Source organism: Thiohalobacter thiocyanaticus, assembly GCF_003932505.1.
GTDB lineage: Bacteria > Pseudomonadota > Gammaproteobacteria > Thiohalobacterales > Thiohalobacteraceae > Thiohalobacter > Thiohalobacter thiocyanaticus.
In genome coordinates this window covers 2,224,835-2,281,013 of the sequence record NZ_QZMU01000001.1, presented here as the reverse complement: position 1 = coordinate 2,281,013, position 56,179 = coordinate 2,224,835, and the positions used below count along the sequence as shown (strand labels likewise).

General features: G+C 65.7%; 54 protein-coding genes, 1 tRNA gene and 1 pseudogene (2 of these 56 cut by a window edge). 36 read left to right on the top strand and 20 right to left on the bottom strand.

Annotation, left to right across the window (positions count from 1 at the left end; translation table 11 throughout):
• The 4 genes from D6C00_RS10760 to D6C00_RS10745 form a co-directional block, all read right to left on the bottom strand.
• Positions 1-21, bottom strand: a tRNA-Gln gene (locus tag D6C00_RS10760) (it extends 54 nt beyond the left edge of the window).
• A gap of 22 nt (positions 22-43) precedes the next feature.
• Positions 44-895 (bottom strand): 4-(cytidine 5'-diphospho)-2-C-methyl-D-erythritol kinase, encoded by an 852-nt coding sequence (gene ispE, locus D6C00_RS10755; RefSeq protein ID WP_125181727.1) that lies wholly within the window; start codon positions 893-895, stop codon positions 44-46.
• Positions 885-1,460, bottom strand: coding sequence for a lipoprotein insertase outer membrane protein LolB (gene lolB, locus D6C00_RS10750; protein WP_158675393.1), 576 nt, complete (start codon positions 1,458-1,460; stop codon positions 885-887). Before lolB ends, ispE begins: the two co-directional genes overlap by 11 nt.
• Positions 1,461-1,471: 11 nt before the next feature.
• Positions 1,472-3,238, bottom strand: a complete 1,767-nt coding sequence (locus D6C00_RS10745; RefSeq protein ID WP_125181725.1) for a tetratricopeptide repeat protein — start codon at positions 3,236-3,238, stop codon at positions 1,472-1,474.
• 146 nt (positions 3,239-3,384) lie between these two features.
• Between D6C00_RS10745 and hemA the strand changes: the two genes are divergently transcribed.
• The 7 genes from hemA (at position 3,385) to D6C00_RS10710 (ending at position 9,221) form a co-directional block, all read left to right on the top strand.
• Positions 3,385-4,647, top strand: a complete 1,263-nt coding sequence (gene hemA / locus D6C00_RS10740; RefSeq protein ID WP_125181724.1) for a glutamyl-tRNA reductase — start codon at positions 3,385-3,387, stop codon at positions 4,645-4,647.
• Positions 4,648-4,759: 112 nt separating this feature from the next.
• Positions 4,760-5,845, top strand: a complete 1,086-nt coding sequence (prfA, locus tag D6C00_RS10735) for a peptide chain release factor 1 (RefSeq protein ID WP_125181723.1) — start codon at positions 4,760-4,762, stop codon at positions 5,843-5,845.
• Positions 5,835-6,698 carry a peptide chain release factor N(5)-glutamine methyltransferase gene (prmC, locus tag D6C00_RS10730; RefSeq protein WP_125181722.1) on the top strand — a complete coding sequence of 288 codons (864 nt, stop codon included), beginning with the start codon at positions 5,835-5,837 and terminating at the stop codon, positions 6,696-6,698. The genes prfA and prmC overlap by 11 nt, the downstream gene beginning before the upstream one ends.
• 48 nt (positions 6,699-6,746) lie before the next feature.
• Entirely contained in the window at positions 6,747-7,154 is a 408-nt protein-coding gene (locus D6C00_RS10725) for a hypothetical protein (protein ID WP_125181721.1), read from the top strand.
• A 263-nt stretch (positions 7,155-7,417) separates the two neighbouring features.
• Positions 7,418-8,161, top strand: coding sequence for a HesA/MoeB/ThiF family protein (locus D6C00_RS10720; protein ID WP_125181720.1), 744 nt, complete (start codon positions 7,418-7,420; stop codon positions 8,159-8,161).
• Positions 8,149-8,592 carry a nuclear transport factor 2 family protein gene (locus D6C00_RS10715; RefSeq protein ID WP_125181719.1) on the top strand — a complete coding sequence of 148 codons (444 nt, stop codon included), beginning with the start codon at positions 8,149-8,151 and terminating at the stop codon, positions 8,590-8,592. The genes D6C00_RS10720 and D6C00_RS10715 overlap by 13 nt, the downstream gene beginning before the upstream one ends.
• On the top strand, positions 8,589-9,221 hold the full coding sequence (locus D6C00_RS10710; protein ID WP_125181718.1) for a DUF2238 domain-containing protein: 633 nt from the start codon (positions 8,589-8,591) through the stop codon (positions 9,219-9,221). The genes D6C00_RS10715 and D6C00_RS10710 overlap by 4 nt, the downstream gene beginning before the upstream one ends.
• Before the next feature lie 228 nt (positions 9,222-9,449).
• On the opposite strand, the gene D6C00_RS10705 is transcribed toward D6C00_RS10710, so the two are convergent.
• The gene (locus tag D6C00_RS10705; protein WP_125181717.1) at positions 9,450-10,289 is read right to left on the bottom strand and encodes an HAD-IIB family hydrolase; all 840 of its coding nucleotides are present in this window, start codon (positions 10,287-10,289) and stop codon (positions 9,450-9,452) included.
• Between the two features lie 59 nt (positions 10,290-10,348).
• Between D6C00_RS10705 and D6C00_RS10700 the strand changes: the two genes are divergently transcribed.
• Positions 10,349-10,783, top strand: a complete 435-nt coding sequence (locus D6C00_RS10700) for a M67 family metallopeptidase (RefSeq protein WP_125181716.1) — start codon at positions 10,349-10,351, stop codon at positions 10,781-10,783.
• A gap of 147 nt (positions 10,784-10,930) precedes the next feature.
• On the opposite strand, the gene gatB is transcribed toward D6C00_RS10700, so the two are convergent.
• From gatB to gatC, 3 genes are all read right to left on the bottom strand, one after another.
• Entirely contained in the window at positions 10,931-12,367 is a 1,437-nt protein-coding gene (gatB, locus tag D6C00_RS10695) for an Asp-tRNA(Asn)/Glu-tRNA(Gln) amidotransferase subunit GatB (RefSeq protein ID WP_125181715.1), read from the bottom strand.
• 213 nt (positions 12,368-12,580) lie between these two features.
• The gene (gene gatA, locus D6C00_RS10690) at positions 12,581-14,035 is read right to left on the bottom strand and encodes an Asp-tRNA(Asn)/Glu-tRNA(Gln) amidotransferase subunit GatA (protein WP_125181714.1); all 1,455 of its coding nucleotides are present in this window, start codon (positions 14,033-14,035) and stop codon (positions 12,581-12,583) included.
• A gap of 33 nt (positions 14,036-14,068) precedes the next feature.
• Positions 14,069-14,356, bottom strand: a complete 288-nt coding sequence (gene gatC / locus D6C00_RS10685) for an Asp-tRNA(Asn)/Glu-tRNA(Gln) amidotransferase subunit GatC (RefSeq protein WP_125181713.1) — start codon at positions 14,354-14,356, stop codon at positions 14,069-14,071.
• A gap of 180 nt (positions 14,357-14,536) precedes the next feature.
• Between gatC and D6C00_RS10680 the strand changes: the two genes are divergently transcribed.
• From D6C00_RS10680 to D6C00_RS10640, 9 genes are all read left to right on the top strand, one after another.
• A complete protein-coding gene (locus D6C00_RS10680; protein WP_096367217.1) occupies positions 14,537-15,592 on the top strand; it encodes a rod shape-determining protein in 1,056 nt (351 codons plus the stop codon).
• Between the two features lie 99 nt (positions 15,593-15,691).
• The gene (gene mreC, locus D6C00_RS10675) at positions 15,692-16,660 is read left to right on the top strand and encodes a rod shape-determining protein MreC (RefSeq protein WP_317623021.1); all 969 of its coding nucleotides are present in this window, start codon (positions 15,692-15,694) and stop codon (positions 16,658-16,660) included.
• On the top strand, positions 16,657-17,148 hold the full coding sequence (gene mreD, locus D6C00_RS10670; protein WP_125181711.1) for a rod shape-determining protein MreD: 492 nt from the start codon (positions 16,657-16,659) through the stop codon (positions 17,146-17,148). The genes mreC and mreD overlap by 4 nt, the downstream gene beginning before the upstream one ends.
• A 12-nt stretch (positions 17,149-17,160) precedes the next feature.
• Positions 17,161-19,026: a penicillin-binding protein 2 gene (gene mrdA / locus D6C00_RS10665; RefSeq protein WP_125181710.1), complete on the top strand. Its 1,866-nt coding sequence runs from the start codon at positions 17,161-17,163 to the stop codon at positions 19,024-19,026.
• Positions 19,027-19,051: 25 nt separating this feature from the next.
• On the top strand, positions 19,052-20,164 hold the full coding sequence (rodA, locus tag D6C00_RS10660; protein ID WP_125181709.1) for a rod shape-determining protein RodA: 1,113 nt from the start codon (positions 19,052-19,054) through the stop codon (positions 20,162-20,164).
• A gap of 6 nt (positions 20,165-20,170) precedes the next feature.
• Positions 20,171-21,157, top strand: coding sequence for a lytic murein transglycosylase B (gene mltB / locus D6C00_RS10655; RefSeq protein ID WP_125181708.1), 987 nt, complete (start codon positions 20,171-20,173; stop codon positions 21,155-21,157).
• Between the two features lie 91 nt (positions 21,158-21,248).
• Complete coding sequence (locus D6C00_RS10650; RefSeq protein WP_125181707.1) at positions 21,249-22,070, top strand: septal ring lytic transglycosylase RlpA family protein; 822 nt, start codon at positions 21,249-21,251, stop codon at positions 22,068-22,070.
• An 81-nt stretch (positions 22,071-22,151) separates the two neighbouring features.
• Positions 22,152-23,306, top strand: coding sequence for a D-alanyl-D-alanine carboxypeptidase family protein (locus D6C00_RS10645; RefSeq protein WP_125181706.1), 1,155 nt, complete (start codon positions 22,152-22,154; stop codon positions 23,304-23,306).
• A 92-nt stretch (positions 23,307-23,398) separates the two neighbouring features.
• Positions 23,399-24,262 (top strand): D-amino acid aminotransferase, encoded by an 864-nt coding sequence (locus D6C00_RS10640; protein WP_125181705.1) that lies wholly within the window; start codon positions 23,399-23,401, stop codon positions 24,260-24,262.
• A 93-nt stretch (positions 24,263-24,355) separates the two neighbouring features.
• Here the strand turns inward: D6C00_RS10640 and D6C00_RS10635 are convergent, their stop codons facing one another.
• Both D6C00_RS10635 and D6C00_RS10630 read right to left on the bottom strand, forming a co-directional pair.
• Positions 24,356-27,502 (bottom strand): efflux RND transporter permease subunit, encoded by a 3,147-nt coding sequence (locus D6C00_RS10635; RefSeq protein ID WP_125181704.1) that lies wholly within the window; start codon positions 27,500-27,502, stop codon positions 24,356-24,358.
• 10 nt (positions 27,503-27,512) lie between these two features.
• Positions 27,513-28,574 (bottom strand): efflux RND transporter periplasmic adaptor subunit, encoded by a 1,062-nt coding sequence (locus tag D6C00_RS10630; protein WP_125181703.1) that lies wholly within the window; start codon positions 28,572-28,574, stop codon positions 27,513-27,515.
• On the opposite strand from D6C00_RS10630, the gene D6C00_RS10625 reads away from it, so the two are divergent.
• Positions 28,542-28,769 (top strand): hypothetical protein, encoded by a 228-nt coding sequence (locus D6C00_RS10625; protein WP_125181702.1) that lies wholly within the window; start codon positions 28,542-28,544, stop codon positions 28,767-28,769. The two genes, D6C00_RS10630 and D6C00_RS10625, sit on opposite strands and share 33 nt — an antisense overlap.
• Positions 28,770-28,792: 23 nt before the next feature.
• Here the strand turns inward: D6C00_RS10625 and D6C00_RS10620 are convergent, their stop codons facing one another.
• Positions 28,793-30,061, bottom strand: a complete 1,269-nt coding sequence (locus D6C00_RS10620; protein WP_125181701.1) for a TolC family protein — start codon at positions 30,059-30,061, stop codon at positions 28,793-28,795.
• Between the two features lie 95 nt (positions 30,062-30,156).
• On the bottom strand, positions 30,157-30,534 hold the full coding sequence (locus D6C00_RS10615) for a hypothetical protein (protein WP_125181700.1): 378 nt from the start codon (positions 30,532-30,534) through the stop codon (positions 30,157-30,159).
• A gap of 240 nt (positions 30,535-30,774) precedes the next feature.
• Here D6C00_RS10615 and D6C00_RS16125 point away from each other — a divergent pair, with 240 nt between their 5' ends.
• The 4 genes from D6C00_RS16125 to D6C00_RS10595 all read left to right on the top strand — a co-directional run bounded on the left by D6C00_RS16125 (position 30,775) and on the right by D6C00_RS10595 (position 33,581).
• A complete protein-coding gene (locus D6C00_RS16125; RefSeq protein ID WP_125181699.1) occupies positions 30,775-31,044 on the top strand; it encodes a YbeD family protein in 270 nt (89 codons plus the stop codon).
• A complete protein-coding gene (gene lipB, locus D6C00_RS16120) occupies positions 31,041-31,709 on the top strand; it encodes a lipoyl(octanoyl) transferase LipB (RefSeq protein WP_125181698.1) in 669 nt (222 codons plus the stop codon). Before D6C00_RS16125 ends, lipB begins: the two co-directional genes overlap by 4 nt.
• Before the next feature lie 33 nt (positions 31,710-31,742).
• Positions 31,743-32,687, top strand: a complete 945-nt coding sequence (gene lipA / locus D6C00_RS10600; RefSeq protein ID WP_125181697.1) for a lipoyl synthase — start codon at positions 31,743-31,745, stop codon at positions 32,685-32,687.
• 285 nt (positions 32,688-32,972) lie between these two features.
• Entirely contained in the window at positions 32,973-33,581 is a 609-nt protein-coding gene (locus D6C00_RS10595; protein WP_125181696.1) for a hypothetical protein, read from the top strand.
• 7 nt (positions 33,582-33,588) lie between these two features.
• On the opposite strand, the gene D6C00_RS10590 is transcribed toward D6C00_RS10595, so the two are convergent.
• Genes D6C00_RS10590 through D6C00_RS10580 form a run of 3 tightly spaced genes read right to left on the bottom strand, consistent with a single transcriptional unit; the run spans position 33,589 to position 36,482 of the window.
• Positions 33,589-34,683: a hypothetical protein gene (locus D6C00_RS10590; RefSeq protein WP_125181695.1), complete on the bottom strand. Its 1,095-nt coding sequence runs from the start codon at positions 34,681-34,683 to the stop codon at positions 33,589-33,591.
• The gene (locus tag D6C00_RS10585) at positions 34,680-35,759 is read right to left on the bottom strand and encodes a hypothetical protein (RefSeq protein WP_125181694.1); all 1,080 of its coding nucleotides are present in this window, start codon (positions 35,757-35,759) and stop codon (positions 34,680-34,682) included. The genes D6C00_RS10590 and D6C00_RS10585 overlap by 4 nt, the downstream gene beginning before the upstream one ends.
• Positions 35,760-36,482 carry a hypothetical protein gene (locus tag D6C00_RS10580; RefSeq protein WP_125181693.1) on the bottom strand — a complete coding sequence of 241 codons (723 nt, stop codon included), beginning with the start codon at positions 36,480-36,482 and terminating at the stop codon, positions 35,760-35,762.
• 383 nt (positions 36,483-36,865) lie between these two features.
• On the opposite strand from D6C00_RS10580, the pseudogene D6C00_RS10575 reads away from it, so the two are divergent.
• The 14 genes and pseudogenes from D6C00_RS10575 to D6C00_RS10515 all read left to right on the top strand — a co-directional run.
• Positions 36,866-37,048 (top strand): annotated as a pseudogene (locus D6C00_RS10575) (lipoyl synthase); the annotation flags it as partial.
• Positions 37,049-37,282: 234 nt separating this feature from the next.
• Complete coding sequence (locus D6C00_RS10570) at positions 37,283-37,627, top strand: hypothetical protein (protein ID WP_125181692.1); 345 nt, start codon at positions 37,283-37,285, stop codon at positions 37,625-37,627.
• 115 nt (positions 37,628-37,742) lie between these two features.
• Complete coding sequence (locus D6C00_RS10565) at positions 37,743-38,072, top strand: PilZ domain-containing protein (protein ID WP_125181691.1); 330 nt, start codon at positions 37,743-37,745, stop codon at positions 38,070-38,072.
• A gap of 389 nt (positions 38,073-38,461) precedes the next feature.
• Complete coding sequence (locus D6C00_RS10560) at positions 38,462-39,781, top strand: sensor histidine kinase (RefSeq protein WP_125181690.1); 1,320 nt, start codon at positions 38,462-38,464, stop codon at positions 39,779-39,781.
• Positions 39,778-40,404 (top strand): response regulator transcription factor, encoded by a 627-nt coding sequence (locus D6C00_RS10555; protein ID WP_125181689.1) that lies wholly within the window; start codon positions 39,778-39,780, stop codon positions 40,402-40,404. Before D6C00_RS10560 ends, D6C00_RS10555 begins: the two co-directional genes overlap by 4 nt.
• Positions 40,405-40,575: 171 nt before the next feature.
• The gene (locus D6C00_RS10550) at positions 40,576-41,352 is read left to right on the top strand and encodes a helix-turn-helix domain-containing protein (RefSeq protein WP_125181688.1); all 777 of its coding nucleotides are present in this window, start codon (positions 40,576-40,578) and stop codon (positions 41,350-41,352) included.
• A 35-nt stretch (positions 41,353-41,387) separates the two neighbouring features.
• Entirely contained in the window at positions 41,388-42,713 is a 1,326-nt protein-coding gene (locus tag D6C00_RS10545) for a sensor domain-containing diguanylate cyclase (RefSeq protein ID WP_158675391.1), read from the top strand.
• A gap of 582 nt (positions 42,714-43,295) precedes the next feature.
• Positions 43,296-43,667, top strand: a complete 372-nt coding sequence (locus tag D6C00_RS10540; protein WP_158675390.1) for a TusE/DsrC/DsvC family sulfur relay protein — start codon at positions 43,296-43,298, stop codon at positions 43,665-43,667.
• Positions 43,668-43,711: 44 nt separating this feature from the next.
• Entirely contained in the window at positions 43,712-43,837 is a 126-nt protein-coding gene (locus D6C00_RS16365; protein WP_255416765.1) for a hypothetical protein, read from the top strand.
• Positions 43,838-44,047: 210 nt separating this feature from the next.
• Positions 44,048-44,434, top strand: a complete 387-nt coding sequence (locus tag D6C00_RS10535; protein WP_125181685.1) for a hypothetical protein — start codon at positions 44,048-44,050, stop codon at positions 44,432-44,434.
• 68 nt (positions 44,435-44,502) lie between these two features.
• On the top strand, positions 44,503-45,756 hold the full coding sequence (locus D6C00_RS10530) for a TolC family protein (RefSeq protein WP_125181684.1): 1,254 nt from the start codon (positions 44,503-44,505) through the stop codon (positions 45,754-45,756).
• Positions 45,753-46,859, top strand: coding sequence for an efflux RND transporter periplasmic adaptor subunit (locus D6C00_RS10525; RefSeq protein ID WP_125181683.1), 1,107 nt, complete (start codon positions 45,753-45,755; stop codon positions 46,857-46,859). The genes D6C00_RS10530 and D6C00_RS10525 overlap by 4 nt, the downstream gene beginning before the upstream one ends.
• Positions 46,859-49,933: an efflux RND transporter permease subunit gene (locus D6C00_RS10520; RefSeq protein ID WP_125182440.1), complete on the top strand. Its 3,075-nt coding sequence runs from the start codon at positions 46,859-46,861 to the stop codon at positions 49,931-49,933. Before D6C00_RS10525 ends, D6C00_RS10520 begins: the two co-directional genes overlap by 1 nt.
• Before the next feature lie 256 nt (positions 49,934-50,189).
• Positions 50,190-50,501 carry a DUF3240 family protein gene (locus D6C00_RS10515; protein WP_125181682.1) on the top strand — a complete coding sequence of 104 codons (312 nt, stop codon included), beginning with the start codon at positions 50,190-50,192 and terminating at the stop codon, positions 50,499-50,501.
• Positions 50,502-50,507: 6 nt separating this feature from the next.
• Here D6C00_RS10515 and D6C00_RS10510 read toward each other — a convergent pair whose 3' ends face one another.
• The 5 genes from D6C00_RS10510 to D6C00_RS16110 all read right to left on the bottom strand — a co-directional run.
• Positions 50,508-51,581, bottom strand: a complete 1,074-nt coding sequence (locus tag D6C00_RS10510; protein ID WP_125181681.1) for a glycosyltransferase — start codon at positions 51,579-51,581, stop codon at positions 50,508-50,510.
• Positions 51,582-51,644: 63 nt separating this feature from the next.
• On the bottom strand, positions 51,645-53,342 hold the full coding sequence (locus D6C00_RS10505; RefSeq protein WP_125181680.1) for a sensor domain-containing diguanylate cyclase: 1,698 nt from the start codon (positions 53,340-53,342) through the stop codon (positions 51,645-51,647).
• A 283-nt stretch (positions 53,343-53,625) separates the two neighbouring features.
• The gene (locus D6C00_RS10500) at positions 53,626-54,648 is read right to left on the bottom strand and encodes a M14 family metallopeptidase (protein ID WP_125181679.1); all 1,023 of its coding nucleotides are present in this window, start codon (positions 54,646-54,648) and stop codon (positions 53,626-53,628) included.
• Positions 54,649-54,908: 260 nt separating this feature from the next.
• Positions 54,909-55,799 (bottom strand): hypothetical protein, encoded by an 891-nt coding sequence (locus D6C00_RS16115; RefSeq protein ID WP_241546851.1) that lies wholly within the window; start codon positions 55,797-55,799, stop codon positions 54,909-54,911.
• 102 nt (positions 55,800-55,901) lie between these two features.
• Positions 55,902-56,179 carry the 3' portion of a hypothetical protein gene (locus tag D6C00_RS16110; protein ID WP_241546850.1) on the bottom strand. The gene runs 190 nt beyond the window's last position, so the window shows 278 of its 468 coding nt (coding positions 191-468); its start codon lies beyond the right edge, outside the window; its stop codon occupies positions 55,902-55,904.

The window sequence follows — 56,179 nt, the reverse complement described above, 5'->3', positions numbered from 1 at the left end:
TTACCGCTTGGCTACGCCCCAATGTTCATGGGTAAAGCGACAACTACATCCGGCTCGCTTCCAGCGCGGCATGCAGCGGCGAGCGGTTGCAGCCCCGGGCGATGAACCCCTCCCAGCCGGCGGGCATGGCCTGCTGCGCGGCCAGGGCGGCGGCGCGGTCGTCAAAGGCGCCGAACACACAGGCGCCGGTGCCGGTCAGACGCGCCCGCGTCCGGCCGTTCAACCAGTCCAGCGCAGCGGCGATCTCGGGATGAAGCTGACGCACAATGGCCTCGCAATCATTGTGCGACCGGCCCGCGAGAAAGTCGGATATTGTGATTGGGCGGGAATCCCGTGTCAATTCCGGGTGGCGGAACACCTCGGCGGTGGCGACACTCACCGGCGGAACAATGACCAGGTACCAGGGCTCGGGAACCTCGACCGGCTCCAGCCGCTCGCCCACACCCTCGGCCCAGGCGGCCCGGCCGCGCACGAACACCGGCACATCGGCGCCCAGCTCCAGCCCCAGGGCGGCCAGGGCATCCTCGTCCAGGCCCGCCTCCCACAGCCGGTTGAGCACCACCAGGGTGGTGGCGGCATCCGAGCTGCCGCCGCCCAGCCCGCCGCCCAGCGGCAGCCGCTTGTCCAGACGGATCGCCACGCCCCGGCTTACCCCGGCCCGCTGCTGCAGCAGACGGGCGGCGCGCACGGTGAGATCCTGCGCCGGCGCCACGCCTGGCAGGGGGGTAAGCAAGCGCACATCAGGCACATCGATGAGGGTGAAATCCAGCCGGTCCCCATGGTCCAGGAACTGGAACAGGCTCTGCAGGGTATGATAGCCGTCCGGCCGGCGGCCGGTGATGTGCAGGAACAGATTGAGCTTCGCCGGTGCCGGCCAGCCGGACTCAGCCTTCATCGTCCGTCCCGACCGGCAGACGCCGCCACTGGTCGATGAGCAGCTTGACCCGCACCCCGCCGTTGGCCAGCTCGATCCGGCGCGGCAGCGCGCCCGCGGCGAAAAAATCCGTGTAGCGGATAATCCAGCCTGCCTGGTGCAGCTCGGCCAGCCGGCCCTGCCCGTCCCGGCGGCTGCGGGCGTCGAGGCCCGGCACCGGCCGGCCACGCACCCAGTGACGCAGCCCGCTCACCGGCAGCTGCCAGCCGGTCTCCTGGTACAGCAGGATGTCCGGGTCGCGGGCCTGACTGACGCGGCCGTCGGCGCGTTCCAGCACCACGCCGGCCGCGCTGCCGGTCAGCTCCAGCGCGCCCTGGCCCAGCGGGCCCTGCAGGCGGATGTAATAGGTGTCAGGCCGCTGCTCCCACAGCACGCCGGCATGCCAGCCCTCGTCTTCCAGCCGCAGGGCGATACGTCCTTCCAGGATCCAGGCATCCGCGGCCGGTACCGCTTCGGGCTCGCGGGTTGTCAGACCACTGCATCCTGTCAGCGCCAGCACCAGCACCAGCCCGCTGATCCGCAGCACGATTCCAGGCATCAGGGCTGGAGGAAGCGCTGCATGGTCCGCTCCAGAACCGGACTGTCGGCATCGGCCTCGCGGGCGGCCTCCCACACCCGGCGGGCCTCGTCCTGCCGGCCCTGCTGCCACAGAACCTCGCCCAGATGAGCGGCGATCTCACCGTCCCGGGCCTGCTCCAGCGCCCGGCGCAGGTATTGCTCGGCCTGCTCCAGGTTGCCGAGGCGGTACTGCACCCAGCCCATGCTGTCGAGAATCGCCGGATCCTCGGGCCGCAGGGCCAGGGCCTTTTCTATATAAATGAGGGCCTCGCGATAGCGGTCGGTCCGGTCGGCCAGGGTATAGCCGAGGGCGTTGAGAGCGGGGGCGTTGTCCGGCTCCAGCTCCAGCACCCGGCGCAGATCCTGCTCGGTCTGTTCCAGGCGGTCCAGCTTCTCGGCCAGCAGGGCACGGGCATAGAGCAGATCGGCGCTGTCGGGCATGTCCTCGAGTACCGAGTCATACAGGTCCATCGCCTGCCGGGCCTCGCCGGCCATGACCAGCAGCTCGCCCTCGACCACATAGAGCTGGACGGCAAGCTCCGGGTTGCGCACCCGCATGCCGTGCAGCTGACGTCGCGCCGCCTCCAGATCCCCCAACTGCGCCCGCAGTCGGGCCGAGCGCACCTGGGCATCCATCAGATATTCGCCCTCGCGCACCCGGTCGTACCAGTCGATCGCGGCCTCGGGCGCGTCACGCGCCTCGGCGATGCGGCCCAGGTAATAACGCGATTCCTGGTTGCGCCCGCCCAACTCCAGCAGGCGCTCGAAATGCTCCCTGGCGGCCTCGTAACGCTCCGCTTCCAATGCCAGCAGACCCAGGGAATAGACGGCATCACCGTGTTCCGGATTCTGCTCGACGATCCTTTCGAACTGCTGTTCGGCGGCCTGTAATTGGCGCGCATCCAGCAGCAGCCGGGCATAGGTCATGCGCAGCCCCGGCGCCTCGGGCTGGCGCTCGACCGCGGCGGCCAGTTCCTGCAGTGCCTGTTCCTGATCCCCCTTCTGCACCCGCAGCCGGGCCCGCTGGATCAGGGCCTCGGGCCAGTCGGGGCGCAGCGTCAGGGCCCGCTGCGCGGCGGCCAGCCCCACCTCCGGCTCGCCGGCGTGCTGGGCCAGACGGCTCAGTGCCAGGTGGGCATCAGGCAGGTCCGGGTGCTGTTGCGCCAGGCGCTGCATCAGCTGCAGGGCCGCCTGCCGGTCCTCGTCACGGGCCAGCAGACCCGTGACCGCGGTGAAGGCCTGGTCGCCGGCGCCCAGTTCGGTGATGATATGCTCCAGCTGGGTGAAGGCCTCGTCCTCGATGCCGACACGCAGCGCCAGCACTGCCAATGACTGGCGCGCATCCAGGCTGTCGGGATCCAGCTCCACCCAGCGCCGCGACGCCGCCAGGGCGGCCTGCTCATCCTTGGCGAAGGCGGCGATACGCAGGGCCCGTTCGGCCACGCGCGGATCGCGGCTGGCCTCGGCGGCCTGCAGGTAGTGTTCGACCGAGACGTCCAGGCGGTTGCGCTGACCGGCAATCTCGCCCAGCAGGATATCGAACAGGACCTCGCCGGAAAGCGCCTCGGCCGGCTTGGCGGCCGCTGGCGGGGCAGCGGTAACGAGTTGGCGTGGCGCCTCCGCTGCCTCCGGCGCGGCCGGTCCGGTCTCCGCCGGCAGGGCCACGCCCGGATTTTGCAGGTGCTGGCAGCCGCCCAGCAGCAGCGCGGCCAGCAGCCCGGCCAGGATCGGAATAGAAGTCTTCATGAAGGGTATTGTGCCAATGCGTGGTGAAAAGTTCAGTGTACGATGACTTGCGGCCCGATTTCTATCAACCCGCGATTCTGCCCGCCTTGTAATCCCCTGACACATCCCGCAGAATTTCCGGTTCGACTGAATCCGCCAGCCCTTCCATGTCCCTGATCGCACTCGGCATCAATCACCGCACCGCACCGGTCGATATCCGCGAGCGCGTGGCCTTTCCGGCCGAGCGCATGCCCGAGGCCCTGCGTGAGCTGACCGGCCTGCCCGGGGTGCAGGAAGGGGCGATCCTGTCGACCTGCAACCGCACCGAGATCTACTGCCACCTCGACCAGGCCGAGCACCAGCCGATCCTGGACTGGCTGTCGGCCTACCACCATCTGGGACGCGAACAGCTCCAGCCCTATGTCTATGTGCACCCGGATCTGGACGCGGTCAAACATCTGCTGCGGGTCTCCTCCGGGCTGGACTCCATGGTGCTTGGCGAGCCCCAGATCCTGGGCCAGCTGAAGGAGGCCTTCCAGGCCGCCGCCGAGACAGGCACCGTCTCCCACCTGCTCAACCGGCTGTTCCAGCACACCTTCAGTGTGGCCAAACAGATCCGTACCGACACCGCCATCGGCGCCAGCCCGGTCTCGGTGGCCTTCGCCGCCGTACGCCTGGCCCGGCAGATCTACGGGGACCTCAGCGAGACCACCGCCCTGCTCATCGGGGCCGGCGAGACCATCGAGCTGGCCGCTCGTCACCTGCACGAACAGCAGCTCGGGCGCATGATCATTGCCAATCGCACGGTCGAACGCGCCCACGCCCTGGCGACCCAGTTCAACGGCTATGCCATCGCCCTGGACGAGATCCCCGCCCATCTGGCCGAGGCCGACATCATCATCGCCTCCACCGCCAGCCAGACACCGGTGCTGCGGCGCGACGCGATCAAGGCCGCACTGAAATCGCGCAAGCACAAGCCGGTGTTCATGGTCGATATCGCCGTGCCGCGCGACATCGACCCCGCGGTGGGCGAACTGGAGGACGTCTATCTCTATTCCATCGATGACCTGCAGCTGGTAATCCAGGAAGGTCTCAAATCGCGCCGCGAGGCGGCCCATCAGGCCGAGGAGATCGTCGAGGTGCAGGCCGCGCACTTCTATGGCTGGCTGCGCTCGCTGGATGCGGTGCAGACCATTCGCGCCTGCCGCGACCAGGCCGATGCCCGCCGCCGGGAGGTACTGGACAAGGCCCTGGCCCAGCTGCGCCAGGGCCGGGACCCCGAAGCAGTGCTGGAATTCCTGGCTCACACGCTGACCAACAAGCTGCTGCACGCACCCAGCGTCAATCTGCGCCAGGCCGGCTATGACGGCCGTGCCGATCTGATCGAGGCGGCGCGCGAGTTGTTCGACCTGGACGATCCCGGACAATGACAGCCCGGCCTGATCTCATGCCCGCGATTTCAGCCCCGGCACCCTCACCCCGGCCCTCTCCCGGAGGGAGAGGGGGTGCAGGGATCGCTGCGCGATTCGTGTACATATCCGCATGAAAAGCTCGATCCACACCAAACTCGACAACCTGAGCGACCGTTTCCAGGAGATCAGCGCCCTGCTGTCCGAGCCCGAGGTGATTGCCGACCAGAACCGCTTCCGCAGCCTGTCGATGGAATACAGCCAGCTGGAGCCGGTGATCAAGTGCTACCGCGACTACCGCCGGGCACAGAACGACCTGGCAAGCGCAGAACAGATGCTCGACGACCCCGACCCCGAGGTGCGCGAGATGGCCGAGCAGGAACGCCGGGCGACGGGCGAACGTCTCGAGGCGCTGGAACTGGAACTGCAGAAGCACCTGCTACCGAAGGATCCGCACGACAACAGCAACATCTTTCTCGAGATCCGGGCCGGCACCGGCGGCGACGAGGCCGCCATCTTCGCCGGCGACCTGCTGCGCATGTACAGCCGCTACGCCGAATTGCATAACTGGAAAGTGGAGATCCTGAGCGAGTCCCCGGGCGAGCACGGCGGCTACAGGGAGGTCATCGCCCGCATCGTCGGCCAGGGCGCCTACTCGCGGCTCAAGTTCGAATCCGGGGCACACCGGGTCCAGCGGGTGCCGGAGACCGAATCCCAGGGCCGCATCCACACCTCGGCCGCCACCGTGGCGGTACTGCCGGAACTGGAAGCCGCCGAGGCGGTGGACATCAATCCCGCCGAGCTGCGGGTGGACACCTACCGCGCCTCCGGCGCCGGCGGCCAGCACGTGAACCGCACCGATTCGGCCGTGCGCCTGACCCACCTGCCCAGCGGCATTGTGGTCGAGTGCCAGGACGAGCGCTCCCAGCACAAGAACAAGGCCCGGGCCCTGTCGCTGCTGGCGGCCAAGCTGGAACAGATGGAACTCGACCGGCGCGCGGCCGAACAGGCCCGGACCCGGCGCTCGCTGGTCGGCAGCGGCGACCGCTCCGAGCGCATCCGCACCTACAACTTCCCCCAGGGCCGGGTCACCGATCACCGCATCAACCTGACCCTGCACAAACTCGACGACATCCTGGCCGGCAATCTGGACCCGGTAATCGACCCGCTGATCAGCGAATACCAGGCCGATCAGCTGGCCGCCATCCATGCCGACTGAACACCCGACCCTGCAGGACTGGCTGCGTCGGGCCGCGCAGCGACTGAGCGAGGCCGGCAGCGACTCCCCGCACCTGGATGCCCAGATCCTGTTAGGCCATGCCCTGGACCGGCCCCGCAGTTATCTCTATGCCCATGGCGACGACACCCTCGAGCCCGCGCAACGCGCCCAGGCCGACGCCCTGCTGGCCCGGCGCCTGGAAGGCCGGCCCGTCGCCCACCTGCTGGGCCGGCGCGAATTCTGGTCGCAGGAACTGGAGGTCAGCCCCGACACCCTGATCCCGCGGCCCGAGACCGAAATCACCCTGGAACTGGCGCTGGAAAAAATCCCGTCCGATGCCGACTGGGCGCTGCTGGATCTCGGCACCGGCAGCGGGGCGCTGGCCCTGATGCTGGCCCGGGAACGCCCGGGCTGCCGGGTGACCGCCACCGATAACTCCGCCGCTGCCCTGGCCGTGGCCCGGCGCAACTGCAAGCACCTTGGCGTGAGCAACCTGGAACTGCTCGAAGGCGACTGGTTCGCACCGCTCGCCGGCCGGCGCTTCCGGCTCATCGTCAGCAATCCACCCTATGTGGCCGAGGCCGATCCGCACCTGCAAGCCGGCGACGTACGCTTCGAGCCGCGCGGCGCCCTGGCGGCCGGCCCCGCCGGTCTGGACGACCTCCGGCGGCTGATCGCGGCCGCGCCCGATCACCTGGAACCCGGCGGCTGGCTGGTGCTGGAACACGGTTTCGACCAGGCCGAAGCCGTCGACATCCTATTGAAAGAAAAAGAGTTTTATGATATCGAATGCCGCGCTGACCTGGCCGGCCGGCCACGCGCCACGGCGGCCCGCCATGCGGGTGGCGACTGAAGGCGCAAATTTGCTTGATTCTCCCACCGGCGCGGCTAGCATGGGGTCATGAGCGAGCCTCTGGAACACATCAAACACCGCGAGATTCTGTTTCGCGGCCCCCACCATGAGCCGCACCAGGCCCAGGCGGCCGCGCTCATCCTGAGCAACGTGGAAGGCGTGCTCCACATCCAGCCGGCCCACCCCGAACTGCTGCACGTCAGCTACGACGTCACCCTGCTCACCCTGCGGGTAATCGAGGAACTGCTGGTGGAACTCGGTTTCCACCTGGACAACAACCTGATGATCAAGCTCAGGCGCGCCCTCTACTATTACAGCGAAGAGGCACAGCAGGAGCAGCTCGGCTGCCGCCGCGGTCACGGCAACTGCACCGAGGCCATCTTCATCGAGAAATACCAGCAGCGCCCGCACGGCTGCCGCGACGGGCGGCCGGAGCACTGGCGCAGATATCTCTGACCCGAATGGCACTTACTTTGGCTTCGTCATCCCCGCGAAGGCGGGGATCCAGCGTATATTTGCTCTGCCAGGCACTGGATTCCCGCCTTCGCGGGAATGACGAACAGGCTGAAATTCCAGCTTATGTGAGTGCCATTCATCTCTGACCTCTATGGTCCTTCGCGCGCCTTTTTCGCCTTTTCGGTTTAAAGCTCTACACCTTCACCCGCGACCCGACAACGGCTACCATGCCGTTCAATACAAGCACAGAGCATTTCCCACCCATGAACGACGAGCAGCTCCTGCGCTACAGCCGTCAGATCATGCTGCCCGACTTCGGCGTCGAGGCGCAGCAGCGCCTGGCCGACGCCCGGGTGCTGATCATCGGGGCCGGCGGGCTGGGCTCGCCCGCCGCACTCTATCTGGCTGCCGCCGGCACAGGTGAACTGCATATCGCCGATCCGGACGCAGTGGACCTGAGCAACCTGCAGCGCCAGATCCTGCACGGCCAGCAGGATCTGGGGCGGGCCAAGGTGGAGTCGGCGCGTGACCGGCTGGCACAGGTCAATCCGGATACCCGGGTCCTCCCGATCGCCCGGCGCCTGGAAGGTGCGGAACTGCTGGCAGCAGTCGATGCCGCTGACCTGGTCATCGATGCCAGCGACAATTTCAGCACCCGCTTCGCCGTCAACGCCGCCTGCTGGCGGGCCGGCCGGCCCCTGGTCGCGGGCGCGGCCATCCGTTACGAGGGCCAGCTGAGCGTGTTCCGTGCCGATCTCGGTGAAGGGCCCTGCTATCAGTGTCTGTACCGCGACGGCGAGGACGCCGACCAGACCTGCGCCGAGAACGGCGTACTGGCGCCGGTGGTCGGCGTCATCGGCAGCCTCCAGGCACTGGAGGCGATCAAGGTGCTCACCGGTATCGGCGAGCCGCTCGCCGGCCGGCTGCTGATCTTCGACGGCCGGGCTCTGGAACTGCGCACCCTGAAGCTGCGCCCCGACCCGGACTGCCCCGTATGCGCCGGCTGAAACGCATCGCCGTCAGCGCCCTGCTTGCAGTATCTCTGATCGGCTGCGGCCAGGCGCCGCCCGAGGACCCGGAAACCGCCATCCGGGAACTGATCGCGGCGGCCGGGCAGGCCGCCCGGGACCGCGATCTGGATCTGTTCCGCGACCGCCTGGCACCGGATTACAGCGATGGCCATGGCAACGACCGCGACGCCATTCTCAAGCGCCTGCATCTGCTGTTCCTGCGCTACCGGCAACCGAAGCTGCTGACCCGCATCCGGGACATCCGCTTCCCTGCCCCCGACCGGGCCGAGGTCGAGCTGTGGCTGGGCACGGCCGACACCGGGCGGCTGGCCTTCGACAGCCAGCGACTGGAGCTCAGCCTGCGGCGCACCGACGGTGACTGGCAGGTGCTGCACGCGGACTGGCAGCGACTGGACTGGAACGGATGAGGGCCGCACCGTACCTGCCCGGACCGGCCGGCTGGCTGTGGCTGATCACCTATGTCGGGGTTCTGATCTGGTCGGGCATCGAGCCCCACGACCGCCTGACCTGGTGGATGGAGGTGTCGCCGGCCATGCTCGGGCTGGCGATCCTCATCGCCACCCGGCGGCGCTTTCCACTCACGCCGCTGGCCTACGTCCTGATCCTGTTGTTCGCCATCATCCTGATGGTGGGCGGGCACTACACCTATGCCCGGGTACCGGCCTTCGACGTGATCGGGGGCTGGTTCGGCTGGCCGCGCAACAATTTCGACAAGCTGGGTCACTTCGCCCAGGGCCTTGTCCCCGCCATCGTCGCCCGCGAGATCCTGCTGCGTTTTTCTGTGGTGCGGGTGCGTGCCTGGCTCGCGCCCATCATCCTCGCCATCTGCCTGGCCATCAGCGCCTTCTACGAGCTGATCGAATGGTGGGCGGCCCTGCTCAACGAACAGGCTGTCGAATCCTTCCTCGGCACCCAGGGCTATGTGTGGGACACCCAGTCGGACATGGCCCTGGCGCTGCTCGGGGCGGCGGTGGCGCTGCTGACACTGTCGCGGTGGCATGATCGGCAGTTGGCAGCGGTCACCTCCAATCAATAAAGACAAACCGCAAAGGCGATGAAGGCGCGCGAAGGGAATGCAAATTCCAACGCTTGTTCCCATAAATCACGCATCCTGCTATTCCGTCACAGACCACCACCCTGCGACCCGATAACAGGCGAAACAACACATTAGTCCTTAACGCGCGTTTTTCGCCTTTGCAGTTTGAAGTTCGTAGGTCGGGATAAGCGCAGCGTTCCCGGCATCATGTCCGTCCTACGGTGTAAATTATTCGATCCAGCTCCGGACTTCGGGGTGGAAATGCACCAGCCCCTCCAGCACCCCGGCGCTGTAGTTGCCGTTCATGTCGAGAAAGCCGCCGTGGGCGCAGTACAGCGCCGCCGTCTGGTTGCGCGCCCCGGCCTCGCGCAGGGCCTGTTGGCGCACTGCATCGGTGGCATTGGCCACCAGCACCCCGGAGATGTCGCTGGTCAGGACATTCAGGTCATTGCCGCTGTCGCCGGCGAACACCGTGTGATGACGGCCCAGGTCCAGCTCCTGCATCAGGAAACGCACCGCACCCAGCTTGGTCGCACTGGCCGGCAGGATATCCAGCAACCCGGTGTTACTGGTCTCGTCCAGGCTCCACACCAGTTCGAAGTCGATATGCAGCTCGCGCAGCCGCCGGCGCAGCTCCAGCAGCACGCCGCTGTCGACCAGGTCCGGCATGGCGTAATAGCTGAGCTTGTAATCGTGCTGGTTGGTCTCCTCCTGCAGCGCCAGTTCCTCGATGTCGTCCAGCAGGGGCCGCAGGTCGTGATTGCGATACAGCTTCCAGTCGTGGCCGATCTTCTGCCGCCAGCTCTCCCACAGGCGCCAGTCGCCGCCCTGCCAGCGGTAGATGGAAGTGCCCACGTCGGCCAGGGCATAGGCCGGATGCGGCAGGTGATACTGTTCGATGGCCGACTCGATCAGGTCGATGTTGCGCCCCGAGACATAGGCCAGCACCAGCTCCGGCCGTTGCGCCAACCGACGCAGGCGCGGCCGCGCTTCAGGGGATTCGGGCTGATTGCCATTGGGGAGCAGGGTACGGTCGAGGTCACTGCACAGCAGCAGGCGTTCGGACATGTTGGGCTCCGGAGCGGGCGCGATTATCATGCGGGCATCGAATCACTGAATGTATCCCAATGCCTGACCGCAGTATCACTCTGCCCCACGCCCTGATCAAGTCACTGCTGGATGCCGCGCAGGCCGCACCGGAGGTGGAAGTCTGCGGGCTGGTCGGTCACCGGCCGGATTCAGGTTACCGGATCTACCCGGTGGACAATGTCGCCCGGCACCCGCAATCGCGCTTCGAACTCGATCCGACCGGCCAGATTGCTGCCATGCGTGCCATGCGCGAGGCCGGCGAGGCGCTGTTCGCCATCTACCACTCCCACCCCGATGCGCCGGCCCGGCCTTCGGCCGTCGATATCGAACAGGCCGCCTACCCCGAGGCGTTGAACCTGATCATTTCGCTGCAGAACGCGGATGCGCCCGAACTGCGGGGCTGGTGGATTGGTGGAGGTGGTGTCGAGGAAGCGGAAATCGTAATTGGGTCAGCCGCGAATGAACGTGAATGAATGCGCTCCATTGTCATTGCGAGCAACGCGAAGCAATCTCCCAGAGGCGACAGCCTAACGAGATTGCCGCGCCGCTGACGCGGCTCGCAATGACGGAGGACCCACCGGGGTTATTCGCGTTATTCGCGGCTTCTACAACAAGCCGCTTTATTCATCCAGCAGCTGCTTGAGCAGCTTGTTGACCTCGGCCGGGTTGGCCTTGCCCTTGGATGCCTTCATCACCTGGCCGACGAAGAAGCCGAACAGCTTGTCCTTGCCGGAGCGATACTGCTCGACCTGCTGCGGGTTGGCTTCGATGACCTCGCGGATCATCTGCTCGATGGCACCGGTGTCGGTGATCTGCTTCAGGCCCTTGGCCTCGATCACCGCATCGGCATCGCCCTCGCCGGCCCACATGGCCTCGAACACCGTCTTGGCGATCTTGCCGGAGATGGTGTTGTCGCCGATGCGCTGGAGCAGGCCGGCGAACGCCCGGGCATCGATGGGCGAGTCCTCGACCTCGATGCCGTCCCTGTTGAGCGCGGCGGACAGCTCGCCCATCACCCAGTTGGCGGCCAGCTTGCCCTCCACCTTCGAGGCTTCAACCACGGCCTCGTAATAGTCGGCCATTTCGCGGCTGGCGGTGAGCACGCCGGCGTCATAGGCGGATAGGCCGTACTGTTCCATGAACCGGCTCTTTTTGGCGTCCGGCAGCTCCGGCAGGGTCTTGCGCACCGCCTCGATGAAGGCCGCGTCCAGCTCCACCGGCAGCAGGTCCGGGTCGGGAAAATAGCGGTAGTCGTTGGCCTCCTCCTTGGTGCGCATGGAGCGGGTCTCGTCCTTGCCGGCATCGTACAGGCGCGTCTCCTGCACCACGGCGCCGCCGGATTCCAGCACCTCGATCTGACGCTCGATCTCGAAGTTGATGGCGCGCTCGACGAAGCGGAAGGAGTTGATGTTCTTGATCTCGGCGCGGGTACCGAAGCGATGCTCGCCCCTGCGTCGGATGGAGACATTGGCATCACAGCGGAAGGAGCCTTCCTGCATGTTGCCGTCGCAGATCTCCAGGTAGCGCACCAGCGAATGCAGCTTCTTCATGTAGGCGACGGCCTCCTTGGCCGAACGCAGGTCCGGTTCGGAGACGATTTCCAGCAACGGGGTGCCGGCGCGGTTGAGATCGATGCCGGTGACCCCGTGGAAACCCTCGTGCAGTGACTTGCCGGCGTCCTCCTCCAGGTGGGCGCGGGTGATGCCGATGCGCCTGGTCTCGCCGTCCTCGAGCTCGATGTCGAGATAGCCGGTGTGCACGATGGGCAGCTCGTACTGACTGATCTGATAGCCCTTGGGCAGGTCGGGGTAGAAGTAGTTCTTGCGCGCGAACACCGAGCGCGGGGCGACGGTCGCGTGCGTGGCCAGACCGAAGCTGGCCGCCATGCGCACCGCCTCCTCGTTCAGCACCGGCAGCACGCCCGGCAGGCCCAGATCCACCGCGCAGGCCTGGGTGTTGGGTGCCGCGCCGTAGGCGGTCGAGGCGCCGGAGAAAATCTTGCTCTTCGTCGCCAGCTGGGCGTGGATCTCCAGGCCGATGACTGCTTCCCATTGCATGTCGCTTTACTCCAGATACAAGTTGCAAGATACAGGATACAAGCAAAACCGCTTTGAACACGTATCAGGGATAGACTGTAGGTCGGGTTAGCCCGGCAGGGCGTAACCCGACACGGTAGGTCACTCCCATGTCGGGTTACGCTGCGCTAACCCGACCTACATTACTATTAACATGTCCGTGCTTTCCGTGTTTTCCGTGGCCATTCATCCAGCTCACTCGAACCCCTTCGGGATCCGCGTATGCCAGTCGGTGACCTGCTGGTAACGGTGCGCCACGTTCAGCAGCCGGTCTTCCTCGAAATAGTTGCCGATCAGCTGCAGGCCCACCGGCAGTTCCTCGACAAAGCCGGCCGGGACCGACATGCCGGGCAGGCCGGCCAGATTCACGGCAATGGTGAATACATCCGACAGGTACATGGTCACCGGGTCGTCGACCTTCTCGCCCAGGCGGAAGGCCGTGTTCGGGGCGGTGGGGCCGGCGATCACGTCCACCTTCTCGAAGGCGGCCTTGAAGTCGTCGGCGATCAGATGCCGCGCCTGCTGGGCCTTGAGGTAATAGGCGTCGTAGTAGCCGGCCGACAGGGCGTAGGTACCGATCATGATGCGGCGCTTGACCTCGGGGCCGAAACCCTCGCCCCGGGAACGTTTGTACAGGTCCTCCAGATCGCGCGGATTGTCGCAGCGGTAGCCGAAGCGCACGCCGTCAAAGCGGGAAAGATTCGAGGAGCATTCGGCCGGCGCGACCACATAATAGGTGGGCACGGCCAGGCCCGCGTTGGGCAGGCTGATCTCCACCGGCTCGGCGCCGAGCTGCTTCAGCTCCGCAATGGCGGCCTCGACCACCTTCGCCACAGCGGGATCCAGGCCCTCGCCGAAGTACTCCTTCGGCAGACCGATCCTCAGGCCCCGGATGTCATTGTTCAGCCCGGCGCTGTAATCCTCCACCGGCCGGTCCACGCAGGTGGAGTCGCGCGGGTCGAACCCGGCCATGGCCTGCAGCATGAGCGCGGCATCCTCGGCGCTGGCGGCCATGGGTCCGGCCTGATCCAGACTGGAGGCGAAGGCGATCATGCCGTAGCGCGATACCCGGCCATAGGTCGGCTTGAGCCCGGTGATGCCGCACAGAGCGGCCGGCTGGCGGATGGAGCCACCGGTATCGGTGCCGGTGGACGCCGGCGCCAGGCGGGCGGCCACCGCGGCAGCCGAACCGCCGGAGGAACCGCCGGGGACGGTATCCGGATTCCAGGGATTGTTCACCGGACCGTAGTAGCTGGTTTCGTTGGACGAGCCCATGGCGAATTCGTCCATGTTGGTCTTGCCCAGCATGACGGCGCCGGCCTGCTGCAGCCGCTCGGTGACGGTCGCATTATAGGGGGCGATGAAGTTGTCCAGCATGCGTGAACCGCAGCTGGTGCGCACGCCGTCGGTGCAGAAAATGTCCTTGTGGGCGAAGGGGATGCCGGCGAGCGGCCCCGGCTTGCCGGAAGCGAGCTGGATGTCGGCCTCGCGGGCACGCGCCAGGGCGCTGTCCTCGCACAGAGTGATGAAGCTGTTGAGCTGACCGTCGTGGCGCTTGATGCGCTCGAGATAATGCCGGGTCAGCTCCTCACTGGAGAAGGCCCGGTCACGCAGGCCGCGGGCCAGCTCGGCCAGGGTTTTGGTATGCATGGGGTATCCGTTGCTGATCGCTGAAAGAACGTCTTACTCGATGACCCGCGGCACCAGATACAGGCCCGCCTCCACGGCCGGGGCACCGGCCTGGAAGTGCGTGCGCTGATCCGTTTCGGTGACGACATCCGGGCGCAGCCGCTGGGTTGCTTCCAGGGGGTGGGCCATGGGGGTCACATCGGCCGCGTCCACCGCTTCGAGCTGTTCGACGAAGGCCAGGATGTCGGACAGGTTGCGGGCATACTGATCGACATCGACCGGATCGATGGCCAGGCGGGCCAGATGGGCGATCTTTTCCACTTCCGCTGGCTTCAGGGCCATGACGGCGACTCCTCGCTGATTGACGGAAGAGGCGAAAATTAACATACCCGGGCCGCCGGGGGTAGCCGCAGGGCGGATGCGGCAGGACCGGGGGCGGACACAGGCCTCGGGGTGTCTGTCTTGCCGAAACCCCCACCCGTTGCTACAGTACGCCGAAATTCGCGGAGGCGTCACCATCCAATGCTGGGTTTCAAACGACTCGTCGGGATCTTCTCGGAAGATCTCTCCATCGATCTGGGCACGGCCAACACCTTAATCTACGTCCGCGGGCGCGGCATCGTGCTCAACGAGCCCTCCGTCGTCGCCATCCGCCAGGACCGCGGCCCGGGTGGTCCCAAGAGCATCGCCGCCGTCGGCATCGAGGCCAAGCGCATGCTCGGCCGCACGCCGGGCAACATCACTGCCATCCGCCCGCTCAAGGACGGCGTGATCGCGGATTTCACCGTGACCGAGAAGATGCTCCAGCACTTCATCCACAAGGTGCACGAGGGCCGTTTCTTCCGGCCCAGCCCGCGGGTGCTGATCTGCGTGCCCTGCGGCTCGACCCAGGTCGAACGCCGCGCCATCAAGGAATCGGCCGCCGGCGCCGGCGCCCGCGAGGTCTATCTGATCGAGGAACCCATGGCCGCGGCCATCGGCGCCGGCATGCCGGTCGACGAGGCCAGCGGCTCGATGGTGCTGGACATCGGCGGCGGCACCTCTGAGGTAGCAGTGATATCGCTGAACGGCATCGTCTATTCCTCCTCCGTGCGCATCGGCGGCGACCGTTTCGACGAAGCCATCATCAATTATGTGCGCCGCAACTACGGTACCCTGATCGGCGAGTCCACCGCCGAGCGCATCAAGCACGAGATCGGCTCGGCCTACCCCGGCAACGAGGTCAAGGAACTGGAGGTCAAGGGCCGCAACCTGGCCCAGGGCGTACCGCGCAGCTTCACCCTGAACAGCAACGAGATCCTTGAGGCACTGCAGGAGCCGCTGTCCGGCATCGTCAGCGCGGTCAAAACGGCACTGGAACAGACCCCGCCGGAGCTGGGCGCGGACGTGGCCGAGCGCGGCATCGTGCTCACCGGCGGCAGCGCCCTGCTGCGCGACCTGGACCGGCTGCTGATGGAGGAGACCGGCCTGCCGGTGGTGGTGGCCGACGATCCGCTCACCTGTGTCGCCCGCGGCGGCGGCCGCGCCCTGGAGATGATGGACGAGCGCGGTGGGGATGTGTTCTCGCTGGAGGGCTAGCCCCTCCCCGCTCCTCACTCCTCACTCCTCACTCCTCACTCCTCACTCCTCACTCCTCACTCTTCACTCCTCACTCCTCACTCAAACACCGTATAGCCCATCCCGCCCCATGCAGGTACCATATCCGCTGGTCCAACACCCGGACACGCGGAGCACGGAACCATCAAACTCATTTTCACACAAGGCCCCTCCCTGACTGCCAGGCTGGTGGTCTTCGCCTTCGCTTCGATCCTCCTCATGACCCTCGACCAGCGTCAGCAGCATCTGGACAGTCTGCGTTCGGCCCTGTCGGTGGTGGTCTACCCCATCCAGTGGCTGGTGGATCTGCCGGCAGCCAGTCAGGACTGGTTCCAGGAAACCCTCTCGAGCCGGCGCACCCTGCAGGAGGAAAACGCCCGGCTGCGCACCGAGCAACTCATCCTCAAGGCCGAGTTGCAGAAGCTGGAGGCCCTGGAGTCGGAAAACCTGCGCCTGCGGGAACTGCTCGACTCCTCCTTCAAGGTCCGCGAACGGGTACTGATCGCCGAGATCATGGCCGTGGACCTGGACCCCTACCGTCACCAGATCCTGCTCAACAAGGGCAGTAGCGATGATCTCTATACCGGCCAGCCGCTGGTCGATGCCAATGGCGTGATGGGCCAGGTGATCCAGGCCGGCCCCTTTTCCGCCACCGCCATGCTGATCACCGACCCCGCCCACGCCGTACCGGTGCAGGTCAACCGCAACGGTCTGCGCAGCATCGCCCTGGGCACCGGTTCACTGACCAGCCTGTCCCTGCCTTACCTGCCGAACAATGCCGATATCGAAACCGGTGATCTGCTGATCACCTCGGGGCTGGGCGGGCGCTTTCCGCCCGGCTATCCGGTGGCGGAGGTGGAAACCGTGATCCGCGACCCGGGCGAATCCTTCGCCCAGGTCTTCGCCCGGCCGCTGGCCGAACTCAACCGCAGCCGCGAGGTACTGCTGGTCTGGTCCCAGGGGCAGGCCCGGATCGACTCGCCGGAGGAGGAAACGGCCGGCGATGAAGATCCTGCCGCGGCCGAGCCGTCCGGGGAGGCAGCACCATGAGCACCCTGGTCCGTCACCAGGGCGGCGGCGTGATCCTGCTCAGCCTGCTGATCGGCCTGATCCTCGGCATCGTGCCGCTGCCGGCCGGTCTGGAGCTCTACCGCCCCGACTGGGCGCTGCTGGTTCTGCTCTACTGGAGCCTGGCACTGCCGCAGCGCATCGGCGTGGGCATCGCCTGGCTGACCGGCCTGTTCCAGGACGTGCTGACCGCCACCCTGCTCGGCCAGCATGCCCTGGCCTACGCCGTGGCCACCTACCTGATCATCACCCTGCACCAGCGGCTGCGTCTGCACCCGCTGTGGCAGCAGAGCCTGAGCATCCTGGTGCTGCTGATGCTGGCCCAGCTGATCATCTTCTGGATCAACGGCATCATCGGCCGACCGATCCAGTCCTGGCTGTACTGGCTGCCCTCGGTGGTGGGAGCGCTGCTGTGGCCGGCGGTGTTCGTGCTGCTGCGGGGGCTGCGCCGCGCCTTCCGCGTCAGTTGAACGAACCCGCCCATGGCACGCCGCATCACACTGAAAGACCACCTCCAGGAAAGCCGCCTGTTCCTGCGCCGCACCCTGGCGGCGGCGCTGGTCGCCTTCCTCCTGCTGCTGGCATTGCTCGGCCGGCTGGCCTATCTGCAGATCGTCTCCCATGAGCACTTCCGCACCCTGTCCGAGGACAACCGGGTACGGATCGAGCCGGTGCCGCCCACCCGCGGCCTGATCTTCGACCGCAACGGCGTGCTGCTGGCCGAGAACCTGCCGTCCTACCGTCTGGACATCGTGCCCGAACAGGTCGACGACCTGGAGGCCACCCTGACCCGGCTCGGCAGGCTGATCGAGATCCGCGACCAGGACCTGCAGCGCTTCCACCGCCTGCGTCAACGCATGCACCGTTTCGAAGGCGTACCGCTGCGCCTGCATCTCAACGACCAGGAGGTGGCCCGCTTCGCCATCAACCGCCACCGCTTTCAGGGCGTGGACATCCAGGCCGGTCTGACCCGCCACTACCCGCTGCGCAGCCAGGCTGCCCACGCCATCGGCTACGTGGGACGCATCAACGAGAACGACCTGCAGGTGCTGGACGAGAAGAACTACCGCGGCACCACTCACACCGGCAAGACCGGCATCGAGAAAACCTACGAGGACGTGCTGCACGGCACGGTCGGCTACCAGCAGCTCGAGACCAACGCCCAGGGCCGGACCCTGCGGGTGCTCGAGCGCCAGTCACCGGTCCCCGGCAGTGACCTTTATCTCACCATCGACGCCCGGCTGCAGACGGCCGCGGAGGCCGCCTTCGGCGACTTCAACGGTTCGGCCGTGGCCATCGACCCGCGCAACGGCTCGGTCCTGGCCCTGGTCAGCCTGCCCGGCTTCGACCCCAACCCCTTCGTCAAGGGCATCGAGTACAAGCGCTACCAGGCGCTGCAGATCAACCCGGACCAGCCCCTGTTCAACCGCGCCCTGCGCGGCCAGTATCCACCAGGCTCCACACTCAAGCCCTTCGTCGGCCTGGCCGGGCTGGAACTGGGCGTGGTGCGTCCCGACAGTCATGTCTTCTGCCCCGGCTTCTATACCCTGCCGGGCAAGGAGCGCCTCTACCGCGACTGGAAACGCAGCGGCCACGGCCACATGGACCTGCACGATGCGATCGCTCAATCCTGTGACGTCTATTACTACGACCTGGCCCGCTCACTGGGCATCGACCGCATGCATGACTTTCTCGGCCAGTTCGGCTTCGGCGAGCGCACCGGCATCGATATCGTCGGCGAACTGCCCGGGCTGCTGCCCTCCAGCGAATGGAAACGCCGCACCAGGAACGAGCCCTGGTTCCCCGGCGAGACCCTGATCAGCGGCATCGGCCAGGGTTTCAACCTGGCCACGCCCGTGCAGCTGGCCGCCGCCACCGCGGCACTCGCCACCTATGGCAATTTCTATCAGCCGCATCTGGTCAGAGCCCTGCACGCGCCCGGCGAACCCGAGCTGCAGCCGGTGTTCCAGCCGATGGTCCGGCAGATCCCGCACTCGGACATCCGCAACTGGGACGAGGTCATACGTGGCATGGTGGATGTGGTGCACGGCCCTCGCGGTACGGCGCGGGCCATTGGCCAGGGCATCGATTACCGCCTCGGCGGCAAGACCGGCACGGCACAGGTCTTCAGCATGCCGCAGGATGAGGACTATGAATACGACCCGGAGGAAATCGCCTTCCGGCTGCGTGATCACGCCCTGTTCATCGCCTTCGCCCCGGCGGAGGAGCCGCGTATCGCTGTCGCGGTGGTGGTGGAGAACGGCGGTTCCGGCAGCGGCGTGGCCGCACCGATCGCCCGGCAGATACTGGATGCCTATTTCAAAACGCAAGACCGTAGAATGCCCTGATGACGTGAAGGACACGAGGCACTGAATGGAAATCAACCCCGGCTCCGGTACCCGACGCACCCTGATGCAGCGCCTGCACCTTGACGGCATGCTGCTGGTGGGCCTGCTCGCCCTGTGCGCGCTGGGGCTGGTGGTGCTCTACAGCGCCTCGGGCCAGAGCGAGGCGGTGCTGAACCGCCAGCTCATCCGCCTGGGTCTGGCCTTCGTGGTCATGTTCGTGGTCGCCCAGATCCCACCCTCGCTGCTGCACCGCTGGACGCCCTGGCTGTTCAGCGCCGGGGTCGGACTGCTGGTGGCCGTGCTGGTCATGGGTGATGTCGGCAAGGGCGCCCAGCGCTGGCTGGATCTGGGTGTGATCCGCTTCCAGCCCTCGGAGGTGATGAAGCTGCTGGTGCCGATGATGATCGCCTGGTTCCTGGCCGATGCCCGCCTGCCGCCGGACGGCAGGCGGCTGCTGGGGGCGGGCCTGCTGATCATCGTCCCGACGGTACTCATTGCCCGCCAGCCGGATCTCGGCACCTCGCTGCTGATCGCCAGCGCCGGCTTCTTCGTGCTGTTCCTGGCCGGGCTGTCCTGGCGGCTGCTGGCCGGGCTGGGCGTACTGGCCGGCGCCCTGCTGCCGGTGCTGTGGTACTTCATGCACGACTACCAGCGCCAGCGGGTGATCACCTTCCTCAACCCCGAGCAGGACCCGCTGGGGGCGGGCTACCACATCATCCAGTCCAAGATCGCCATCGGCTCGGGCGGCCTGTACGGCAAGGGCTGGCTCAACGGCACCCAGTCGCACCTGGAATTCCTGCCCGAGCGTTCCACCGACTTCATCTTCGCCGTGCTGGCCGAGGAATTCGGCCTGGTCGGGGTACTGCTGCTGCTCGGTGTCTATGCCTTCATCCTGTTGCGCGGGCTGTATCTCGCCACCCGCGCCCAGGACACCTTCACCCGGCTGCTGGGCGGCAGTCTGTCGCTGACATTCTTCGTCTACCTGATCGTCAACACCGGCATGGTGACCGGTCTGCTGCCGGTGGTCGGACTGCCGCTGCCCCTGGTCAGCTACGGCGGGACATCGATGGTGACCCTGCTGGCCGGATTCGGTATGCTGATGTCCATCCATACCCATCGCAGATTACTGCAGAGTTAGCCACCCATGCGCCAGCCATTGATACTCGCACTGCTCGCCCTGTTCACCGGCCAGGCCGCGGCCGACTCCTATGCCGAGCACCCGCAGGCCGACGCCTTCGTGCAGGAGCTGGTCGAGGCCGGCTTCGATGCCGACGAGGTCCGCGGCCGACTGCGTTCGGCGGAGAAACAGCAGAGCATCCTGGACGCCATCGCGCGCCCGGCCGAGGCCAAACCCTGGTTCCAGTACCGGCCCATTTTCGTCAACCGCGAACGCATCGAGCTCGGCGCCGTCTACTGGGACGAACACGAGACCATCCTGGAACGGGTGGAGCAGGAGCTCGGGGTCGATCCCCGGGTGATCGTCGCCATCGTCGGCGTCGAGACCCGCTATGGCCGGCACGCAGGACGCTACCGGGTGCTGGATGCGCTGGCCACCCTCGGCTTCGACTATCCGCCGCGGGCCGATTTCTTCCGCAGTGAGCTGCGCGAGTTCTTCCTCCTCAGCCGCGAGGAAGGCATCGACATGGCCGATGCGCTGGGCTCCTACGCCGGCGCCATGGGCCACGGCCAGTTCATTCCCAGCAGTTACCGCCACTATGCAGTGGACTTCGACGACGATGGCCAGCGCAATCTCTGGCACAGCCCGGAGGACATCCTCGGCAGTGTGGGTAATTATCTGCATGTTCACGGCTGGGCGCACGGGGCACCGGTGGCCGTGCGCGCCCGCGTCGAGGGGGACTCTCACCAGACACTGCTGGAGGCTGGCGTCAAGCCGAGCATCCCGGCCGGAAAACTGGATGAATACGGCGTCAGTCCCGAAACCGGCATCGATCCCGACACCCGGGTGGGCCTGATCGCGCTGAAGACGGCCGACGGCCAGGAGTACTGGGTGGTATTCAACAATTTCTACGTCATCACCCGGTACAACCGCAGCCCGCTCTATGCCATGGCGGTGCACCAGCTCTCGCGCGCCATCGCCGAGCGGCGCGAACAGGGTCGGGTGCAGGAGTAGACGCAGTCCAGCGCGCTCCGGGCAGGCCCCGACCACGCTGGCCGGGGCTTTTGTCAGGTCAAGGGGCTGTAGTGATGCGAGGTAATCCGCAATGACAACGACACGCCTGTTCCTCTACGCGCTGACCGCCCTGCTGCTGAGCGCCTGCGGCGGCGGTGCCCACGTCAGCCGCGACGGCGCTCCCGGCCGCGATGTGGACGTCGCCGGCATCCCCGACGCCGTCCCGCGCCATGAGCCCCGCAGCCGCTACGGCAATCCCAGCTCCTACGAGGTCTTCGGCAAGCGCTATTACGTCATGGAGTCGAGCCACGGCTATGCCGAGCGCGGCCTCGCCTCCTGGTACGGCACCAAGTTCCACGGCCGGCGCACCTCCAGCGGCGAGCCCTACGACATGTACGCCATGACCGCCGCCCACAAGAGCCTGCCACTGCCCACCTATGCCCGGGTGACCAACCTGCGCAACGGCCGCAGCATCGTGGTCAAGATCAATGACCGCGGCCCCTTCCACGAGGGCCGCATCATCGACCTGTCCTACGTGGCAGCAAAAAAGCTCGGCATCGTCGCCACCGGCACCGCGCCGGTGGAGGTCGTCGCCCTCAACCCCGCCCAGTCCGAGCCCCGGCTGCGCAGCGCCAGCGCCGCCCCGCGCCCGGCACTGATGCCGGACTCCGACGGCAGTTCCAGCCTGTATCTGCAGGTGGGCGCCTTCAGCTCCCGCGACAACGCCGAGCGGCTGAGCCACCGGCTGCAGGACATCGACCTGCCCGGCATCGAGATTCAGCAGGGCTACAGCGACCAGAGACCGGTATTCCGCGTGCGCATAGGCCCGCTGGCCAGCGTCGAGGACGCCGACCGCATGGCCGAATCCCTGGCCCGCTTCGGCATCCAGCGGCCCCACGTCGTGGTAGACTAGGGAATCTCTGATCAAGCCTTTTGCGACATCGTCGCAATGGCCCTGTTATCAATGTCTGACCGGATTCGAAACACCCAGCCAATGATTAAACCCGTTCTCCAGCTCGCTCACAGATTCCTGACTGTCTTCCTCCTGCTGGCCTTCCAGGCCACGGCCGCCGCACCCATGCCGGTGCCCAAGGCTCCCGATGTCGGCGCCCGTTCCTACCTGCTCATCGATTACCACAGCGGACAGGTGCTGGCGGAGAAGGACAGTCACAGCCCGGTGGAGCCGGCCAGCATCACCAAGATGATGGCCGTCTATGTGGTGTTCAAGGAGCTCCAGAAGGAAGCCCTGAGCCTGGACGACCAGGTCACGGTCAGCGAGCGTGCCTGGCGCATGCCAGGCTCGCGCATGTTCATCGAGGTCGGCACCCGGGTCAGCGTCGAGGAGCTGCTCAAAGGGGTCATCATTCAGAGCGGCAACGACGCCACCGTCGCCCTGGCCGAGCATATTGCCGGCAGCGAGGCGACCTTTGCCGAGTACATGAACAAGTACGCAGCCGATCTGGGCCTGGAGAACAGCCACTTCATGAACAGCACCGGCCTGCCGGACCCTGAGCACTACATGTCGGCGGCCGACATCGCCAGGGTCGCACGTGCCCTGATCCGCGAGTTCCCGGAATACTACGAGTGGTACTCGCAGAAGAGTTACACCTATAACGAAATCACCCAGAACAACCGCAACAAGCTGCTGTGGCGGGATGCCTCGGTCGACGGCATCAAGACCGGCCATACCGAGGCCGCCGGCTACTGCCTGGTCACCTCCGCCCAGCGCGAGGGCATGCGCCTGATCTCGGTCGTGCTGGGCACGTCCAGCGAGGAGGCGCGCGCCGAGGCCAGCCAGTCCCTGCTCAACTACGCCTTCCGCTTCTTCGAGACCCACAAGCTCTACGACGCCGGCGCCAAACTGGTCGATGCCCGGATCTGGAAGGGCGCCAGCGAAAGCCTGCCCCTCGGGGTTGAGCAGGACCTCTATCTGACCATCCCGCGCGGGCGTTACGACGAACTGCAGGCCAACGTGCAGCGCGCCCCGCGCATCATCGCCCCGGTCGCCGCCGGCGAGTCCCAGGGCAGCCTGGTCATCAATCTCGACGGCGCAACACTCACCGAGGTGCCACTGGTCGCACTGCAGTCGGTGGACGAGGGATCCTTCTGGCAGCGGACGGTGGACGAGGTGCTGCTGTATTTCGAGTGAAACCAAGGCGATTCCCGATCAGTTTTCACTTCGTCATTCCGGCGCAGGCCGGGATGACAGTCTAAGCCAAAGATTCCTCACCGGATCCAACCATGTCCACTGTCTTTCTCAACGGCGAATTCCTGCCCTCCGATCAGGCCCGCGTCTCGGTCATGGATCGCGGCTTTCTGTTCGGTGACGGCGTCTATGAGGTGATCCCGGCCTATGGCGGGCACCTGTTCCGCCTGCTGCCGCACCTGCAGCGCCTGACCGACAGCCTGCGCGCGGTACGCATTCCCGATCCCTACACCGAAACCCAGTGGAGCGGCATCCTGGAGGAACTGATCGGCGAAAACCCGGGTACAGACCAGTCCGTATACCTGCAGGTGACGCGCGGCGTCATGGACCGGCGCGACCATGCCTTTCCCCTGGGCCTCGAACCGACCGTGTTCGCCATGAGCAACCCGATTCCCGACCCCGATCCGGCGCTGGCCGAGCGCGGCATCGCCGCCATCTCCCTGGACGACATCCGCTGGCAGTCCTGTCACATCAAGGCCATCACCCTGCTGCCCAATGTGCTGCTGCGCCAGCAGGCAGTGGAAGCAGGCGCTGCCGAGGCCATCCTGATCCGCGACGGGCACGCCACCGAGGGCGCAGCCAGCAACCTGTTCATCGTCCGCGACGGAACGCTGATCACCCCGCCCAAGGGCCCGCTGCTGCTGCCCGGCATCACCCGTGACCTGGTCATTGAACTGGCCGCCGGCCACGGCGTACCCCACCGCGAGAACGCCATCGGCGAAGCCGAACTGCGGACCGCCGACGAGGTCTGGCTGACCAGTTCCACCAAGGAGATCATGCCCGTCACCACCCTCGACGGCCGGCCCGTGGGCGACGGCCGGCCCGGCCCCCTGTACCGGCGGATGCATGGGCTCTACCGGGAATACAAGCAGGCGGTGCGGGAAGGGCGCGCCGGTTGAAATCGGCCCGTTCGGGATGTCACCACCACTGCGGTACTTGAGCCACGGATGAACACGGATACCATCCCCCGAAACACCAGCCAGTCAACCGACTCACCCCGCCCGGGCATAGGCCAGCCGGTACAGCACCGGCAGCACCACCAGGGTCAACAGGGTCGAGGATATGATGCCGCCGACCACCACCGTGGCCAGGGGACGCTGCACCTCGGCGCCGATGCCGACGTTGAACGCCATCGGCACGAAGCCGAGGCTGGCCACCAGCGCGGTCATCAGCACCGGCCGCAGCCGGCGTCGGGCGCCGTCGCGGATCGCCTGATCCAGCGCCACGCCCTGGCGGCGCAGGTCGCGGATGAAGGACAGCATCACCACGCCATTGAGCACGGCCACACCCGACAGGGCGATGAAGCCCACCGCGGCGGAGATCGACAGCGGCAGATCGCGCAACGCGAGCGCCGCCACGCCGCCGGTCAGCGCCAGGGGCACACCGGTGAACACCAGCGCGGCGTCCCGGGCCGAATTGAAGGCCATGAACAGCAGCCCGAAGATGATCAGCAGGGTCGCCGGCACCACCAGGCTCAACCGTTTCGACGCCGAGATCAGCTGCTCGAAGGTGCCGCCGTAGTCCAGCCAGTAGCCGGCCGGCAGCTGCACCTGCTCGCGCACCGCCGCCTGCACGTCTGCGACGAAACTGCCCAGGTCGCGGCTGCGGACGTTGGCGGTGACGAACACCCGCCGCTTGGCATTCTCGCGGCTGATCTGATTGGGGCCGGTCACGAAACCGATCTCGGCCAGTTCGCCCAGCGGCACGGCCTCGGGCGTACCGGCGGTCACGCCGGTGACATCGGCGTCCCCCACCACCTCAGGACCACTGTCGGCGGGCAGGCGCACCGGCAGCCTTGAGAGCGTGTCCGGATCGGTGCGCAGCTCTTCCGGCAGACGCACCACCAGCGCGAAACGCCGGTCGCCCTCGAAGATCTGCCCGGCCGTGCCACCGCCCATGGCGATGCTCAGGGTGTCCTGCACGTCGGCCACATCCAGTCCGTAATAGGCCAGGCGCTCGCGGTCGGGCGTGACCGTCAGCACCGGCAGGCCATCGACCTGCTCGGTGCGCACATCGGCCGCGCCGGGTACGCCGGCCACCACGCCCTCGATCCGATGCGCCAGATCGGCCAGCGTCTCCAGGTCATCGCCGTAGACCTTGACCGCCAGGTCGGCGCGCACGCCCGAGATCAGCTCGTTGAAGCGCATCTCGATGGGCTGGGTGAACTCGTACTTGTTACCGGGCAGCTCATTCAGCACCCGTTCCATTCCGGCTACAAGATCGGCCTTGGGCCGGCGCGGATCGGGCCACTGCTCGCGCGGCTTGAGAATGACGAAGGTGTCGGCCACGTTCGGTGGCATGGGGTCGGTGGCCACCTCCGGCGTACCGATCTTGGAGAATACCCGCTCGACCTCCTCGAAGCGCCGCAGCCGCGCCTCCAGCGCCTCCTGCATCTCGACGGACTGCTGCAGGCCGGTGCCGGTCACGCGCAGGGCGTGCAGGGCGATGTCGCCCTCGTCCAGCTGCGGCACGAACTCCGCGCCCATGCGGGTGAACTGCAGCCCGGCCAGCAGCACCAGCGCCGCGGCCCCGACCACCACCGGCAGCCGGTGGCGCAGGGCCAGGTTCAGCACCGGCACATAGGCTCGCCCCAGGCCGCGCATCAGACGGTTCTCATCCCCGGCAATGCGCCCGCGCACGAACAGCGCCACGGCCGCCGGCACGAAGGTCAGGGACAGCACCAGGGCCGCGGACAACGCCATGACCACGGTCAGGGCCATGGGGTGGAACATCTTGCCCTCCACGCCGCTGAGGGCAAAGATGGGGACATAGACGATCAGGATGATGATCACCCCGAACACACTGGGCCGGACGACCTCCACCGTGGCCTCGCGCACGATGCGCAGGCGTTCCCTGAGCGCCGGCAGGCTGCCGTGCATGCGCTGGAAGGCCGCCAGGTGCGCCAGGCAGTTCTCCACGATGATCACTGCGCCGTCCACGATCAGGCCGAAATCCAGCGCCCCCAGACTCATCAGGTTGCCCGAGACCCCGGATTCCACCATGCCGGTGACGGTCATGAGCATGGCCAGCGGGATGACCGCCGCCGTGATCAGGGCCGCGCGCCAGTTGCCCAGCAGCAGGAACAGCACCGCGATCACCAGCAGCGCGCCCTCGGCCAGGTTCGTGCGCACCGTGGCGATGGTCCTGTCCACCAGCTCGGTGCGGTTGTAGACCGGCGTGAGCTCCACCCCTTCGGGCAGCGAGGGCCGGATCTCGTCCAGCCGCGCCGCGGCCGCCTCCGCCACCTCGCGGCTGTTCTCGCCCTTGAGCATGAACACGGTCCCCAGCACGATCTCCTCGCCGTTGCCGGTGGCCGCGCCGGTGCGCAGCGGACTGCCAGGCCGCACCTGTGCGATTTCGCCCAGGGGGATGGGTACACCGTTACGCTTGGCCACGGTGATGCCGCGGATCTCGTCCATATCAGAGAGCAACCCCGGCGAACGGATCAGGTATTGCGCACCGAAGCGCTCGATGTAGCCGGCGCCGGCATTGCGGTTGTTGCGCGCCAGCGCGGCCATGACATCCTGCAGGGTCAGGTCATGGGCCAGCAGCCGCTCCGGGTCAGGCAGGACATGAAACTCCCTGGTGTAGCCGCCGACGGTATTGACCTCGACCACGCCCGGCGTCAGGCGCAGCTGCGGCCGCACGATCCAGTCCTGGTAGGTGCGCAGGTCCATCGGCGTGTGGTCATAGCCCGGCCGGTTGGACACCGTGTACATCAGGATCTCGCCCAGCCCGGTGGCGATGGGCCCCATGGCCGGCTCCAGCCCGGGAGGGAGCTTGGCCTTGACCTCGGCCAGGCGCTCGTTGATGAGCTGACGCGCCCAGTAAATGTCGGTGCCCTCCGCGAACACCACGGTGACCTGCGACAGGCCGTAACGCGACAGCGAGCGGGTGTAGTTCAGTCGCGGCAGCCCGGCCATGGCGGTCTCCACCACGAAGGTGATGCGCTGCTCGGCCTCCAGCGGCGTATAGCCCGGCGCCTCGGTGTTGATCTGGACCTGGACATTGGTGATGTCCGGCACCGCGTCGATGGGCAGCTGCTGGTAGTTATGAATGCCGAGCGTGGCCAGCGCGACAACCGCGATCAGGACCAGCCAGCGCTGGCGCAGGGAAAGGGCAACGATATGGTTCAACATGACCCGCCCCTCAGTGCGCGTGCGCCGCGCCGGACTTCTCGATGTCCGCCTTGATCAGGTAGCTGTTGTCGACCACGTAGTGCGTGCCCGGCGCCAGTCCGCCGAGCACCTCGACCCAGCCGCCGCCGCGCCGGCCCAGTTCGAGCATGCGCACCTCGTAGGTCTCGCCGACGCGGGCATAGACCACGTCGAAGTCACGGAACCGCTGCAGCGCGGATTCGCGTACCGCCAGTGCCGCCTCGGCTGCGGCCACGGTAACCTCGCCGCGGACGAACTCACCCGGCCGCAGGCGCCCGTCCGGGTTGGGCAGCACCACCCGGGCGACAACGCTCTGGCTGGCGTGGGCGGCCAGCGGCGAGACCCAGTCGATCACACCCTCGGCCTGACTGCCGTCCAGGGTCTCGACCCTGACCGGCTGCCCCGCACGGACCCGCCCCAGGGCGCGGCCGAACAGATCCAGCTCCACCCACACCTCGGACAGGTCCGCGATCACGAACAGCGGTTCATCACCGGTGTTCCCGCCCGGCTGGGCATCGCGGCGGACGATGAGCCCGGCGATCGGCGCCTTCAGCGCATAGGTCTGCAGGCTTTCATGGCTCTGGATTTGAGCCAGCACCTCGCCCTGCCCGACTGCATCGCCCAGTCCGGCCTCGATCGACTGCAGCTGGCCGGCGTAGCGCGGCCGCACCCGTGCCAGGCGGTCGGGATCGGTCCGCACCCGGCCGGTCAGCGAGAGCACCTCCGGGATGGTCTGCGGGCCGACCGCCCGGGTGACGATGTCCATCTCCTCGGCCAGTCCGGCCGGGATGCGGGTCCGGCCCTCATGGCTGGCGTACTGCCAGTGATACTGTTCCCCGGCGATACGCGCGTTTACCTCCACGTCGAAGGAATGCGGCTCGGCGACGGTCTCGCGGCTGCGCAGGTAGTCGTCCTGCGGCGCGAAGCTGTAGTACTCGATCGCCTCGCCCAGGCGGGTGAGCCAGACTTCGACCGTCATGTCCTCCGGCGCCACCGGCTGCCCCTCGTGCCAGGCATGCACATGAAACCGTGCCGGCACGCCCTGTTCGAACACGCTCAGCTCGAGCTGCGTTTTGCCGGCCTGCAGCAGACGGCCGCCGTGCGGGCCATGCTCGACCTGCGTTTCGTGCGCATGCGGGTCCGCCTCAGCATGGCCGTGACCATGCGCATTCCCGGCTTCACTCGCGGGCCGCGCCGGATCATGCTGAACCAGCCAGACCGCCGCCGCGCCCGTCAGCCCGAGGATTAAGACGACAAGGATCAGGGTTCGCATCAGGATTGCCCTCCAGTGACAGGCCCGGCACCGATCAGGCGATCGAGCTCGATGCGGGACAGGTGGTAATCGGTCGCGGCCGCCAGCGCCTCCCGGCGCAGCTCCACCAGGATGCGGCGGACCTGGGTCAGATCCAGCAGCGAATAACGGCCCTGGGCATAGCCCCTGGTGTAGTCCTCCAGCACCTGCTCGGCGGCGGGGATGATGTCACTCCGCAACCGCAGCGCCCGGCCGCGCGCCTGCATGAGCTGGCGGTGGATGGCATACAGGGTGGCCCGCAGCTCCAGGCGCCGGCTTTCCTGCTGCAGCGGTTCCAGGCGCGCCCGGGCGTCCGCCTCCTGCGTGTAGGGTTCGGCCCGCCGCCGGCTGCCCAGCGGGATACTGGCCGAGAACATCAGCGCGGCCTCGTCGCCCTCGCCCAGATAGCGCACGCCGCCCCCGAGCTCGACGTCGGGCCGGGCGCGCGCCCCCGCCAGCCGCTGCCGGGTCTCGGCCAGCCGCGCGCGGGTGGCAAAGCGGGCGAGTTCCGGGTTGCGCTGCAATTGCGCGGCATAGTCTTCGAACGGCGCCGGTTCCGCCAGCCGGAACAGCCCGGCCTCGGCGCGGGTGAAGTCCGGCCTGTCCGCCCCCCACTGGGCGGCCAGGTGGACCCGGGCGCTGTCAAGTTCGCCCTGCGCCTGCACCAGCGCCAGTTCGGCACGATCCACGGCAATGCCGGCGCGGGCCAGTTCAGCGTCGGGGCTGCGCCCGGCCGTCACCCGCCGGCGCGCCGATTCCCGGTTGGCGCGCACCAGCTCGAGCTCATCCCGTGCCAGCCGCACCTGCTGCTGCAGCGCGACCACCTCCACGAACCGCCGCGCCGCCGAGGCCAGCACATCCAGTCGGCGGGCATCCTGTTCGCTGCGCAGCAGCCCGAGCCGCGACTCCGCCAGTCCGGCCCGCAGTCCGGGCTTGCCGCCCGTTTCCAGTACCCGGGCAAGGCTCAGGGTGGCCTCGGGTCGCTTCACGCCCTCGAAAGGCCCTGTCCCCAGGATGTTCTCCAGCTCCAGGCCCAGCCGCCAGGGCGTGGACTGGCCGGCCTGGCGCACACGGGCACCGGCGGCACGGGCCTCGATCTCAAAGGCCTGCAGCTGCGGGTTGTGCTCCAGCACCCGGACGATCACCTGTTCCAGCACCAGTCCCGGGGCGTCATCCGCCGCCACGGCGGAGACCGCTGCAGCGGCCAGCAGGCTGGCACCCAGTGCGGGCGCGACAATGAAGGGTTGCATCGATCTGACTCCGTTCGCCGGGCCTGACCGGTCCGGCACACCAGGGCGACGGCCGGCATCATCCGGGCCGTCGGGCGACTACGACAGAAGCGGGATCAGGAACGCGGTGGCGCGCGCAGGGGAGGTATCAGATCGGCGGGATGGGAATGAGGAGGTGCATGCGACTGTACCGGAAAACGGACCGGTCGCGACCACAGTCGCGGCAGCAGCAGGAACAGCGCCAACAGCAGGGCCGCTGGTGCCAGCGGATCCATCAGCTTCTTGGCCAGGGTGTTCTGATCGAGGTCGATCACATGCCGGTGTTCGTGCCCGTGCTCGGTGGAATCGAGCGAGAAATGGGCATGTACGCCATGCTCTGCTGCATGCGCATGCCCCGGCCCGGGGTGATAGACATGCAGGTGCGCGGGCAGCAGCGACAGGCACAGAAAGGCGCCGATCATGCACAGAATGATCAGTGGGTGTCTGCGTGCCATGTGCCGCCAGTAATGCATACCGCAACTCAGGTTACCGAGCATGTACCCCCGAAACAAGGCCGCGCAGGCTGTGGATGCATTCAGCCGCGGATGAACCCGGATATACGAATTCAGGGAGACCGCAAGTCGGAATAAGGGCCGCCAGGCCCGTTTCCGGCATAACACGGATTGCCGGGAACGCTGCGCTTGTCCCGGCCTGCGAACTGAAAACCCGGGCGGTTTCACGATATACTCCCGGACATGGATTCCGACGACGAAACCCTGCTGGAATTCCCCTGCGATTTCCCCATCAAGGCCATGGGCGCCTACACCGAGGAGTTCGAAGGCCTGGTGGTCAGCCTGGTGCGCCGGCACGCGCCGGACCTGGGCGAGGGCGCGGTGCGCACCCAGGCCTCGGCCAGGGGCAACTATCTCTCCGTCACCGTCACGGTGCGCGCCACCAGCAAGGACCAGCTGGATGCCATCTACCGGGAGCTGACCGCGGCCGAAGAAATCGTGATGGTGTTGTGAGTGCCAATGACCGCCTGATCGTGCGCGACCTGGGCCTGCGCGACTATGAGCCGGTCTGGCGGGCGATGCAGGCATTCACGGCCAACCGCGGCCCGGACACCCCCGACGAACTCTGGCTGGTCCAGCACCCGCCCGTGTTCACCCTCGGCCAGGCAGCGAAGCCCGAGCACCTGCTCGCCCCCGGCGACATCCCGGTGGTGCAGATCGATCGCGGCGGCCAGGTGACCTACCACGGCCCGGGGCAACTGGTCGCCTACCTGCTGGCCGACATCCGCCGTCGCGGGCTGGGCGTACAGGCACTGGTGCGCAAGCTGGAACAGGCCATCATCGAGGTGCTGGCCGGCTACGGCGTCCATGCCTGGGCCGACCGCGCCGCCCCCGGGGTGTATGTGGAAGGTGGCAAGATCGCCGCCCTGGGTCTGCGCATCAAGCACGGCGGCAGCTACCACGGCCTGGCCTTCAACATCGACATGGACCTGGAACCCTTTTCCCGCATCAATCCCTGCGGCCACCCCGGCATGGCCGTTACTCAGCTGAAAAACCTGGGGATTTCCCATGATATTACCCGGGTGAACGCCGACCTGGTCTCGCAAATCACCCGCCAGTTGGGCTACACTGGTACGTCTGCGAATCAGCCACAACCCTCAGAAAACGGGGATACCTGAAGTTTTTCTCCCCGTACATCAGGTAGTTATCAGATGAACGAAACTCCGATCAAGCGCCAGCGCGGCGCCGACAAGACGGCCCGCATCCCGATCAAGATCGAGCCGACCGAGAAGCCGCTGCGCAAGCCCGGATGGATCCGCGCCAAATCCCCGGCCGGCCCCGAGGTCCAACGGCTCAAGCGGGTACTGCGTGACAACCGCCTCTACACCGTGTGCGAGGAGGCCTCCTGCCCCAACCTGGGCGAGTGCTTCGGCCACGGCACGGCGACCTTCATGATCATGGGCGACATCTGCACCCGGCGCTGCCCCTTCTGCGACGTCTCCCACGGCAGGCCCGATCCTCTTGACGCCGAGGAGCCGATCAACCTGGCGCGCACCATCCAGGCCATGGGCCTGAACTATGTGGTCATCACCTCGGTCGACCGCGACGACCTGCGCGACGGTGGCGCCGGCCACTTCGTCACCTGCATCGAAACGGTGCGTGAGCACAACCCGAAGACCACGATCGAGGTCCTGGTGCCGGACTTCCGCGGCCGCATGGACCGGGCGCTGGACATCTTCACCCAGGCCCCGCCCGACGTGTTCAACCACAATCTGGAAACCGTGCCGCGGCTGTACAAAAAGGCACGCCCCGGCGCCGACTACCAGTGGTCGCTGGATCTGCTGAAGAAATTCAAGGCCCTCCACCCGCAGGTGCCTACCAAGTCCGGCCTGATGCTGGGCCTGGGCGAGGAGCTCGACGAGGTCGTCGAGGTCATGCGCGACCTGCGCGCCCACGACTGCGGCATGCTCACCCTGGGCCAGTACCTGCAGCCCAGTCTGCACCACCTGCCGGTGGACCGTTTCGTCACCCCGGAGGAGTTCGACCGGCTGGGCGACATCGCCCGCGAGCTGGGCTTTGCCCAGGTCGCCAGCGGGCCGATGGTGCGCTCCTCCTACCACGCTGACCAGCAGGCCGCTGGCACCTTCGGGAAATGAGCGTCGGGCGGTGTCTCCATTACGGATGAACCCGGCTTGTTCCTGTCATTCCAGTGACATACCGGTGTCGAACCGTTCGCGCATGCTCCCATCCCAACGGCTGTCCTGCAGCCGCTAGTACAGGCAATCCCCGCCCGGGCTTCCTGTGGCCTCGACCAGGAACACCATGAGGCTGACGGAATGTACCGAACGCATGCTGGAATTGCGACCCGGCGAACGCTTCCCCTCTCTGCTGTCTGCGTCTATCCTATGGAAAACAACCAATAACGGGCAAGGAGAACCAACATGCTCGCATCAGCCCTGCAAAAAATCCTGGCGCCGGCCCTGTTTCTGAGTCTCGCCGCGACCCCGGTCGCCGGTGGCGAAACGAGTGCGGAGGCACTGAAACAACAAATCCAGCAACGTTCGCAGAACATCAAGGAATTCCGTGCCCTGCTGAACGACCCCGATCAGACGGTGCGACTCGCCGCCCTGGATACGATGCTCAAATCCGACGACGTCGCCATGCGCGAACTCGCCTATGGCGTCTGCTTCAACAGCGCCGATCAGGCCATGCGCGTCATCTGTCTTAAAAATCGCTTCGGTGATCTCAGGACGGTCGTCATCAGCATCAAGGGCATCGACAATCCCACTGAGAATCAGGAGAAGGTGCTCAACGAGTGGAACGGGACCTACAGTTTCGAAGTCAGTGATTATGACGAAAAGACCGGGCAGTTCACTACCACGGGTACATATGTTCAGGGCAAGGGGCAGGTCACCGGCACGGGGATAGAATTCTCGCAGCAGTATTGCAACGGCGGCTTTCAGCTGGTCGATGGCGGCACAATGGAAGGCGAACTCGGCTGCAGGAGCAGATGGGCCGGGACGTATCGCGGAAGCATACGCCTGCAATAAAACGAGATCATTGCAGTGCCGGAATCTCGATCCCGGACAACCCGATGGCTTCGGTATCGCCCCAGTGCGAATAGATGCGCAGCATGATCCGGCGCGCCCGCACCGGCGCGAATTCCACCAGCTTGTCAGCCTCGTTCTTGAAATAGGATCCGCTCCTGACCGGAATCCATCCCCCGGTGTCGGCGTTGCTGACCAGTATCTCGAAATCGCGCGGCAGCCGGGTCTTCGGCTCCACCCCGTTGCCCACCAGTCGCAGCGCACTCACGACATGCGCCTTGTCACCGGGCAGCGCGACAACCAGCTCAATGGGAAAGCCCTCCGGACGGACCAACCAGATCGTCTCCGTCTCCCTGGGATCGACGAGGTTGGCCGCCCTGTATTCCGCACTCAATGGGGGAGCACTCCATTCCACCACTTCACCGGCCATGTTCGACCCACTGCCCGTGTCGACCGTGGATTTTTCCTCCTCCCGGACGACCGAGGCCGGCAGACCAAAAAACGGCCGCAGGATTTCAATCGCCCGATCATAACGCAGGGCACGGCCTTCCCCTGTCTCCGGGTCCACTGACATCAGAATGCCGATGGGCTGCTGGTCCGCCAGCACCAGGCTCCCGCTCAGGCCCTTGAACAGTTGATCGTCCATGGAACGCGGACGCAGGCGCAGGTAGATGAGACCCACATCGGTGAGGGTGACGCTGCGCCGGCTGATACTGCCGTCCCCGTTCACCGAGGTCACGACACCGGAGTCAGCAGTGGCGAGCAGCTGGCCCAGCGCCGGAACCGCGGTCAGCGCCCCACCGCACTGCCGGGTCAGTTCACCGCTCGCGCGCAGGATCGAGAGATCGTAGCCGAAGGTCTGCAGCAGATCACCATCGCCCTGCGGCGCACCTGGCGATCCGCCGACCAGTGTCGCGAACAGTTCGTCGGCGATCACGTGCTTCGGCGTCACGGCATAACACTCACCAAGGCGGCTCATCAGCAGCGCCTGGCCGTGCTCGCCCGCGCGAAGGTAGGCCTGCGCGGGACCGGCGGCGAGGGCCCTCCCCGCAATGCAGATCATGACCAGCGCCAGACAGGCAGGGAGATCAAATCGAGTCTTCATTTCGGATTCTCTTCTTCCCGGGTCAATGCCGCCTGTTCGCCGGGCCGGGCCTCGGGCCGCAGCGCTGCGCGACCGCGGTCATCCGGCTCGACCTCGGCCCCGGACTCTTTTTCGTGCTTTCCGGTATTGCCGCCGATCAACACGCCGCATTTCGACAGCACTTCGAACAGCAGCGCCACCAGGGCGATGATCGCGGTGGAAGCCGCCAGCAGCGGGTCATGCAGGAAGCGCGCCCAGTGCGGGGCATGAATATGATAGCCGGCGCTGCCCAGTCGCTCGACCTGCACATAATCCGCCTGACCGTGCGCCACCAGCGTAAGCGCGTTGACCGGCTCCGAAAAACCCTCCATCGCCTCGGCGCGCACAAACCCGCTCACCACCGCCGGCTCCGGCTCGACGGAACCATACGGCGCCTTGTTCCAGAGCTGCACGCGATCGCCTGTATCCAGCGCCTCTCCGCCCGCGACGTAATGGGTCTTTCCCAACAACTGCTCCTCCACTACGCTGACGGTTCCGTTCAGCATGATACTGTCCACGCCCGCCGCGACGTCATCGCCGACGGCGAGCGTGCCACGGAACGGGAACACCAGTGGCCGCCCTGCGACCTCAACCAACAGCAAGGCCCAGTCACCGAGGCTGATGCGGCTGCTATCCGCCAGTTCTACACGCCCTGCGGTTGTTCCGGCATCCGCGGTCAACTGGATGCGAAGCTGGCCAACGCCATGGCGCTGCAGGCGCACGCGGGTCCCCGGCTCAACCACCAGCAGCGACTGATCCGCCAGGTTGCGGCTCGCGGCGACATCCGCAAAGGGATCCTCGATCAGACGTGCCGGGCCCAGCGTCCATTCCGATAGCAGCGGGTCGGTGATCCTGAAGGCGGCCACCTCGGTCGAGGCATCGACGGTGAAAATGTTTTCCCGCTCTACGATCACCAGATATGCCACCAAAGCGACAATGGCAATGCCCAGAAGGGCCGCCAGAAGCCGCCCCACCGGCGCCTCCCCGCTCGACCATCGCGCCCAGCGCGACGCCTTCCTGGGTCTGGCCGAGACAGCGTCGTCTGAGCGCATCTCCATTCAGTTCAGCGAGGGCAGCAGGAGAGTGAATTCCGTGGGCGGCAGCATCCTCTCGTAACGGCGCCGGAGAACCCTGACATCGAGGCTCTGGTGCAAAGGAGTCAGCTCCACCAGGTCTATCCGGCACACTGTATCGAAGCCGGTGCGCCTGCCCTGCTCGATTTTCCGGCAGCGGCTGGGTCGGCGATGTTCGTCAACATTACTCACAGAAATATAGGTATCGGCCCGCCCGGAATTAATGAAGATACTGATACTGGGCGCGCGCTCCTCCGATGGCTGCACGCCGGACAATAACAGCGTATCCACTCCGCCGGAACCGCATTCCCCTGCGGTTCCCAGTATCGCCAGTTCTCCGAAATCGAGACCGTGCAGGAATGCCTCATGGCGGGAAGGATATTCAAGAGCCACCCGGGTGGCATCGATGCGTTCGGGAAGCGTGAAGGTATTCTCGGACCAGTAGCGCCCATCGCGCGACATCACCTGGATGCAGACACTGCCGCCAGCGTATGAGGGCGGTGGCATCAGATTCAAGGCATTGACCGAGGTAGAGCCCGTTACCAGTACGCCGGCGACAACCCGACCGCTCACCGGCGCCTCGTCCTGAAAAAGCTCATTGAACGGACGCTGTGCGAGCTGCGCAACCGGCGTCTCGGCGAAGACCACCCCGACATGCGATGCCGCCAGCCAGGCAGCCGCGGCGATAGAAACGACCGGGTTCCACATGGCAACCCCCTGCAATGAATCCCCCTACACGAGGAAAGTATAGTGCACCTGGAATCGCCTGGAAATCCAGCAGGCCGCAGCGGGGACGGCGTCTATACAACAGATCCGGCGCCGGGCCGGGAGCAGCAATGGCACGGAAAATCCCGATTCAATCAATCCCTTTCGTCTGCTGGCGCCACCCTGACCACGCCCATGCAGCATGCTAATCTTTCAGTGACTGACGCAACAACACGCATCACCTGACGCCACTTGACGGATATCGATCCCCGCAGACCGCAATCGTCCTCAACGATCAACGACTCATCTGGCCCTCGTTGCTGCATCGGTTTTCATGGCGACCTGCCACGCCTGTCAGCCCGCTTGAGCAGGATGTCCGCCGCGTCCTGGGCCAGCACCTGCAGCCCAGCCTGCACCACCTGCCGGTGGACCGTTTCGTCACCCCGGAGGAGTTCGACCGGCTGGGCGGGATTGCGCGCGATCGGGGTTTCACCCAGGTCGCCAGCGGCCCGATGGTGCGCTCCTCCTACCACGCTGACCAGCAGGCCGCTGGCACCTTCGGCAGATAATGCACCCCTGCTAAAGCAGTAATGCAGGTTACTGCCACCCGGTCCGGCACGCACGAAGCAACGATAATTCGCAATCACCCGCTTTCCCTCTCAGGCATCCGCATAGGTAAACACCCCTACCGCTGCACACAAATTCTGCGACAACCGTTGCATTTCCTGATGTTTGTCATACTCTCGAACGCCCGACTCGGGATATATTCAAGCCCCATACAATAACCACTGGAGCAGGAAGCAATGGAACATCGCTTTGGTCGCCGGCACCACGTCCAGCTCACCACCCGGATCTTCCTTGATCAATCAAACCCCCTTGTCGCACTGACCCGCAACATCAGCCGTCACGGTCTCAACCTGCCTCTGACCCACCCCGAACTCGAGCCCAATCGCATGGTCGAGGTGATGCTCTCAGACTTCGACGATGAACATTGCTGGCAGACCCGCGCGCTGGTCATTCACGCCTCGGACCGGGAAGGCACCGGCCTGATCCTGGCTGAAAACCTGCCGCAGAATTTCTATGCCGATGTGGCCGGTTCCAGGCGCGGAGAGGAACAGATGACGCCCGGGCGCAGGATGCAGGGGTAGTATTGTCCGATCCTGAACGGGCCTGAAAACACCAGACGGACAGGACGACGCCACTGTCTCAGACGAACCGCAGGGCGCCGGTTCCATTGCGCGCTGTATCCCAAGGAGAACAAGAATGGAACACCGAACCGAGAACCGAGCTGAGAAAAGAATCCTCAGGACCATGAACGTCGTCCTGCACAATGGAGGCAACGGACTGCTCGGCGGCAGAATCCGCAACATCAGCGGCAACGGCATCTACATCGAACTGGCGCCGGAACAACGGATGGCGCCCGACGACACCGTCAGGCTGGCCTTCAAGACCCACCTCGGCCTTCACATCGTGCCGTCCCGGGTGGTACGCGTCGAAGACAGCGGCAGCGCCATGCGCTTCACCCGCAGGGACGACCGGCTGGCGGCGGCGCTGGCAAGGCTGGGAGGTGAGGAATCCCGTTCCACGGGATGACCCGGCCGCCGTTCGTCGCAGCCGTCCCCTTCCCGCCCCGGACTGGTACAATCGAACGCTCAACGAGACACCGGCCGGGGCCGGAACCAGGTGCGGAGCGGGGTGGAATGACAAGCGACAACCCGACCAACGACCGTCGACGCGGGCACCTGACAGCGATCCGACGGCGGGCAACGCCGAGGCGGCGGACGACGCGCTCACGACCGTGGCCGCCATCGGCGCTTCGGCCGGCGGGCGAGGCGCTTTCCGGGCTCGAAGCCGAACACCCCTGGAAGGACCGGGGCAGGCCGGTGCTGAGCGGCCAGCCGCTGAGGCTGGCGACCGGGCAGCCCCATGATGCCCTGGTACAGTTCCATCCCCGAGCGTGACGGACGAGACGCCGGACCTGCATGATCAGAAAACTCTCCGACATGTCCATGCAGCAGCTGGAACAATGGCTGGAGAGACTGCGCACTCAGCAGACCGATGAACACATCACGTCCGCCGACCTGTCACAGCTGCAGGAACTGGTGCACGAACTCCAGGTTCACCAGCTCGAACTGGAGATGCAGAACCGGGAACTACTGGAAACCCGGGCGCAGCTGGAGGCGGCCCGCGACCGCTATGCCGACCTCTACGATTACGCCCCCGTGGGCTATCTCGATTTCGACCGGCACGGCTGCGTCCTGCAGGCCAACATCACCGCCCTGACCCTGCTCGGTGGCGATCGCGCCGCCCTGGAAGGCCAACCCTTTTCAGTATTCCTGGACAAAGCCGATGCGCCCGAGTTCTTCAATCATCTGCACCGGGTGCTGCAGTACGGCGACCGCACCCACTGCCAACTGCGCCTGGGCGGGCGGGCCGGTGGGTCCAGGGTGGTGCGGCTGAACAGCATCGCCGTGGCGGATGAACGCGAGCCGGCCAACCCCCTGTGCCGCAGCGCCATGCTGGATATCACCGAGCAGATCGAGATCGAGGCCGAGACCGCGCTGCACCAGCAGCAGGCGGCGCTCATCCATGCCGAGCGCCTCAGCCAGCTGGGCGAACTGGCCTCTGGCATCGCCCACGAGGTCAACCAGCCCCTGTCCGCACTGCTGACCTACGCCCAGACCGGCCTGCGCCTGCTGCAACGCGGCGCCATGGCGCCGCGGGAACTGGAGACGCTGCTCGACAAGATGGCCACCCAGGCGCAGCAGGGAGGCGAGATCCTGCGCCGTATCCGCCGCTTCGCCCGCAAGACGGAGATGGAGTCACGTCCCGTGCAGCTCAATGACGTGGTCTCAGAGGCGGTGGCGCTGATCAAACCCCGGGCCGAACAAGCGGGCGTGGCCCCGGCCCTGATTCTCAGTCCCGCCCTGCCCGAGGTGATGGCGGATCCCGTGCAGATCCAGCAGGTGGTCGTCAACCTGATCATCAACGGCATCGAGGCCATCGCCGGTGCCGGGATGACGCAGGGCCGGATCGAGATCCGCACCGGCCTGAGCGTTTCCCGGGATGCGCTTGAATGCTGCATCACTGACACCGGGCCCGGCCTGGAAACGGCACAGGAAGCGCTCCTGTTCCAGCCCTTCTACACCACCAAGCCAGAGGGCATGGGTTTGGGGCTTTCGCTGAGCCATTCTATACTCGAAAGACATGGCGGCGAGTTGTACTACAACGGCTGCAACGATGGCCACACCCGGTTCTGCTTTTCGCTTCCACTCGCCGACCCGGAGCAGGAAAGACCATGACGTCACCCAGCACAAAGGTCTACGTTGTCGATGACGACCCTGCCATGCGGGATTCACTGGAGCTGCTGCTGCGCTCTGAGGGATACGAGGTCGAAGCCCATGCCAGCGGCGCCAGTTTTCTGTGCCAGGTCGGACCCGCCATGTCCGGCTGTCTGGTCACGGACCTGCGCATACCCGGACTGAGCGGCCTGGCGCTGCAGAAGGAGATGCAGCAGCGCGGTATCCGCCTGCCCGTCATCTTCATCACTGGTCACGGCGACGTCAGCAGTGCCGTCCAGGCCATGAAGCACGGTGCGATCGATTTCATCGAGAAGCCCTTCTCCAACGAGACGCTGCTGCGACGCGTGGCGGACTGCATCCGCCGGGCCCACCACCAGCGACAGCGGGATAAGCACAGGGATCGCCTCCAGCAGGGGCTGGCCCGGCTCACCCCGCGCGAGCGGGAGGTCATGGACTATGTCACCCAGGGCCACTCCAGCAAGGCGATCGCACGCCAGCTCGGCATCAGCCCCAAGACGGTCGACATCCATCGCGCCAGAGTCCTGGACAAGCTCGGCGCGACTTCCGTCGCCAACCTGATCCATCTCACCGCCCACCTGTCACGGTCGTCCAGGGGCAGCTGACAGCCGGACAGCTCAGCTTCCCCTGCCCGCAACCCGGCCGCGGGCTGCATACGGAATGTTCCCTATATCCCCGCTCGTACGGCTTGGCTATACCTGAAGAAACGCCAATAAAATCCAACCATTCGCCGTGGCGACAATCGCCCTGGGAATGGTTGTCACGGAGGGATCAGGATGCGAACACTGCAGTGCAGGAGCGGCACGAATTCGCCGCTCGAAGCCCCATCATGCCGGAACTGTCCTGTCTCCACCGCCTGCCCCATCGGAGGACTGCCCGAGCCGCAGCGACAGCCGCACGAATACGCCATCCAGCGCCCGCCTCCCCTGCACCGCGGCGACACCCTGTTCGCCGCGGGCAGCCCGATCGCCTCCATCTCCGTCCTGCGCGCCGGCTCGATGAAGCGCTTCGTGCTGGACAGCAAGGGCGAAGAACACATCCTCCAGTTCAACCATCCGGGTGACATCCCGGGGATCGAGGACATCGGCGGATCCAGCCATCAGGGCCATGCCCAGGCACTGGAGACCAGCAGCATCTGTCGGATTCCGATACCGTTGTTCAGCGAATTCATGGCCGCGGACGGGGACTTCCGCCGCAGCATCTACCAGCGCCTTAGCCGGCACTTCAGCTCCATCACCGAACATGCCCTGGTACTTGCCCGCGGCAGCACCACGGAACGCGTGGCGGCCTTTGTGGTACAGCTTTCCCGCACCCAGGCCCGGCGCGGCTTCTCGAACTGCCAGTTCCGCTTCAGCATGTCGCGTTACGACATCGCCAACTACCTCGGCATGGCCTCGGAGTCCGTCAGCCGGGTGCTGACCGGCTTCCAGGAGCTGGGGCTGCTCAGTGTAAACAGACGCGGGATGCTGCAGATCCACGACCTGGAGACATTGCAACAACTCGGAAGACAGTCTGCCCCGCATAACGGCAGGAAGAAGCAGTATTGCGCCTGATGGAGGCGATCTCCAGGACAGAAGGGATACCGGTTATGGGAGGCGGGATTCCACAGCAGCTGCTGTATATCGACACACCAGGCCAGTCGCGGGAAAGGGCCAGTCAGCTGCTGCAGGCCAGCGGCGACTACCACCTGCTGCAAACCCCCAGTCTGCCCGAAGGGATGCGCCTGCTGGCGGAGGAGGATTTCGCCCTGGTGTTGCTCGGCGCCGGGATACTGGAGGCGGACTGGCGCGATCATGTCAGTCTCGTCCGCACACTCACCCAATGGTCCCCTGTCATCGTGCTGATGGACACACGCTCCGAGACGGCGACGCGCCCTGTTATCGAGGCCGGCGCCGATGACTGCCTGGAGATCGCCGGACTGACACCCGAGCTGCTGCGACATTCAATCCGCGGCGCTGTTCTGCGCGGCAACCGCTGGCGAATCGGCCGTACCACGCGGATACAGACGGCTGGCAGCTCCGCATCCCGGAATACCCCCCGATTTCCCGACCGGGCCATCCTGGACGCCATCGGCGACGCCCTGCTGGTGGTGGACGAACAGGACCGGCTCATTCACATGAACACAAGCGGCGAGACCCTGTTGCAACTGAGCCGGATGCAGGCACTGGGCCGACCCCTGCATGCCCTCGTCACACTCACTTCCGACGAATTCGGCGTCGAGGTCGACCCCCTGACGCTGAGCGGCAAGCGCCCGGCGGTCTCCCAGCTCCTGTTTCTGACACTGCCCGACGGCAGCCGGCGGCCGGCGCAATGCTCGACCTGGCCGCTCTCTGCTTCCGCCCATCCGGGGCAGGCCGGCAGGGTGCTGCAGATCCATGATGTCAGCGAGATCTACAAACGACTGCAGAAGGCCAGCTACGATGCCAGCCATGATCCGCTGACCGGCGTGCTCAACCGACGCGAGATCTGCCGCCGCATCGGGCGGGCACTGAGTCTGGCGCGCGAACACGATCTGGAACACAGCCTGATCTACTTCGACCTCGATGGCTTCAAGCAGGTCAACGATCTCCTGGGCCATCCCGCCGGCGACCGTCTGCTGCGCGAGATCACACGCATGCTGCTCGACACCCTCAGAGGCCGCGACTCCATCGGTCGGCTCGGCGGCGACGAATTCGTGCTGCTGCTGGAATACTGCTCCATTGAGGATGCCATCGAGGTCGCCGACAAGATCCGCGACCTGATCCGGGGCATACGGCTGGAGGACCACAAAACGCCCCGGGTCAGCGCCTCCATCAGCGTGGTGCCGGTCAAGACCACTTCCGCCGACGTCGATACGGTCCTGCGTGAGGCCGACCGGGCCTGCTACCAGGCCAAACGCCGCGGCAAGGACTGCGTCGAGGTCGCCGCATGTTAAGTGACCGTCATTTCCGAGCACATCCAATCCGCGCTGGCCGGCGTTCATCCGTGGCTCAGGCCGACTGCAGCAGACGCCCAACCACCACCCCTGCACCGTCTGTCGGCGGCACAGACGGTCGGGGGATGCTCGGGTAATGATGCTCAAGTGGCATTCGAACCACGGATGGGAACGGATAAACACAAAGAGATCCACACGAACCGCGAATCATGCGGACCCGCAATCCCATGCAAGAACCCTCGGTTGCAGCGCGGCTGAACGCAACGAAACCCACTTTCTCATACACACTCATCCCGCCCGGGAACACTCTGCTCACATGCGGCTAACGTTCGCGCAATAACCGTATTTTGCAAGTGTCTAACTAAAAATATACCGCTGGCTATTCACACGGAATAGCGTATCTTGTCTATATCGCCTGACCAACCATGAGTCAGCAACCAAACCGGCCTCCCTGTTCACGGATGCAGGACACCCGTAGCGGGGACCCGGAAGACTCAACAACCCAACCGCCGATACCGGTGGTTGATGGCGCATCCGGCGCCGCCGCAACACTCACCGGATATCCAACAAGGCCCAGCACAGATGAATCAGCACCCGATCGACCAGCACCAGACCGAAACCTCCAGCAGCGACACCCATGACAGGGTCACGGAGCTTACCAGCCAACCCTGGAATCGAGCCAAGGCCCAGGCACTGGCGGACGACGAGAACCTTACACTGACCGACGCGCATTGGTCTGTGATCGTATTCCTTCGCAAGTACTATATGAAACATGGCCTGCCGCGCAACGCACGCACTACTGCAGACGCGCTCAACGAGAATTTTTCAGTTCAGGGCGGCAACCAGTATCTGTACCAGCTATTCAGTAAAGGCCCGATCACCCAGGGCAGCCGGTACGCCAACCTGCGCACCCCGGCCTACGCCACCGACCCCTCGTTCGGCACCAGTTACTGAGTGCTGCCGCACGACCTCACCGCATCAACCAAGGAGCGACCACCATGTCCAGAATTCAACGCCCCGGCAGGGAACCGAAAAAACCTGCCCTGCTGACTCTCAAGGAAAAGAAGGCCGCCAGGAAGGCGAAGAAGCATGTCACGGACTTTCATTCCCTGATCGTTAAATGACGACCCGGATCAGCACATTATCCACTACATAATCAGACGTGAATGCGCGTGTATTCGCGGCTGATTAAACTTATTCCGGGGTAACCCGTATTCCTCCGCCTCCTGAATACCACCTCTCTTTAACACTTACGCAACGCAACTTTCAGCTTCATTTCAGCTCCGCTCGATACAGTTCGCACTCAACCGGACTGAGAATGGACTGAACCCGTCGTGCGATCACACCCCCTGCAACTGCACCGCCTGCTGCTCATCGCCTGCCTGGCGCTGCTACAGCTGTTCGTGCCGCTGGTGCATGCCCACACGGGCGACAGCCATCAGACCGGCGTACATGTGCACATTTTCGGCGCAGACCAGGACAGCGACACTCCGGTGCTGAGCGCCGATCCCGGGATCGAGGTCGACATCGAGCCCATGCGCAGGGAAAGCGGGAACATCACGCCCGGGCCGGACATCCCACCTCTGTCCGTCGCTTCCCCTGAAATACCTGCCTGTTCCGTCCCCGGCACGCCTGCCGGCGCGCCGGCACTCATCCACACCAGCGACTCTGATCCGGACGTCAACCCGCCGCGCGGCCCGCCGGCCGCTCCCCTGCGCTGAAGCAGACACCATCCCCGGCACTTTTCCCGCCTGACCTGTCAGGCACTGATCCGAACTGGAGAACATTTATGCCCGCCCCACGCATGACTGCATGGGCTGCCGCATTCTGCCTGGCCCTGCCGCTCAACCTGGCGGCCGCCGAACGGACGGATGCGCATACCGACACACTTACGCCGGATACCGGCCTGCACCTGCAGCAGGTAATCGAGGCCGCCATATCCCGCCATCCCGATCGCGATCTGCCGCAGTCCGTGACCCGGGAGGCCCAGGCCCTGTCCCGGCGCGGGGAGGCCCTGCTGGCCGCCCCACCCGCCGCTGCCGTGACTGCCTACACCGACCGGCCCACGGACAATCGCGGCGCGACCGAAATCGAAGCCGGGCTGGAGCTGCCGCTGTGGCGGCCGGGGGAGCGTACCGCGGCCCGTGATCTGGCCCGCCATACCGGGGCCGAGGCCGAGGCCGGCCAGCAGGCCTTCGCCCTGACGGTGGCGGGCGAGATCCGCGCCGCCCTGTGGGACCTGACTCTGGCCCGGACCCGGCTGCAGCTGGCACGGGCAACGCTGGCCGATGCGGAAAAGCGCGTAACCGCGGTCGCCAAACGGGTCGAGCAGGGTGATCTGGCCCAGGCCGATCTGCTGCTGGCACGCAACGATCTGCTTATCCAGCGCCGCAGGCGGGTCGAGGCCGAGACCGAATTCATGCATGCCCAGCGCAGCTACCGCATTCTCACCGGCCTGGACCGGTATCCACAGGCATTCACGGAACAGCGTGCCGATCAGGCCGCCATCACGGCCGGCCACCCCCTGCTGGAGGTCTACCGTGACCGCATCACCCGTGCCCGGGACGCGACGCGCGCCGCCCGCCTGGAAGCGGCCGGCCGGCCGACGCTGTTCGCTGGCAGCCGGCGCGACCGCGGTGGCCGCAACGAGCCCTACAACGACAGCATCGCCGTGGGCATCAAGCTCCCCTTCGGCGGCTCGGCGCACCGCGATGCTGCCGCCGCCAGCGCTGCCCGGGAAGTAGCCGATCTGCAGGCCGAACGCGACCGCCGGCAGCGGGAGCTGCAGACCCGGCTGCATGAGATCGACCACCGCATCGAACAGCTGGCCGAATCCCTGCCCCTGGCCGAGGAGCAGTCCCACATTGCCGAACGCCAGCTCGAGATGTCTGAACTGGCCTTCGTCCACAACGAGATGGACCTGATCGACCTGCTCAGGCTGCGCACCTCGGCACGCGAGGCGCAGCAGGCCGTCGCCGAAATCCGCATCGAGCAACAGCGCGCCGTCGCGCTGTACAACCAGACTGTCGGAGTCATGCCATGAAGTCCCTGAGTTCCGTTTTCCTGTGCACCGCGTTGCTTTTCAGTCCCTCACTGAAGGCGATGGACAATCACCTCCAACTCACGTCCGGACAGCTCGAGAGCCTGGGCATCGAAACAACCACGGTGACGGCGACCGATCAGATCGGTGGCCGCACCCTGCCGGCTCGCGTACGCATCCCACCGGACCAGAACCACGCAGTGACTTCGCTGTTCGCAGGCCGCATCGCCGCCATCCGGGTGGTCGAGGGTCAGCAGGTCGACGCCGGCCAGGCGCTGATCGAGTTGAACAGCCCCGGCCTGCTGGAACAGCAGCGTGAGTACCTGGACGCGCTCAATCAACGCCGGCTGGCGCAGGCCGATCACGATCGCGACAAAGCCCTGTTCGAGGCCGGCATCATTCCCGAGCGCCGCCTGCTGGACACACGGGTGAAGCTGCAGGCCGCCCGTGCCACCCTCGCCGAACAGGAACAGCTGCTCGGCCTGGCCGGGGTACACGCGGACGCCATCGCGCGGCTGCAGCAGACACATCGGCCCCGTGCAACCGTGACCCTGCACGCACCTGTCACCGGCATCGTGACCGAATTGATGACCACCGCCGGACAGACCGTCGATGCAGGAGAAGGGCTGGCGCAGGTCGCCGCTGTCGATCCTCTGTGGCTGGAAATCCGCCTGGCTGCCGAGCAGGCCAGCGAACTCAAACCCGGCATGAAGATCCAGCTCACCGAGCCTCCCGGGCTGGGCGGCACCCTGCTGTCCATCGGCCAGCGGGTCGATCCCGCGACCAATACGCTGAGCCTGTGGGCCCGGCTCGACGCTGACGCCGCCGCGATGCGGCCCGGGCAGCTGGTCAATGTCCGCATCGCCGTCGCCGGCCGGGACAACGGCTGGAATCTGCCCGCCGCTGCAGTGTTCCGGCACGGCGACACGGACCATGTCTTTGTGCGCACCGAGGACGGTTTCATCGCCACACCGGTACAGGTAATCGGGCACCGCGACGATCGGGTCGTGCTGCACTCCCCCGAACTCAGTGCCGACAGCATGGTCGCCATATCGGGTATCGCCGCGCTCAAGGCCGCCTGGCTCGGCATGGGAGGGGGTGAATGATGGCGCGTCTGATCCAGTTCGCTCTGACCCAGCGGCTGCTGATGCTGCTGGGTGTTCTGCTGCTTGCCGGCGGCGGCTACATCGCAATCAAGGGCCTGCCTATCGACGCCTTTCCCGATGTCTCGCCGACCCAGGTGAAGATCATTATCAAGGCGCCCGGCATGACCCCGGATGAGGTCGAGGCCCGCATCACCGCCCCAATCGAGGTGGAATTACTGGGCATCCCCGACCAGGTAATGCTGCGCTCGGTGGCCAAGTACGCGCTGACCGACATCACCCTGGATTTCGCAGAGGGAACCGATATCTACTGGGCCCGCCAACAGGTGGCCGAACGCCTCAACACCATCTGGGGCGATCTGCCCGAGAGCGTCAGCGGCGGCATCGCACCTATGACCACGCCACTGGGTGAGATGTTCATGTTCACCATCGAGGGCGGCGACCTGTCGCTGATGGAGCGCCGCAATCTGCTCGACTGGACCCTGCGCCCGGCCCTGCGCACCGTCCCGGGCGTAGCTGACGTCAATGCGCTGGGCGGTTTCGTACGCAGCTTCGAGATCGTACCCGACCAGGACAAGCTCGCCGCCCGCGGCCTGACCGGCAGCGACATCGCGGATGCCGTCATGGCCAACAACCGCAACGACGGCGCCGGGCGCATGAATGCCGGCGAGGAGGCGCTGCTGGTGCGCGCCGAGGGCCGCATCCGTTCCCTGGACGATGTGCGCGACATCGTGGTCAAGAGCGTCGACGGCATGCCGGTGCAGATCGCCGATGTCGCCGAGGTCCGCATCGGGGCCGTGACCCGCTACGGCGCGGTGACCCAGAACGGCGACAGCGAGGCCGTCCAGGGCCTGGTACTCGGCCTGCGCGGCGCCAATGCCCGCGAGGTGGTCGCGGGCGTACGCGCCAAGCTCGCGGACATTCAAAGCGCCCTGCCCCAGGGCGTCGAGGTGAAGGTCTTCTACGACCGCGGCGACCTGGTGCAGCGCGCAGTGCATACCGTATCCAAGGCGCTGGTCGAGGCCATCGTGCTGGTGCTGGCGCTGCTGATGCTGTTTCTCGGCAACCTGCGCGCCGCCGTCACCGTGGCACTGGTCCTGCCGCTGGCCGCGCTAATCACCTTCATCCTGATGCGCCAGTTCGACCTGTCGGCCAACCTGATGAGCCTGGGCGGACTGGCCATCGCCATCGGGATGCTGGTCGACGCCGCCGTGGTGGTGGTGGAGAACATTGTCAGCCAGCTGGCCGACGAGAAAAGCGCGCGCAATCTGCCGCGGCTGCACCTGATCTACCGCGCCGCCCGTGAGGTGGCCGTGCCGGTGACTTCCGGCATCGCCATCATCATCATCGTGTTTCTGCCGCTGCTGACCCTGCAGGGTCTGGAAGGCAAGCTGTTCACACCGGTGGCGCTGACCATCGTGTTCGCTCTGGGCGGCTCGCTGCTGCTGTCGCTGACGGTGATCCCGGTGCTGGCCTCCTTCCTGCTGAAGCAGGTCAGCCACCAGGAACCCTGGCTGCCACGCAAGCTGCAGTCGTTGTACAAGCCATTGCTGGGCTGGGCATTGAGCCACAGCAGAACGGTCATAATCACCGCCGTAGCGCTGTTTTTGGGTGCCGCCGCGCTCTATACCCAGATCGGCAAGACCTTCATGCCCACCATGGACGAGGGCGACATGATTGTGCAGCTGGAGAAGCTGCCCTCGATCACCCTGGAACAGTCGGCCGAACTCGACCGCCGTGTGCAGCGTGCGATCCTGAAGGAAGTCCCGGAGGTGGAGCGCATCGTTGCCCGCGCCGGCTCCGACGAGATCGGCATGGACCCGATGGGCCTGAACGAAACCGACAGTTTCCTGGTGCTCAAGCCGCGCGAGCAATGGACGGTCGCAGGCAAGGGCGCGCTGAAGGACAAAATCCGTACTGTCCTGGATCGCATTCCCGGTGTGAACTACGGCTTCACCCAGCCGATCGAGATGCGCGTCTCCGAGATGCTGACCGGCGTGCGCGGCGATGTGGCGGTCAAGCTCTACGGCAGCGATCTCGACCTGCTCAACCGGAAGGCGGAGGAAATCGCCGCCGTGCTGGAGACGGTCGAAGGCAGCTCGGATGTCTTCACCAGCCGCAACGACGGCATGCAGTACCTGCGCCTGGTCATCGACCGGGTCGCCGCCGGCCGGCTGGGCCTGGACGCTGACCGCCTCGAGACCCTGCTGCGCGCCCAGATCGAGGGCCGCCGCCTGGGGATCGTGCAGGAGGGCATCCAGCGCACGCCGCTGCTGCTACGCGGACCGGAAAGCCTGCGCGACTCGCCGGCGCAGTTTGCCGAACAGCAGGTCGCCCTGCCCGACGGCCGGCTGGTACCGCTGTCCTCGCTGGCCTCGATCGAACGGGTGGAGGGCGTGGTGTCGGTGGCCCGCGAACGCGGCCAGCGCTTCGTGGTGGTGCGTAGCAATGTCAGCGGCCGAGACCTGGTCGGCTTCGTCACTGCCGCCCGCCAGGCGGTGACCGACCAGGTGGATCTGCCCACCGGATATTACGTCGAATGGGGCGGCCAGTTCGAGAACCAGCAGCGCGCCGCCGCCCGACTGGGGCTGGTGGTGCCGGTATCCCTGGGACTGATCTTTCTGCTGCTGTTCTCCACCTTCGGCTCGGTGCGCCAGGCCGTGCTGGTGCTGTCCAACGTCCCATTCGCCCTGATCGGCGGCGTGGTCGCGCTGTGGCTGTCGGGGGAATACCTGTCAGTGCCGGCCTCGGTCGGTTTCATCGCCCTGCTCGGCATCGCAGTGCTGAACGGCGTGGTGATGCTCACCTACTTCAACCAGCTGCGCGCCCGTGGCATGGTCATGACCGAGGTGGTGGTCCAGGGCGCACTGCGACGGCTGCGGCCGGTGCTGATGACCGCGACCATCGCCGCCTTCGGCCTGGTGCCGCTGCTGTTCGCCAGCGGCCCGGGCTCGGAGATCCAGCGTCCGCTCGCCATCGTGGTGATCGGCGGCCTGGCCACCTCCACCCTGCTTACCCTGGTACTGCTGCCCATTCTCTATCAACGCTACGGCGAAGCCAGTACTCCTTCAATATGATATTGACGGGGTCAGCGAGACGAGAAGCGACCAGGTGCAAGGCGCTTGCCCGCCGGGGTAGCCATCTACATCAAGGGCTAGCAACGCGGCAGATGGCCGCTTATCGCCTCGCCCGGAGGGAGCCTGCGAGCGGCGCCATTGCGGCATTGCAGCTCTTGACAAGGGTCACACACCATTGCCTGCGAGCTGCGCCTTGCCCTGACGCCGCTCGCAGGCTCTGAACCCGTCAATATCATATTGAAGGAGTACTAGACGCATGAACCCTGAACAACAACTGCTGGTCCTGTCGGCCCCACCGGCGCTGGAAGAGGCTATCATCGACTGGCTGCTGGAGCACGGTGAAGGGGCTGGATTCACCAGCCAGAACGTCAACGGTCACAGTTCATGTCACGGGCATCTGTCCCTGGCCGAACAGGTGAGCGGTCGGCAACGGCGCGTGCAGTTCCAGGTCCATGCCGGCGGCGAACAGATACAGGCCATGCTGCAGGGTCTGCACCGCGACTTAACCGGCAGCGATATCCATTACTGGGTCGCCCCGCTGGTACTGTCCGGCAACCTGGAGACCTGAGCGGTTTCAGCCCCCGTAAACCTCAAGCAAACGCTGCACCGCCTCCTCCGCCCCGGTCAGCGCCGGCGGTGACGACGGCGGCTGCGCCAGCAGCGCCTGCAGGGCCTGGCTGAGATCCCCCGTTTCCGCCTGATCGACATCCACCCGCGCGATGGCACCGTGACCTTCCATCCAGCCAGCGAGATACGGCTCCTCCGGCCAGTCGGCGCGCGGGATATAGAGCATGGGCGTTGCGTTCACCGCGCACTCGGTGACGGTGCCGTAGCCGATCTTGCCCAGCAGGGCGTCGCTGCTGGCGAGAATGTCGGTGAACGGCATCTCCAGCGATTCGATGGCGTGGAAACCCGGTCGTTCCACCTTCCAACCTGTCTGTACCAGCCAGTGCACGCCAGGGATAACCGGCCAGCGTTCCACGGGCAGCCGCCCCTGTACACCGCCGAGCGCGATCAGCACCAGCCTGTCATCCGGCTTCAATCCAAGCTGTGCATCGATCTCGTCGCGGCGATTGCTGCCGGTACGGGCCAGCGGTCCGATGGCGCGGGTATTGTCCAGTTCCGGCATCGGCATGAAAGGTTCGGGCGTAAGGAACACCCTGGCACTGCTGTAGGCGCTGATCAGCCGTTCCAGCACCGCATCCGCTTCCGGCCGGTCGTGGAAATAGTGCCGGTAGATACCGGCCCAGTTGAGTGAGCACAGACCGACAGCGGGAATACCCAGCTTGTGCGCGGCGGCCAGTGGGATGTAGGGAATATCGGCCAGCAGCAGGTCGGGGCTGAGCGCGCTGAGAAAACCGATTTCGGCCTCGACCAGGGAATCCCACATCTGCGCCTGGGCGGCATAGGCCGCGGCGCTGGCCGCCCGGTCAATGTCGAGAGCGGAGGCCATCTTCAAGCCGAAGTCGGTGGAATGAACATGACAGGTAAAGGGATGTGCCAGGCGCCCTGCGAGGAACGGCTTCGGCACCGTAGTGGCGATATGCAACTCGATGTCAGGGCGGCGCGTCATCAGGGCATTGAGGACAACGAGCGCCTGAGCGGCATGACCGAAGCCGTGCGAAGTTATGCTGGTCAGCAGACGCATGCGTTCGCCCCGGATCGCGCCAGTACAGCCCTGTGCCGGACGGCGCCTGATTCGCCGTCGGCCTCATTCATGCAAACAGGTCCGATTGCGCCCGGCATTCTTGGCACGGTACAGGGCGGCATCGGCCTGCCGGACAAGCTCGTCCGGTTTGAGCCTGTGGCCGTTCGCGGCGGCCATGGCGATCCCGGCCGTAAGGGTGTGCTGAATCCTGCTGCCTTCGTAATCGGTGGGATTGGCGGCAAATTCCCTGCGGATCCGCTCCGCCATCTGGTAGGCCTGCTCGGCACCAGGCGCCTGCAGCAGAATGGCGAACTCCTCACCTCCATAGCGGATACAGACATCCTGCGGACGTGACAGGCGCACCAGCATCCCGCCCAGCCGGGTCAGAATCCGGTCACCGGCATCATGGCCATGACGGTCGTTTATTTCCTTGAAGTTGTCCAGGTCGATCAGGATGAGGAAGACCGGCAGGGCGTTGGTTCTGGCGATCTCCTGCATGCGATCGAAGGCCTCCTTGAACGCACGCCGGTTACCGAGCCCGGTCAGCGGATCCTGGCTGGCCAGCTCCAAAGCCTGCAGGCGATCCCGGTCCCAGCCGATCAGTCTTTCCCCCAGGGCAACCAGCAGGAACGCAGCCTCCAGCACACTGCAACCCTGGGCGTACGCAAGGGGGGCCATCCCCCAGTCGAACAGCGTACTCCCGGCGCTGAATACGCTGACCAGCAGACCCAGCCCATAGAATACCCAGGCCAGGGCGTACCAGCGGGCGTAGCGCATGCCGTGCCGGTAGGCGACCAGACCCAGCAGGGGCAGCAGTACCAGCAGGGCAAGGGAGGCAAAGGAAAGATACAGCACCGGTGCGTAGAAACCGGCAAAACGCAACAGGATACCGCCGACCATGATCCACTGTGCCGCCCGGATCAGTCTGTCGATGCGCGGACAGCAGCGGACGGTATGCAGGAACAGCCGCGAGAACTGCAAGGCGGTGATGGCCACCGCCAGGTACACGATATGGAAACCCTCGTTGTGCCAGAACACCGAATCCGGCCAGAGATACTGAAAGGCCAGGCCGTTGAGCAGCGCCCACATAAGCATGCTGGAGGCCAGAAATGCGGCGTAGTACAGGTAAACGGACTGCCGCATGATGAGGGAGAAGATCACGGCGATGATGAACAATGACGTCATCAGGCCGTAATAACCGCCATAGACCAGATACTCCTGCCGCGTCTGGTTGTAGAACAGATCAGCGCGACTGAGATAAACGTTCAGCGTCATGGCGTCGGCCTTCACGTAGCGCAGCCGCAGGAACACATCGGTATAGCCATCCGCCGGGGTGGCATGGGAGAACGCCAGCGTCCGGTAGTCCAGCGGCCGCTCGGAGAAGGGTTTCCGGTCGCTCAGCACCAACTGTTTCATGGCCCCGCCGTTATCGGCGTAGTACACGCTCATTTCATCCAGGTAGCTGGTCTCATGATGCAGCACCCAGCGCTTCGGCTGGTTCCTGTCCGTGTTGGACAGCCTGACCCGGATCCAGTGGTCGTCCTTTGTAATGCCGCGATTGACCTGCTTTTCGGTCAGCGGCCGGAAACGCTCCAGCGGCAGTTCGGACACCTCGTGTGCGCGCCCGCTGACCCAGAAGGTCGCGGGTGCGCGCAGCCTCATGGTGGTCAGATTGCCGATATCGACGGCATGCTCCGCGGATACCGACGACCATGCCGCTGCAGGACAGGCAAGCAGAACCAGCGCGGCAAGCAGGATCATGAGAAGCTGTCGAGCGGCACTTTCTTGCCGGGAGTCGCAGCGAAGGGGATGAACGGATCGAAGCAGCACCATTTATCTCATGTAATGCCGGGGATCATCGTTGCACACCCCGGATCACAGCCTGGCTGCTCCAATCCTGCCACTGAGCGCCGGAAACGTGCGACGAGGGGACGGCGTAGAATAAACGGCCCTTTCATGGCCAGTCAATGTACGCCGTCCGGATCCGGGCGCGACGGCATCCGATCCCGGCTCGCCGCCGTGCGAACAGCCGCAGCGCCCGGACCTAGCCCTGCTCCGGCGGCATCAGCTCATAACGCTCCATCAGGTAGCACAGGCAATCCTGGCGCACGATGCGCTCGTCCAGGGTAAACATGGACGGCATCACCGGCCGGCGCAGCCTGAGTATGCCGTCCTCGACGTAGAAATACTCCCGCCACACATTGCGCCCGCGCTCATCGCGCGCCTCCAGCAGCTCGCCCCCGGCGCCGTTGACCCGCGCCAGCCCGGTCCCTTCGGGCAGCTCGCGGAAATTCAGATGATCGATATCGGGCAGAAAATCCAGCGTGGCACCGGCACGGCCGAAGCCGAAATCGACCGCCTCCGGCACCGTAACGGTGACCACGGTATGGAACAGATCGATGTCGTGCGGGGCGACCGGATGCACCGGGATCTCCGACAGATGCAGCGCCGCCTCGATGAATTCCATGGCATGATCGACGCCATGGGCCTGGCCGGGCCGGCCGCATTCCACCGTGACCGAAGGGCACAGGGGCGCGAACGCCAGCGAGGCCACGCCGCGCGGCCGGGTAAAATAGACCAGGGTGCGCGAGAACAGGGTCGCCAGGTGAAAGTAGCGGTGATCGATGCGGTTCACACAGGCGTAGTGCGGATTCAGGCCGGTGTTGTTGTGCACGTCGATGGCCGCGAAAATACCGCGCCGCTCCATGCGCTGAACCACCTCGGCCAGCATGGCCTGCTCCGGACCATCCGGCTGATCGCTGCCGGGCCAGATCCGATTGTAGTCGGGCTGGCCATCCAGCCGCCGGCGTCCCTGCGCCGCGGCACTGACATTGGCAAAGAAGACCGACAGTGCGCGCGGCAGTTTCTGCTCCCGGTACTTGTTCAGCAGTTTACGCACGGCATAGAAGCCCGTGTCCTCGTTGCCGTGCAGCAGCACCGAGACGAACAGCGGCGCTTCCTGCCGACCCGGCAGGTGCAGCAGGGTCGGGGCGCCGAGCAGGGCCTCGAGTTCAGTGGCCTCTGCGCTGAGCAGTCCGTCGGGGATGTCAGTAGTAATTTTCAGCATGGCTGCACATTCAGTCGCCGGGGTCGTAAACACCCACAAACTACTCTAACCGCAAAGGCGAACAAGGCGCGCAAAATCATGTAGGTCGGGCTAGCCTAGCGTAACCCGACACCACCGACCGTCGGATTACGCCCTTCAGGCTGATCCGACCTGCAAGGCTATATCCTGACATAATCCCTTTGCGCGCCTTGTTCGCCTTTGCGGTTTATGGCTTTTGAAAAACCCCCAGCCGCGGCTATTCAGCCACCAGGCATGAAACCTCAGATATCCCATTCATGCACCGGCGTGTCGCTGCGCTGGCGTTCCAGGCAGGCCTCGGTCAGGCCCTGCCAGTCGCGGCCGTGGCGGGCCACCCAGGCGCGCTGCCAGGCGGCGCCGTTGCAGCCGTTGCGCAGACGTTGCTTGATGATGCCCGTATAGAGGTCGATGTCGTCCCGGTCCAGCCCCAACTGCTCCAGGCCGCGCCGGGCCAGCGGCAGCAGCTTGTCGGCCAGCAGGGTCTGCATGCGCACCTTTTTCTCATCGAACCAGGTGACCTGCGCTTCCAGCCCGAAACGGGCGGCATGGTAGAAGTTATCCCGGGCGGTGGCGAAGGGCAGGCGCCATTCCAGGATTTCATCCCGTTCACCCAGGGCGAAGATCAGGCCATAGAAGAAGGCCGCATTGGCAATGCCGTCGGCCAGGGTCGGGCCGGCCGGGATCACCCGGTGCTCGATGCGCAGGTGCGGGGTGCCGTCGTCGTCGAAGCCGATCAGCGGCCGGTTCCAGCGCCAGATGGTGCCATTGTGCAGACGCAGGTGCGCCAGTTCCCCCGGCGGCACATCGTATTCGATGGGCAGCAGCACAGGAAAGTGATCGCAGTTCTCCTGAAAGGCCTCGAACAGCGAGTCGTGCACATAACCGGTCCCGAAGCTGACCCGGCGCACCGGCCCGTGCGCCGCGCCGGCGCGGCCGCCGACCTCCACCGACTGTTCGAACACCGGGATGCGGGTCTCGTCCCACAGGTCGCGGCCGAACAGGTAGGGCGAGTTGGCCGACACCGCCACCAGCGGCGCGGACAGCATCATCTGGGCCAGGTTGTAGTAGCGCGCGGCACGGTACAGATTGACCTTCAGATGCCAGCTGGAAGGATGTCGAGGCGATTCCAGCATGACATGTCCGGGTGTGCTTAGGTGCTGCCAGGGTCTCGCTGGCCGCGGATATCCAGACCGCAGCGGAAGGGCACCCTAGCGCCTGTAGCAGAACCTGTTCGTTTAAGAGACCTGTAAGTTCATCTCCGAAATGTTGCACACGAACAGGTTGCCGGTCCTCAAGAGTGGGAGGATGCCGGTCATCAGCAGAAGGGCGTCGAAGTCGTCAGCAACCCGGTTTAGCAGTGATCCCGGTCCGGAGAAGGTTCGGCGTGCCTTCGTTTTGGCAGTTCGACAGTGCGTGCCGGTCAGCGGCTGGGGATGGACGTTGAGTTCGATATTGAAACGGGCCAGTTCGGGGACGGCCATGGGGTCGTCCAACGCCTTCAGGTATTCGGTAT

What these genes read in the sequence shown, in the direction of transcription:
- D6C00_RS10590 (WP_125181695.1), bottom strand. Translation starts at nt 34,683, where the DNA reads ATGAAGACTCGATTTGATCTCCCTGCCTGTCTGGCGCTGGTCATGATC.
- gatA (WP_125181714.1), bottom strand. Translation starts at nt 14,035, where the DNA reads ATGCATACCAAAACCCTGGCCGAGCTGGCCCGCGGCCTGCGTGACCGG.
- D6C00_RS10515 (WP_125181682.1), top strand. Translation starts at nt 50,190, where the DNA reads ATGAACCCTGAACAACAACTGCTGGTCCTGTCGGCCCCACCGGCGCTG.
- D6C00_RS10510 (WP_125181681.1), bottom strand. Translation starts at nt 51,581, where the DNA reads ATGCGTCTGCTGACCAGCATAACTTCGCACGGCTTCGGTCATGCCGCT.
- D6C00_RS10635 (WP_125181704.1), bottom strand. Translation starts at nt 27,502, where the DNA reads ATGTTGAACCATATCGTTGCCCTTTCCCTGCGCCAGCGCTGGCTGGTC.
- ispE (WP_125181727.1), bottom strand. Translation starts at nt 895, where the DNA reads ATGAAGGCTGAGTCCGGCTGGCCGGCACCGGCGAAGCTCAATCTGTTC.
- D6C00_RS10505 (WP_125181680.1), bottom strand. Translation starts at nt 53,342, where the DNA reads ATGATCCTGCTTGCCGCGCTGGTTCTGCTTGCCTGTCCTGCAGCGGCA.
- D6C00_RS10720 (WP_125181720.1), top strand. Translation starts at nt 7,418, where the DNA reads ATGAACGACGAGCAGCTCCTGCGCTACAGCCGTCAGATCATGCTGCCC.
- D6C00_RS10585 (WP_125181694.1), bottom strand. Translation starts at nt 35,759, where the DNA reads ATGGAGATGCGCTCAGACGACGCTGTCTCGGCCAGACCCAGGAAGGCG.
- D6C00_RS10725 (WP_125181721.1), top strand. Translation starts at nt 6,747, where the DNA reads ATGAGCGAGCCTCTGGAACACATCAAACACCGCGAGATTCTGTTTCGC.
- prmC (WP_125181722.1), top strand. Translation starts at nt 5,835, where the DNA reads ATGCCGACTGAACACCCGACCCTGCAGGACTGGCTGCGTCGGGCCGCG.
- lipA (WP_125181697.1), top strand. Translation starts at nt 31,743, where the DNA reads ATGAACGAAACTCCGATCAAGCGCCAGCGCGGCGCCGACAAGACGGCC.
- D6C00_RS16115 (WP_241546851.1), bottom strand. Translation starts at nt 55,799, where the DNA reads ATGCTGGAATCGCCTCGACATCCTTCCAGCTGGCATCTGAAGGTCAAT.
- D6C00_RS16365 (WP_255416765.1), top strand. Translation starts at nt 43,712, where the DNA reads ATGTCCAGAATTCAACGCCCCGGCAGGGAACCGAAAAAACCTGCCCTG.
- D6C00_RS10710 (WP_125181718.1), top strand. Translation starts at nt 8,589, where the DNA reads ATGAGGGCCGCACCGTACCTGCCCGGACCGGCCGGCTGGCTGTGGCTG.
- D6C00_RS10615 (WP_125181700.1), bottom strand. Translation starts at nt 30,534, where the DNA reads ATGGCACGCAGACACCCACTGATCATTCTGTGCATGATCGGCGCCTTT.
- D6C00_RS10525 (WP_125181683.1), top strand. Translation starts at nt 45,753, where the DNA reads ATGAAGTCCCTGAGTTCCGTTTTCCTGTGCACCGCGTTGCTTTTCAGT.
- D6C00_RS10560 (WP_125181690.1), top strand. Translation starts at nt 38,462, where the DNA reads ATGATCAGAAAACTCTCCGACATGTCCATGCAGCAGCTGGAACAATGG.
- D6C00_RS10530 (WP_125181684.1), top strand. Translation starts at nt 44,503, where the DNA reads ATGCCCGCCCCACGCATGACTGCATGGGCTGCCGCATTCTGCCTGGCC.
- gatC (WP_125181713.1), bottom strand. Translation starts at nt 14,356, where the DNA reads ATGGCCCTGAAGCCAGCGGAAGTGGAAAAGATCGCCCATCTGGCCCGC.
- D6C00_RS10580 (WP_125181693.1), bottom strand. Translation starts at nt 36,482, where the DNA reads ATGTGGAACCCGGTCGTTTCTATCGCCGCGGCTGCCTGGCTGGCGGCA.
- D6C00_RS10705 (WP_125181717.1), bottom strand. Translation starts at nt 10,289, where the DNA reads ATGTCCGAACGCCTGCTGCTGTGCAGTGACCTCGACCGTACCCTGCTC.
- mltB (WP_125181708.1), top strand. Translation starts at nt 20,171, where the DNA reads ATGCGCCAGCCATTGATACTCGCACTGCTCGCCCTGTTCACCGGCCAG.
- D6C00_RS10570 (WP_125181692.1), top strand. Translation starts at nt 37,283, where the DNA reads ATGGAACATCGCTTTGGTCGCCGGCACCACGTCCAGCTCACCACCCGG.
- mreD (WP_125181711.1), top strand. Translation starts at nt 16,657, where the DNA reads ATGAGCACCCTGGTCCGTCACCAGGGCGGCGGCGTGATCCTGCTCAGC.
- D6C00_RS10555 (WP_125181689.1), top strand. Translation starts at nt 39,778, where the DNA reads ATGACGTCACCCAGCACAAAGGTCTACGTTGTCGATGACGACCCTGCC.
- D6C00_RS10650 (WP_125181707.1), top strand. Translation starts at nt 21,249, where the DNA reads ATGACAACGACACGCCTGTTCCTCTACGCGCTGACCGCCCTGCTGCTG.
- D6C00_RS10540 (WP_158675390.1), top strand. Translation starts at nt 43,296, where the DNA reads ATGAATCAGCACCCGATCGACCAGCACCAGACCGAAACCTCCAGCAGC.
- hemA (WP_125181724.1), top strand. Translation starts at nt 3,385, where the DNA reads ATGTCCCTGATCGCACTCGGCATCAATCACCGCACCGCACCGGTCGAT.
- D6C00_RS10645 (WP_125181706.1), top strand. Translation starts at nt 22,152, where the DNA reads ATGATTAAACCCGTTCTCCAGCTCGCTCACAGATTCCTGACTGTCTTC.
- D6C00_RS10550 (WP_125181688.1), top strand. Translation starts at nt 40,576, where the DNA reads ATGCGAACACTGCAGTGCAGGAGCGGCACGAATTCGCCGCTCGAAGCC.
- rodA (WP_125181709.1), top strand. Translation starts at nt 19,052, where the DNA reads ATGGAAATCAACCCCGGCTCCGGTACCCGACGCACCCTGATGCAGCGC.
- prfA (WP_125181723.1), top strand. Translation starts at nt 4,760, where the DNA reads ATGAAAAGCTCGATCCACACCAAACTCGACAACCTGAGCGACCGTTTC.
- D6C00_RS10715 (WP_125181719.1), top strand. Translation starts at nt 8,149, where the DNA reads ATGCGCCGGCTGAAACGCATCGCCGTCAGCGCCCTGCTTGCAGTATCT.
- D6C00_RS10700 (WP_125181716.1), top strand. Translation starts at nt 10,349, where the DNA reads ATGCCTGACCGCAGTATCACTCTGCCCCACGCCCTGATCAAGTCACTG.
- D6C00_RS10745 (WP_125181725.1), bottom strand. Translation starts at nt 3,238, where the DNA reads ATGAAGACTTCTATTCCGATCCTGGCCGGGCTGCTGGCCGCGCTGCTG.
- D6C00_RS10500 (WP_125181679.1), bottom strand. Translation starts at nt 54,648, where the DNA reads ATGCTGAAAATTACTACTGACATCCCCGACGGACTGCTCAGCGCAGAG.
- D6C00_RS10595 (WP_125181696.1), top strand. Translation starts at nt 32,973, where the DNA reads ATGCTCGCATCAGCCCTGCAAAAAATCCTGGCGCCGGCCCTGTTTCTG.
- D6C00_RS16125 (WP_125181699.1), top strand. Translation starts at nt 30,775, where the DNA reads ATGGATTCCGACGACGAAACCCTGCTGGAATTCCCCTGCGATTTCCCC.
- D6C00_RS10520 (WP_125182440.1), top strand. Translation starts at nt 46,859, where the DNA reads ATGGCGCGTCTGATCCAGTTCGCTCTGACCCAGCGGCTGCTGATGCTG.
- D6C00_RS10680 (WP_096367217.1), top strand. Translation starts at nt 14,537, where the DNA reads ATGCTGGGTTTCAAACGACTCGTCGGGATCTTCTCGGAAGATCTCTCC.
- D6C00_RS10640 (WP_125181705.1), top strand. Translation starts at nt 23,399, where the DNA reads ATGTCCACTGTCTTTCTCAACGGCGAATTCCTGCCCTCCGATCAGGCC.
- D6C00_RS10545 (WP_158675391.1), top strand. Translation starts at nt 41,388, where the DNA reads ATGGGAGGCGGGATTCCACAGCAGCTGCTGTATATCGACACACCAGGC.
- D6C00_RS10625 (WP_125181702.1), top strand. Translation starts at nt 28,542, where the DNA reads ATGAAACCGTGCCGGCACGCCCTGTTCGAACACGCTCAGCTCGAGCTG.
- D6C00_RS10620 (WP_125181701.1), bottom strand. Translation starts at nt 30,061, where the DNA reads ATGCAACCCTTCATTGTCGCGCCCGCACTGGGTGCCAGCCTGCTGGCC.
- gatB (WP_125181715.1), bottom strand. Translation starts at nt 12,367, where the DNA reads ATGCAATGGGAAGCAGTCATCGGCCTGGAGATCCACGCCCAGCTGGCG.
- D6C00_RS10565 (WP_125181691.1), top strand. Translation starts at nt 37,743, where the DNA reads ATGGAACACCGAACCGAGAACCGAGCTGAGAAAAGAATCCTCAGGACC.
- mrdA (WP_125181710.1), top strand. Translation starts at nt 17,161, where the DNA reads ATGGCACGCCGCATCACACTGAAAGACCACCTCCAGGAAAGCCGCCTG.